The sequence below is a fragment of the Streptomyces sp. NPDC056169 genome, assembly GCF_042268445.1.
Taxonomy (GTDB): Bacteria; Actinomycetota; Actinomycetes; order Streptomycetales; family Streptomycetaceae; genus Streptomyces.
Genome location: NZ_JBHJUO010000017.1, coordinates 113,225 through 167,752 on the forward strand (window position 1 = coordinate 113,225; position 54,528 = coordinate 167,752).

55 protein-coding genes and 1 pseudogene (2 of these 56 only partly in view) are annotated in these 54,528 nt (G+C 72.6%); 19 read left to right on the plus strand and 37 right to left on the minus strand.

Translation table 11 applies throughout. The features are described from left to right. Positions 1-991, minus strand: partial view of a glycerate kinase gene (locus ACFC0G_RS27545; RefSeq protein ID WP_376407796.1) — the 5' portion only. It extends 161 nt beyond the left edge of the window; only the first 991 of its 1,152 coding nucleotides appear in the window; it begins with the start codon at positions 989-991; the stop codon falls past the left edge of the window. A gap of 112 nt (positions 992-1,103) precedes the next feature. Here ACFC0G_RS27545 and ACFC0G_RS27550 point away from each other — a divergent pair, with 112 nt between their 5' ends. From ACFC0G_RS27550 to ACFC0G_RS27560, 3 genes are all read left to right on the plus strand, one after another. Further along, positions 1,104-2,783 (plus strand): BCCT family transporter, encoded by a 1,680-nt coding sequence (locus ACFC0G_RS27550; RefSeq protein ID WP_376407798.1) that lies wholly within the window; start codon positions 1,104-1,106, stop codon positions 2,781-2,783. Between the two features lie 104 nt (positions 2,784-2,887). Next, on the plus strand, positions 2,888-3,970 hold the full coding sequence (locus tag ACFC0G_RS27555; protein ID WP_376407800.1) for an ADP-ribosylglycohydrolase family protein: 1,083 nt from the start codon (positions 2,888-2,890) through the stop codon (positions 3,968-3,970). Next, positions 3,967-4,461 (plus strand): NUDIX domain-containing protein, encoded by a 495-nt coding sequence (locus tag ACFC0G_RS27560; RefSeq protein ID WP_376407802.1) that lies wholly within the window; start codon positions 3,967-3,969, stop codon positions 4,459-4,461. Before ACFC0G_RS27555 ends, ACFC0G_RS27560 begins: the two co-directional genes overlap by 4 nt. A 34-nt stretch (positions 4,462-4,495) precedes the next feature. On the opposite strand, the gene ACFC0G_RS27565 is transcribed toward ACFC0G_RS27560, so the two are convergent. Further along, positions 4,496-4,645 (minus strand): hypothetical protein, encoded by a 150-nt coding sequence (locus ACFC0G_RS27565; protein WP_376407804.1) that lies wholly within the window; start codon positions 4,643-4,645, stop codon positions 4,496-4,498. Positions 4,646-4,756: 111 nt separating this feature from the next. Next, positions 4,757-4,861, minus strand: a pseudogene (locus ACFC0G_RS27570) (DUF2191 domain-containing protein); the annotation flags it as partial. Positions 4,862-4,919: 58 nt separating this feature from the next. Here ACFC0G_RS27570 and ACFC0G_RS27575 point away from each other — a divergent pair. After that, a complete protein-coding gene (locus ACFC0G_RS27575; RefSeq protein ID WP_376407806.1) occupies positions 4,920-5,639 on the plus strand; it encodes an NAD-dependent deacetylase in 720 nt (239 codons plus the stop codon). Between the two features lie 6 nt (positions 5,640-5,645). Here the strand turns inward: ACFC0G_RS27575 and ACFC0G_RS27580 are convergent, their stop codons facing one another. The 6 genes from ACFC0G_RS27580 to ACFC0G_RS27605 all read right to left on the minus strand — a co-directional run bounded on the left by ACFC0G_RS27580 (position 5,646) and on the right by ACFC0G_RS27605 (position 11,559). Beyond that, positions 5,646-6,149: a methylated-DNA--[protein]-cysteine S-methyltransferase gene (locus tag ACFC0G_RS27580; protein WP_376407808.1), complete on the minus strand. Its 504-nt coding sequence runs from the start codon at positions 6,147-6,149 to the stop codon at positions 5,646-5,648. A gap of 5 nt (positions 6,150-6,154) precedes the next feature. Further along, positions 6,155-7,642, minus strand: coding sequence for an AlkA N-terminal domain-containing protein (locus ACFC0G_RS27585; protein WP_376407810.1), 1,488 nt, complete (start codon positions 7,640-7,642; stop codon positions 6,155-6,157). 82 nt (positions 7,643-7,724) lie between these two features. Continuing rightward, positions 7,725-8,495: a metallophosphoesterase gene (locus tag ACFC0G_RS27590; protein WP_376407812.1), complete on the minus strand. Its 771-nt coding sequence runs from the start codon at positions 8,493-8,495 to the stop codon at positions 7,725-7,727. A gap of 112 nt (positions 8,496-8,607) precedes the next feature. Then, positions 8,608-9,228, minus strand: a complete 621-nt coding sequence (locus ACFC0G_RS27595) for an L-threonylcarbamoyladenylate synthase (protein WP_376407814.1) — start codon at positions 9,226-9,228, stop codon at positions 8,608-8,610. Positions 9,229-9,237: 9 nt separating this feature from the next. Then, on the minus strand, positions 9,238-10,641 hold the full coding sequence (locus tag ACFC0G_RS27600; RefSeq protein ID WP_376408022.1) for a phytoene desaturase family protein: 1,404 nt from the start codon (positions 10,639-10,641) through the stop codon (positions 9,238-9,240). A gap of 81 nt (positions 10,642-10,722) precedes the next feature. Next, positions 10,723-11,559, minus strand: coding sequence for an inositol monophosphatase family protein (locus tag ACFC0G_RS27605; RefSeq protein ID WP_376407817.1), 837 nt, complete (start codon positions 11,557-11,559; stop codon positions 10,723-10,725). A 147-nt stretch (positions 11,560-11,706) separates the two neighbouring features. On the opposite strand from ACFC0G_RS27605, the gene ACFC0G_RS27610 reads away from it, so the two are divergent. Next, positions 11,707-12,597: a hypothetical protein gene (locus ACFC0G_RS27610; RefSeq protein WP_376407819.1), complete on the plus strand. Its 891-nt coding sequence runs from the start codon at positions 11,707-11,709 to the stop codon at positions 12,595-12,597. 167 nt (positions 12,598-12,764) lie between these two features. After that, a complete protein-coding gene (locus ACFC0G_RS27615) occupies positions 12,765-13,556 on the plus strand; it encodes a serine protease (protein WP_376407821.1) in 792 nt (263 codons plus the stop codon). Here the strand turns inward: ACFC0G_RS27615 and ACFC0G_RS27620 are convergent. The 9 genes from ACFC0G_RS27620 to ACFC0G_RS27660 all read right to left on the minus strand — a co-directional run bounded on the left by ACFC0G_RS27620 (position 13,510) and on the right by ACFC0G_RS27660 (position 23,532). Then, on the minus strand, positions 13,510-15,042 hold the full coding sequence (locus ACFC0G_RS27620; protein ID WP_376407823.1) for an NCS1 family nucleobase:cation symporter-1: 1,533 nt from the start codon (positions 15,040-15,042) through the stop codon (positions 13,510-13,512). The genes ACFC0G_RS27615 and ACFC0G_RS27620 overlap by 47 nt on opposite strands. Before the next feature lie 75 nt (positions 15,043-15,117). Continuing rightward, a complete protein-coding gene (locus ACFC0G_RS27625) occupies positions 15,118-16,134 on the minus strand; it encodes a TIGR03842 family LLM class F420-dependent oxidoreductase (protein WP_376407825.1) in 1,017 nt (338 codons plus the stop codon). Positions 16,135-16,156: 22 nt separating this feature from the next. After that, on the minus strand, positions 16,157-17,560 hold the full coding sequence (gene hydA / locus ACFC0G_RS27630) for a dihydropyrimidinase (protein ID WP_376407827.1): 1,404 nt from the start codon (positions 17,558-17,560) through the stop codon (positions 16,157-16,159). A 102-nt stretch (positions 17,561-17,662) separates the two neighbouring features. Continuing rightward, positions 17,663-18,943 carry an aspartate aminotransferase family protein gene (locus ACFC0G_RS27635; protein WP_376407829.1) on the minus strand — a complete coding sequence of 427 codons (1,281 nt, stop codon included), beginning with the start codon at positions 18,941-18,943 and terminating at the stop codon, positions 17,663-17,665. Further along, positions 18,940-19,782: a nitrilase-related carbon-nitrogen hydrolase gene (locus tag ACFC0G_RS27640; RefSeq protein ID WP_376407831.1), complete on the minus strand. Its 843-nt coding sequence runs from the start codon at positions 19,780-19,782 to the stop codon at positions 18,940-18,942. Before ACFC0G_RS27640 ends, ACFC0G_RS27635 begins: the two co-directional genes overlap by 4 nt. 217 nt (positions 19,783-19,999) lie before the next feature. Further along, a complete protein-coding gene (locus ACFC0G_RS27645) occupies positions 20,000-21,340 on the minus strand; it encodes a UL36 very large tegument protein (protein WP_376407833.1) in 1,341 nt (446 codons plus the stop codon). Between the two features lie 103 nt (positions 21,341-21,443). Continuing rightward, on the minus strand, positions 21,444-21,839 hold the full coding sequence (locus ACFC0G_RS27650) for a PPOX class F420-dependent oxidoreductase (protein ID WP_376407835.1): 396 nt from the start codon (positions 21,837-21,839) through the stop codon (positions 21,444-21,446). Between the two features lie 29 nt (positions 21,840-21,868). Beyond that, positions 21,869-23,089, minus strand: coding sequence for an alginate lyase family protein (locus ACFC0G_RS27655; protein WP_376407837.1), 1,221 nt, complete (start codon positions 23,087-23,089; stop codon positions 21,869-21,871). 41 nt (positions 23,090-23,130) lie between these two features. After that, positions 23,131-23,532, minus strand: a complete 402-nt coding sequence (locus ACFC0G_RS27660; RefSeq protein WP_376407839.1) for a winged helix-turn-helix transcriptional regulator — start codon at positions 23,530-23,532, stop codon at positions 23,131-23,133. 61 nt (positions 23,533-23,593) lie between these two features. On the opposite strand from ACFC0G_RS27660, the gene ACFC0G_RS27665 reads away from it, so the two are divergent. Beyond that, positions 23,594-24,274: an NAD(P)-dependent oxidoreductase gene (locus ACFC0G_RS27665; RefSeq protein ID WP_376407841.1), complete on the plus strand. Its 681-nt coding sequence runs from the start codon at positions 23,594-23,596 to the stop codon at positions 24,272-24,274. A gap of 26 nt (positions 24,275-24,300) precedes the next feature. Here the strand turns inward: ACFC0G_RS27665 and ACFC0G_RS27670 are convergent, their stop codons facing one another. Next, positions 24,301-24,552: a helix-turn-helix domain-containing protein gene (locus ACFC0G_RS27670; RefSeq protein ID WP_267046677.1), complete on the minus strand. Its 252-nt coding sequence runs from the start codon at positions 24,550-24,552 to the stop codon at positions 24,301-24,303. Between the two features lie 32 nt (positions 24,553-24,584). Here ACFC0G_RS27670 and map point away from each other — a divergent pair, with 32 nt between their 5' ends. Then, entirely contained in the window at positions 24,585-25,352 is a 768-nt protein-coding gene (map, locus tag ACFC0G_RS27675) for a type I methionyl aminopeptidase (RefSeq protein WP_376407843.1), read from the plus strand. 94 nt (positions 25,353-25,446) lie between these two features. On the opposite strand, the gene ggt is transcribed toward map, so the two are convergent. Further along, positions 25,447-27,258, minus strand: coding sequence for a gamma-glutamyltransferase (ggt, locus tag ACFC0G_RS27680; RefSeq protein WP_376407845.1), 1,812 nt, complete (start codon positions 27,256-27,258; stop codon positions 25,447-25,449). Between the two features lie 104 nt (positions 27,259-27,362). Here ggt and ACFC0G_RS27685 point away from each other — a divergent pair, with 104 nt between their 5' ends. Further along, the gene (locus ACFC0G_RS27685; protein ID WP_376407847.1) at positions 27,363-28,094 is read left to right on the plus strand and encodes a hypothetical protein; all 732 of its coding nucleotides are present in this window, start codon (positions 27,363-27,365) and stop codon (positions 28,092-28,094) included. Here the strand turns inward: ACFC0G_RS27685 and ACFC0G_RS27690 are convergent. Beyond that, positions 28,045-29,307 (minus strand): cytochrome P450, encoded by a 1,263-nt coding sequence (locus ACFC0G_RS27690; RefSeq protein WP_376407849.1) that lies wholly within the window; start codon positions 29,305-29,307, stop codon positions 28,045-28,047. The genes ACFC0G_RS27685 and ACFC0G_RS27690 overlap by 50 nt on opposite strands. Before the next feature lie 150 nt (positions 29,308-29,457). On the opposite strand from ACFC0G_RS27690, the gene ACFC0G_RS27695 reads away from it, so the two are divergent. Together ACFC0G_RS27695 and ACFC0G_RS27700 are read left to right on the plus strand one after the other, a co-directional pair. Beyond that, positions 29,458-30,672 (plus strand): hypothetical protein, encoded by a 1,215-nt coding sequence (locus ACFC0G_RS27695; protein WP_376407851.1) that lies wholly within the window; start codon positions 29,458-29,460, stop codon positions 30,670-30,672. Positions 30,673-30,784: 112 nt separating this feature from the next. Further along, the gene (locus ACFC0G_RS27700; RefSeq protein WP_376407853.1) at positions 30,785-32,341 is read left to right on the plus strand and encodes a CocE/NonD family hydrolase; all 1,557 of its coding nucleotides are present in this window, start codon (positions 30,785-30,787) and stop codon (positions 32,339-32,341) included. Positions 32,342-32,379: 38 nt separating this feature from the next. On the opposite strand, the gene ACFC0G_RS27705 is transcribed toward ACFC0G_RS27700, so the two are convergent. The 10 genes from ACFC0G_RS27705 to ACFC0G_RS27750 all read right to left on the minus strand — a co-directional run bounded on the left by ACFC0G_RS27705 (position 32,380) and on the right by ACFC0G_RS27750 (position 41,708). After that, positions 32,380-33,237: an amino acid ABC transporter permease gene (locus ACFC0G_RS27705; protein ID WP_376407855.1), complete on the minus strand. Its 858-nt coding sequence runs from the start codon at positions 33,235-33,237 to the stop codon at positions 32,380-32,382. Continuing rightward, positions 33,234-33,878, minus strand: coding sequence for an amino acid ABC transporter permease (locus ACFC0G_RS27710; protein ID WP_376407856.1), 645 nt, complete (start codon positions 33,876-33,878; stop codon positions 33,234-33,236). Before ACFC0G_RS27710 ends, ACFC0G_RS27705 begins: the two co-directional genes overlap by 4 nt. Before the next feature lie 18 nt (positions 33,879-33,896). Next, positions 33,897-34,817 carry a glutamate ABC transporter substrate-binding protein gene (locus ACFC0G_RS27715; protein ID WP_376407858.1) on the minus strand — a complete coding sequence of 307 codons (921 nt, stop codon included), beginning with the start codon at positions 34,815-34,817 and terminating at the stop codon, positions 33,897-33,899. A gap of 14 nt (positions 34,818-34,831) precedes the next feature. Then, a complete protein-coding gene (locus ACFC0G_RS27720; RefSeq protein ID WP_376407859.1) occupies positions 34,832-35,578 on the minus strand; it encodes an amino acid ABC transporter ATP-binding protein in 747 nt (248 codons plus the stop codon). Positions 35,579-35,772: 194 nt separating this feature from the next. Beyond that, positions 35,773-36,219 (minus strand): DUF6278 family protein, encoded by a 447-nt coding sequence (locus tag ACFC0G_RS27725; RefSeq protein ID WP_376407860.1) that lies wholly within the window; start codon positions 36,217-36,219, stop codon positions 35,773-35,775. Between the two features lie 115 nt (positions 36,220-36,334). Continuing rightward, a complete protein-coding gene (locus tag ACFC0G_RS27730) occupies positions 36,335-37,114 on the minus strand; it encodes an exodeoxyribonuclease III (RefSeq protein WP_376407861.1) in 780 nt (259 codons plus the stop codon). A gap of 39 nt (positions 37,115-37,153) precedes the next feature. After that, complete coding sequence (locus ACFC0G_RS27735) at positions 37,154-37,789, minus strand: MBL fold metallo-hydrolase (RefSeq protein WP_376407862.1); 636 nt, start codon at positions 37,787-37,789, stop codon at positions 37,154-37,156. A 21-nt stretch (positions 37,790-37,810) separates the two neighbouring features. Then, a complete protein-coding gene (locus tag ACFC0G_RS27740) occupies positions 37,811-39,070 on the minus strand; it encodes an alpha/beta fold hydrolase (protein ID WP_376407863.1) in 1,260 nt (419 codons plus the stop codon). A gap of 152 nt (positions 39,071-39,222) precedes the next feature. Next, positions 39,223-39,732, minus strand: a complete 510-nt coding sequence (locus ACFC0G_RS27745; RefSeq protein WP_376407865.1) for a sortase — start codon at positions 39,730-39,732, stop codon at positions 39,223-39,225. 311 nt (positions 39,733-40,043) lie between these two features. After that, positions 40,044-41,708 carry an FAD-dependent oxidoreductase gene (locus tag ACFC0G_RS27750; protein WP_376407866.1) on the minus strand — a complete coding sequence of 555 codons (1,665 nt, stop codon included), beginning with the start codon at positions 41,706-41,708 and terminating at the stop codon, positions 40,044-40,046. A 231-nt stretch (positions 41,709-41,939) separates the two neighbouring features. Between ACFC0G_RS27750 and ACFC0G_RS27755 the strand changes: the two genes are divergently transcribed. The 7 genes from ACFC0G_RS27755 (at position 41,940) to ACFC0G_RS27785 (ending at position 47,284) form a co-directional block, all read left to right on the plus strand. Next, entirely contained in the window at positions 41,940-43,061 is a 1,122-nt protein-coding gene (locus ACFC0G_RS27755) for a SchA/CurD-like domain-containing protein (protein ID WP_376407868.1), read from the plus strand. 67 nt (positions 43,062-43,128) lie between these two features. Further along, the gene (locus tag ACFC0G_RS27760) at positions 43,129-43,599 is read left to right on the plus strand and encodes a cupin domain-containing protein (RefSeq protein ID WP_376407870.1); all 471 of its coding nucleotides are present in this window, start codon (positions 43,129-43,131) and stop codon (positions 43,597-43,599) included. Beyond that, positions 43,596-44,864, plus strand: a complete 1,269-nt coding sequence (locus tag ACFC0G_RS27765; RefSeq protein ID WP_376407872.1) for a beta-ketoacyl-[acyl-carrier-protein] synthase family protein — start codon at positions 43,596-43,598, stop codon at positions 44,862-44,864. The genes ACFC0G_RS27760 and ACFC0G_RS27765 overlap by 4 nt, the downstream gene beginning before the upstream one ends. Next, positions 44,861-46,108, plus strand: a complete 1,248-nt coding sequence (locus ACFC0G_RS27770; RefSeq protein WP_376407874.1) for a ketosynthase chain-length factor — start codon at positions 44,861-44,863, stop codon at positions 46,106-46,108. Before ACFC0G_RS27765 ends, ACFC0G_RS27770 begins: the two co-directional genes overlap by 4 nt. Before the next feature lie 24 nt (positions 46,109-46,132). After that, positions 46,133-46,393 carry a phosphopantetheine-binding protein gene (locus ACFC0G_RS27775; protein ID WP_376407876.1) on the plus strand — a complete coding sequence of 87 codons (261 nt, stop codon included), beginning with the start codon at positions 46,133-46,135 and terminating at the stop codon, positions 46,391-46,393. A 1-nt stretch (position 46,394) separates the two neighbouring features. Further along, on the plus strand, positions 46,395-46,874 hold the full coding sequence (locus ACFC0G_RS27780) for an SRPBCC family protein (RefSeq protein ID WP_376407878.1): 480 nt from the start codon (positions 46,395-46,397) through the stop codon (positions 46,872-46,874). 77 nt (positions 46,875-46,951) lie between these two features. After that, positions 46,952-47,284: a TcmI family type II polyketide cyclase gene (locus ACFC0G_RS27785; protein WP_376407879.1), complete on the plus strand. Its 333-nt coding sequence runs from the start codon at positions 46,952-46,954 to the stop codon at positions 47,282-47,284. Positions 47,285-47,365: 81 nt separating this feature from the next. Here ACFC0G_RS27785 and ACFC0G_RS27790 read toward each other — a convergent pair whose 3' ends face one another. Then, positions 47,366-48,415 carry a methyltransferase gene (locus tag ACFC0G_RS27790; protein ID WP_376407881.1) on the minus strand — a complete coding sequence of 350 codons (1,050 nt, stop codon included), beginning with the start codon at positions 48,413-48,415 and terminating at the stop codon, positions 47,366-47,368. A gap of 58 nt (positions 48,416-48,473) precedes the next feature. After that, positions 48,474-49,538 carry a nitrous oxide reductase family maturation protein NosD gene (locus tag ACFC0G_RS27795; RefSeq protein WP_376407882.1) on the minus strand — a complete coding sequence of 355 codons (1,065 nt, stop codon included), beginning with the start codon at positions 49,536-49,538 and terminating at the stop codon, positions 48,474-48,476. Positions 49,539-49,725: 187 nt separating this feature from the next. On the opposite strand from ACFC0G_RS27795, the gene ACFC0G_RS27800 reads away from it, so the two are divergent. Beyond that, positions 49,726-51,279, plus strand: coding sequence for an MFS transporter (locus ACFC0G_RS27800; protein WP_376407883.1), 1,554 nt, complete (start codon positions 49,726-49,728; stop codon positions 51,277-51,279). Between the two features lie 7 nt (positions 51,280-51,286). On the opposite strand, the gene ACFC0G_RS27805 is transcribed toward ACFC0G_RS27800, so the two are convergent. The 4 genes in view from ACFC0G_RS27805 to ACFC0G_RS27820 are tightly spaced (at most 37 nt apart) and all read right to left on the minus strand, a layout consistent with a single transcriptional unit that may run on beyond the window. Beyond that, entirely contained in the window at positions 51,287-51,874 is a 588-nt protein-coding gene (locus tag ACFC0G_RS27805) for a hypothetical protein (RefSeq protein WP_376407885.1), read from the minus strand. After that, positions 51,871-53,046: an ROK family glucokinase gene (locus ACFC0G_RS27810; RefSeq protein ID WP_376407887.1), complete on the minus strand. Its 1,176-nt coding sequence runs from the start codon at positions 53,044-53,046 to the stop codon at positions 51,871-51,873. Before ACFC0G_RS27810 ends, ACFC0G_RS27805 begins: the two co-directional genes overlap by 4 nt. A gap of 37 nt (positions 53,047-53,083) precedes the next feature. Continuing rightward, positions 53,084-53,878 carry an ATP-binding cassette domain-containing protein gene (locus ACFC0G_RS27815; RefSeq protein ID WP_376407889.1) on the minus strand — a complete coding sequence of 265 codons (795 nt, stop codon included), beginning with the start codon at positions 53,876-53,878 and terminating at the stop codon, positions 53,084-53,086. Continuing rightward, positions 53,875-54,528 carry the 3' portion of an ABC transporter permease gene (locus ACFC0G_RS27820; RefSeq protein ID WP_376407891.1) on the minus strand. 402 nt of this gene lie beyond the right edge of the window, so the window shows 654 of its 1,056 coding nt (coding positions 403-1,056); the start codon falls outside the window, past its right edge — the gene reads right to left on this strand; the stop codon is at positions 53,875-53,877. The genes ACFC0G_RS27815 and ACFC0G_RS27820 overlap by 4 nt, the downstream gene beginning before the upstream one ends.

Sequence of the window (54,528 nt, forward strand, 5' to 3'; positions counted from 1 at the left end):
AGACCGCGACGACCTCCTTGCCGGCCGCGCGGGCCGCCGCGGCGACGCCCGCCGGGGCCTTGCCGTGGAGGGTCTGCTCGTCGAGGGAGCCCTCGCCGGTGATGACGAGGGTGGCGCGCTCCAGGGCCGGGGCGAAGCCGAGGACCTCCAGCATCAGCTCGATGCCGGGGCGGAAGCTCGCGCCCAGGATGAGGGCGCCGTAGCCGATGCCGCCCGCGCCGCCCGCGCCGGGAGCCACGGCCGCTTCGGCCGCCTTGGGGCCGATGGCCTTCTCCAGGACGGTGGCGAAGTGGGCGAGGGCCGCGTCCAGGGTGCGGACGTCGTCCGGGGTGGCGCCCTTCTGGGGGCCGTAGACGGCCGGGGCGCCCTTGGGGCCGGTGAGCGGGTTGTCGACGTCGCTGGCCAGGATCAGGTCGACCGTCGCGAAGCGGGCGTCGAGGCCGGTGAGGTCGGCCGTGGCCAGCTCGGCGAGGGGCGCGCCGCCGGGGCCGACGGGCTCGCCGGCCTCGTCGAGGAAGCGGGCGCCGAGCGCGGCGAGCATGCCGGCGCCGCCGTCGGTGGTGGCGCTGCCGCCGACGCCGAAGACGATGGTCGTCGCCCCCGCGTCCAGGGCCGCGCGGAGCAGCTCCCCGGAGCCGTACGTGGTCGCCGTCAGCGGGGCGAAGACCCCGGCCGGGAGTAGCTGGAGGCCGGAGGCCTCGGCCATCTCGACGACCGCGGTGGTGTCGCGCAGCGCGTAGGCCGCGGTGACGGGCTCGCCGAGCGGGCCGGTCACCTGGACCTCGCGGCGTTCGAATCCGGCCGCGACGGCCGCCGCGACGGTGCCGTCGCCGCCGTCGGCCACGGGCAGAGTCTCCACCGTGAGCTCCGGGACGATCCGCCGCAGTCCCGCGGTGACCCGCTCCGCGACCTGTACGGCCGTGAGCGAACCCTTGAACTTGTCAGCCGCCACGAGTACGTGAGCGACGTGAGTTGCTGCTCCGTCCGTCACCTTGCATCCCTTGCTTTCGAACGTGCAGTCGCGCCAGGGCTGACCCTATCCGTAGGGCCAGACGGCGTGCCACCCCCTGATAGGGCGATATTCCGCACCATAGTGGGGTCACATGAGTACGGAACCGATCGAACAGACCCCGCGTGACCGGTACGCGCCCGATGGCAAGGTCATCGGGATCGGGATCGCGGCCGTCGTGGCGGTCGTCGCCTGGGCCGCCCTGGGCGAGGACTCCTTCGACAGCGCCTCGTCCACGGCCCTCCAGTGGGTGCTGTCCAATTTCGCCTGGCTCTTCGTGGTCGCCGCGGACACGTTCCTCGTGCTGTGCGTGGTGATCGCGCTGAGCCGGTTCGGCCGGATCAGGCTGGGCGCGGACGACTCGGAACCCGAGTTCACCAATCTGGCGTGGATCGCGATGATGTTCAGCGCCGGCATGGGCATCGGTCTGATGTTCTACGGGGTCGGGGAGCCGCTCCAGCACTTCCTGAGCCCGCCGCCGGCGAGCGGGGTCCCGGCGGGGACCGGCGCGGCGGCCCGTACCGCCATGGAGTACTCGTTCTTCCACTGGACGCTCACCCCCTGGGCGATCTACGGCATCGCCGGTCTCGCCCTCGCGTACGCGGGCTTCCGCAAGGGCCGCGGCAACCGGCTCAGCTCCGCCTTCGTGCCGCTGATGGGCGAGCGCCGGGCGAATTCCTGGCCCGGCAAGGCGATCGACCTGCTCGCGGTGTTCGCGACGGTCTTCGGCACGGCGACGAGCCTGGGGCTCGGCGCCCTCCAGGTGGCCGAGGGACTGAACCTGACGATGGGCCTGGAGAACACCACCTCCACCCAGCTGATCATCATCGTGTCGCTGTCGGCGGCCTTCGTCCTGTCGGCCTTCTCGGGGCTCCACAAGGGCGTGAAGTGGCTCTCCACGCTGAACATCGTCCTCGCCGGCTGTCTGATGCTCTTCGTCTTCCTGCTCGGCCCGACCGTCTACATCCTCGACACCATCCCGGCCTCGGTCGGCGGCTACCTGCACCAGCTGCTGCCGATGGCGAGCCGGACCGGTGCCTTCACCGACCCCGACTGGCTGGGCGTGTGGACGATCTTCTACTGGGCGTGGTGGCTGTCCTGGGCGCCGTTCGTCGGCACCTTCATCGCCCGGATCTCGCGCGGCCGGACGATCCGCGAGTTCCTGATGGGCGTGCTGCTCGTGCCCTCGGGCGCGACCGTGGTGTGGTTCTGCGTGATGGGCGGCACGGCGATCCGGCTGGAGTCGACGGGCGCCGCGGACCTGGCGACGGCGGTCAAGGACGGGCCGGAGGCCTCGCTGTTCGCGATGCTGGAGGCGCTGCCGATCGGCACGGTCACCTCGGTCATCGCGATGATCCTGGTGATGACGTACTTCGTCACGAGCGCGGACTCGGCCTCGCTGGTCATGGGCTCGCTGACGAGCCGGGGCTCGCTCAACCCGCCGACCTGGCTCGTGGTGACCTGGGGCGTCCTCATGGCGGCCGTGGCCGCGGTCCTGCTCGTGGTGGGCGGGCTGAGCTCGCTCCAGACGGCGACGATCCTGGTGGCCCTGCCGTTCGTGATCGTCATGCTGGCGCTGTGCTGGGCGCTCCTGAAGGAGCTGCGGGAGGACCCGGGCGCGGGCCCTGTCCGGCACCACGCCCTGCACGGGATGGGGGACGCGGTGCGGACGCTGGTCGGCGAGGCGATGACCGAGCAGGGCGGCGGGGCCCGCCACCACCGGCTGCGCCGGGCGGCGAAGGCCCGTACCGAAGCGGAGGAAGAGGACAACTGACCCGCCATGCCTCCTCCTCCCCAGGGAAGCCGACCCGACATGAGCCCCGGCCCCAGCGGAAGCCGACCCGACATGACCCCCGTCCCCACGAAAGCCGACCCGACATGACCCTCGCCCCCACGGAACTCGACCGCGCGGAGCTCGCCGACCGGATCCTGGGCGGCTGGACCGGCCGCATCGCCGGGAACATGCTCGGCAAGCCCGTGGAGCGCGGCGACCACTGGACGCGGGAGCACATCGACGCGTACCTGCGGCTGACGGACGCGCTCCCGCTGACCGACTACCTGCCGCCCCCTCCGCCCGGCGCGACCGGCTTCGAGCTGCGTCCCGAGTGGCCCCGGTGCGTGCGCGGCGGGATCGACGGGAGCTGCCGGGACGACGACGTCGACTGGTCGGTCCTCGGGCTGCACCTCCTGGAGACCCGCGGTTTCGCGTTCACGACCGAGCAGGTCGGCGAGGAGTGGCTGTCGCGGCTGCCGTACCTCCAGACGTTCACGGCCGAGCGGGTCGCCTACCGCAACCTCGCGAACGGGCTGCGGCCGCCGCTGACGGCGACGTACGACAACCCGTACCAGGAGTGGATCGGCGCGCTGATCAGGGCCGACGTCTACGGCTGGACCTGCCCGGGGGATCCGCGCCGGGCCGCCGCGCTCGCCCGCCGTGACGCGGTCCTCTCGCACAGCGGGAACGGCGTGTACGGGGCGATGTGGGCGGCGGCGCTGATCGCCGCCGCCTTCACCGCGCCCGACGTCCGGTCCGCCCTGGAGGCCGGCCTGGAGCGGGTCCCGGAGAGCAGCCGGCTCGCCCGGACCGTACGGGGCACGATGGCGCTCCACGAGTCGGGGCTCGGCTGGTCCGAGGCGCTCGACGAGCTGGCGGAGCGGACGGCGGGGCTCGGCTGGATCCACACCGTCCCGAACGCGGCCGTCCTCACCGCCGGACTCCTGTACGGCGAGGGGGACTTCACCCGCACGATCGCGCTGACCGTGCGGGGCGGCCTCGACACGGACTCCAACGGCGCGACGGCGGGATCGGTGGCGGGGGTGATGTGCGGGGCGGCCGCGATCCCGCCGCAGTGGTCGGAGCCGCTGCGGGACCGGGTGAGCAGCGCGGTCTTCGGCTACGACGGCGTACGCATCACGGAGCTGGCGGAGCGGACGCTGCGGCTGGCTACGCTGACGTCATGACCACCACCAACTACGCCACGTACATCGCCGGTCTCCCCCGCGTCCTGGCCGCCGCCGCCGCGCTCTTCCGGGACTCCGCGGGCCGGGTCCTGGTCGTGGAGCCCGACTACCGCGACGGCTGGACGCTGCCCGGTGGCACGATCGAGTCCGACGGCGGCGAGACGCCCCGGCAGGCCGCCCGCCGGGAGACGGCGGAGGAGATCGGCCTGGACGTGGGGCTCGGCCCGCTGCTCGCCGTCGACTGGTCGCACGGCACGGAGCGGCCGCCGATCGTGGCGTACGTGTACGACGGCGGGGTGCTGACCGAGGAGCGGTTCGCGGAGATCCGGCTCCAGGAGGAGGAACTGCTCTCCTGGAAGCTGATCGACCGCGGGGAGGTCACCGCCCACCTGCCGGGCAGCCTGGGCCGGCGGGTCCTCGCCGCGCTGGACGTCCTGGAGACCGGCGGCGGGCCGGTGGAGCTGGAGAACGGACACCCCGCGCACGGATGACCCGGGCCCGGGCACAGCCCCGGCCCGCCCGCCCTCAGCCCTGCGGGGGCTCGGGCGGCAGGAGTTCGCCGGTGCGGTGCGGTTCGTCGCGGGTGGCGACGCGCGCCTCGGTGCGGTGTCCGCGCGCGATGGGCCTGTCCGGCGGATCAGGGTCGGATAGGTCGCGGCGTCCGGTGCGGTGCATCGCAAGGCGCCGGAGCGCCCTCATAGCGGAGCTATGTGGGCGGTTTGGCAACGCGGCGAGGTGCCGTGCCGGACGCCGCGACCCCGGCCATGATCCGCCGGACAGGCCCTAATCGCGGACGACGGCCTCCACGGCGTCCTGCGGGCTCCCGACCCCTGCAAGGACCATGACTTCCACGACGAGTTCGGCGTCGAGCGCGATGTTCACCTTGGCCATGCCGCGAACGTAACACCCGAAAACCCGCTCGCGGGAGCGGTTCGCCTAGGGTCGGTGTATGACCATGGTCGCGATTCTCAGCGGAGCCGGTATCTCCACGGACTCGGGCATCCCGGACTATCGGGGCCCGAACGGCGTCTGGCGGCGGGACCCCGAGGCCGAGCGGCTCGTCACGTACGGGCCGTACATGGCCGACCCGGAGATCCGTCGCCGCTCGTGGCGGATGCGGCTCGACGGACCCGTCCTGAAGGCCGAGCCGAACGTGGCGCACCACGCCATCGCCGCCTACGAGCGGACGAGCGGGAACGCGCTGCGGGTGCTCACGCAGAACGTGGACGGACTGCACCAGGCCGCCGGGGTGCCCGGGCGGAAGGTCCTCGAACTCCACGGCTCGGCGCGTTCGGTGGTGTGCACGGCCTGCCACGCCCGCTCGTCGATGGCGGAGGCCCTGGACCGGGTGCGGGCCGGTGAGGACGATCCGACGTGCCGGGCGTGCGGCGGGATCCTGAAGTCGGCGACGGTGATGTTCGGGCAGAACCTCGATCCGGTGGTGCTCGGCGAGGCCATGTCGATCGCCAAGGCCACCCAGGTGTTCGTCGCGGTCGGCAGCAGCCTCCAGGTCCAGCCGGCGGCCTCCCTCGCGGGGATCGCGGCCGAGCACGGCGCCCGGCTGATCATCGTGAACGCGGAGCCCACCCCGTACGACCCCGTCGCCGACGAGGTCGTCCGCGAGCCGATCGGGACGGCGCTGCCCGCGCTGCTCGACCGGCTCCGGTAGGCGCTCCTAGAAGAGGCCCTCGGGTTCCCCCGCCCCCGATTCGAAGGCGAGCAGGCGCTGCTTGCGGTCGAGGCCGCCGCCGTAGCCGGTGAGGCTGCCGCTCGCGCCGATCACGCGGTGGCAGGGGACGACGATGCCGACCGGGTTCTTGCCGTTGGCGAGGCCGACGGCCCGGGAGGCGGTGGGGTTGCCGAGGGCCTCGGCCAGTTCGCCGTACGTCCGGGTCTCCCCGTACGGGATGCGGCGCAGCTCCTCCCAGACCCGCAGCTGGAACGGGGTGCCGACCAGGTGGAGCGGGAGGTCGAACGTGGTGAGCTCGCCCGCGAAGTAGGCGTCGAGCTGGCGGATCGCCTCGTCGAAGGGGCGCGGGTCGGGCTCGCCGAAGGTCTCCTCGGGCGGGCGGTGGCGCTGGCCCGTCATGTGGATGCGGCTGAGGACGCCGTCGACGGCGACGAGGGTCAGCGGCTCGTACGGGCTGTCCACGACGGTGTGGCGGACGGTGGCGGGCATGGCGTTCAGCTCTCTTCGCCGGGCAGGTGGTTGATCGGGTGGTCGTCGGTGGCCCACAGGTACTGGACGGCGTAGGCGCGCCAGGGCCGCCAGTCGGCGGCGCGGGCCGTGAGCGCGGCGGGGGTGCCGGGCAGGCCGAGGCCCTCGGCGGCGCGGCGGACGCCGAGGTCGCCGGGGAGGAAGGCGTCGGGGTCGCCGAGCGCCCGCATCGCGATGATCTCGGTGGTCCAGGGGCCGAAGCCCGGCAGGGCGAGGAGCTTGGCGCGGGATTCCTCGCGGTCGTCGGCGGGGCCGAGGGTGAGCGTGCCGTCCGCGAGGGCCCCGACGAGGGTGAGGAGGGTGGTGCGGCGGCTGCGGGGCAGGGCGAGGCTCTCCGGGTCGAGCGCGGCGAGGGCCTCGGGGCCGGGGAAGAGGTGGGTGAGGCCGCCCTCGGGGTCGTCGACGGGGGTGCCGTACGCGGTGACGAGGCGGGCCGCGTGGGTGCGGGCGGCGGCGGTGGAGACCTGCTGGCCGAGCACGGCCCGGACGGCGAACTCGGCGGGGTCGACGGTGCCGGGCACCCGGCGGCCGGGCGCCGCGTCGACGAGCGGTGCGAGGAGCGGGTCGGTGCGCAGCCGGTCGTCGACGGCGACGGGGTCGGCGTCCAGGTCGAGGAGTCTGCGGCAGCGGCTGATGGCGTGGGTGAGGTCGCGCGGGTCGGTGAGGGAGAGACGGCAGGCGATGTGGTCGGCGCGGGGCGCGAGGGCGACGATGCCGTGTCCGTACGGGAGGCTCAGCGTCCGCCGGTAGGCGCCGTCGCGCCACTCCTCCACGCCGGGGACGGCGGTCGCGGCGAGGTGGCCGAAGAGGTTGGACGGTTCGAGGGGCGCGCGGAACGGCAGCCGGAGGCTGATCGCCCCGGGGGTGGCGGTGGGCCGCTCGGGGCGGGCGCGGGCCGCGCGGGCGCGGAGCTCGCCGGGGGTGAGGGCGAAGACCTCGCGGACGGTGTCGTTGAACGTCCGGATGGAGGAGAAGCCGGCCGCGAAGGCGATCTCGGCCATGGGCAGCGGGGTGGTCTCGATGAGCACCCGGGCGGTCTGGGCGCGCTGGGCGCGGGCCAGGGCGAGGGGGCCGGCGCCGAGCTCGGCGAGGAGCTGGCGCTCGATCTGGCGGGTGGACCAGCCGAGCCGCCGGGCAAGACCGGGGACGCCCTCGCGGTCGACGACGCCGTCCTGGATGAGCCGCATGGCGCGGGCGACGGCGTCGGCCCGGACGTGCCACTCGGGCGAGCCGGGGCTGGTGTCGGGCCGGCAGCGCTTGCAGGCCCGGAATCCGGCGCGCTGGCAGGACGCGGCGCTGGGGTGGAACTCCATGTTCTCGGGCTTGGGCGGGACGACCGGGCAGCTGGGCCGGCAGTAGATCCGGGTGGTGCGGACGGCGGTGAAGAACACGCCGTCGAAGCGGGCGTCCTTCGACTGGACGGCCCGCACGCAGCGCTCGGTGTCGGTGTGCATGGTTCAAGGATCGGGGACGGGCGGCACGTGGGCTGGCGAGAAAACGACATGGACGTCCGCGCCCCGTCCCCTGCCCGGAGGGTCAGACGGTGACCGTACGGAAGTGGGTGGTGAGCCTGCCGTCCTCGTCGAGGATGTGGAAGGCCAGTGCGGGCGGCAGGTCGCGGTGGACGTGCGGGGAGTCCGGGCCCGGGTTCTCCCAGGGGAGGCGGAGGGCGGAGACGACCCCGGGGGCCACGAGCAGCGGGCGCCCGGCGAAGGTGGTGGCGGCCGCCGTGTGGGCGTGGCCCGCGAGGAAGGCCGTGAGGTGGGGGTGGCGCTCGGCGAGGGCGGCGAGCCGTTCCTCGCCGAACTGCCGGATCCCGTCCACGTACGGGGTGTGGAGCGGGACCGGCGGGTGGTGGAAGGCGACGAGGACGGGCACCTCGCGCGGGGTGGAGTCGAGGACCGCGGCCAGCCACTCCAGGGTCTCGTCCTCCAGGAATCCCTCGTCCTTGCCCGGCACCGAGGAGTCGCAGAGGGCCACGACGAAGCCCTCGCCGCGGAGGACCTGGTTGACGGGTGCGTCCGGGCGGGCGGCGGCCGCCTCCGTCCCGCCCAGGAGACCCGCCCGGAAGGCGGCGCGGTCGTCGTGGTTGCCGGGACAGACGAGCAGCGGGTGACGGGAGTTCAGCAGCTCCCGGACGACCGCGTACTCGTCCGCCGTCCCGTGGTCGGCGATGTCCCCGGTGACGAGGACGGCCGCCAGGTCGTACGGCAGCTCCTCCAGGTACCGCAGGACCGCGCGGGTGCGGTCGACACTGCGCGGTTCCCCGTCGACGTGGATGTCGCTGACCTGGGCGATGACGATCACGGGACGGTCCTCCGTAGGCTGTGGCGGGCGGGTGCTCGCACGACCGTACGGCGGTCACGGTCCTGACCGTAAGGGCCGGTTCGCGGGCGGTGGCCTGCTCGCGGCGGGCGACCTACTCGAACCGCGTGGTGTCTCCCGCCCCGCGCCGGACGATCTCGGGCTCGCCGCTGGAGAAGTCGACGACGGTGGTCGGTTCGGTGCCGCACTCGCCGGAGTCGAGGACCAGGTCCACCTGGTGGTCGAGGCGCTCCTTGATCTCCCAGCCCTGGGTGAGCGGTTCGGCCTCGTCGGGCAGGAGCAGGGTGCTGGAGAGCAGCGGTTCGCCGAGCTCGGCGAGGAGTGCCTGGGTGACGACGTGGTCGGGGATGCGGACGCCGACGGTCTTCTTCTTGGGGTGCAGCAGCTGGCGCGGCACCTCCTTGGTGGCGGGGAGGATGAAGGTGTACGGCCCCGGGGTCGCGGCCTTGACCGCGCGGAAGACGTCGTTGTCGATCTGCACGAGCTGGCCCAGCTGGGCGAAGTTCTGGCACATGAGCGTGAAGTGGTGCCGGTCGTCGAGGTCGCGGATCGCGCGGATGCGGCTGATGCCGTCGCGGCTGCCCAGTCGGCTGCCGAGGGCGTAACAGGAGTCGGTCGGGTACGCGACGAGCGCCCCGTTCCGGATGCTGTCCGCCACCGAGCCGATGGTGCGCGGCTGAGGGTTGTCGGGGTGCACGTCGAAGTACTTGGCCATGGGGGCAGTCTATTTTCGCAGCCGGCGCCAGACCGCCTTCGCCGCGTTGTGGCCGGACATGCCGTGGACGCCGGGGCCGGGCGGGGTCGCGGAGGAGCAGAGGAAGACCGCCGGGTGCGGGGTCGCGTAGGGGCGGAGCGAGAGGGTGGGGCGGAGCAGGAGCTGGAGGCCGCGGGCGGCTCCGCAGGCGATGTCGCCGCCGACGTAGTTGGCGTTGCGGGCGGCCAGTTCGGGCGGTCCCGCGGTGGCGCGGGCCAGGACGCGGTCGCGGAAGCCGGGGGCGAAGCGCTCGATCTGGCGCTCGACGGCGTCGGTGAGGTCGCCGCGCCAGCCGTTCGGGACGTGTCCGTACGCCCAGAAGACGTGCTTGCCCTCGGGGGCGCGGGAGGGGTCGACGAGGCTCGGCTGGGCGGTGATGAGGAAGGGGGCGTCGGGGGCGGTGCCGGAGGAGGCCTGGCGCAGGGCGGTGTCGATCTCGCCGGCGGTGGGGCCGATCTGGACGGTGCCGGCGCGCCGGGGCTCCTCGGCGGTCCAGGGCACGGGGCCGTCCAGGGCGTAGTCGATCTTGAAGACGCTCGCGCCGTACTTGTAGTGGTCGTAGTGCCCGCCGAAGCCGGCGATCCGGGCGAGGGCCGTGGGCGAGGTGTCGAAGACGTAGGCGCGGGCGGGCGGCAGGTCGTCGAGCCGCTTGACCTCGTAGTCGGTGTGGACGGCGCCGCCGAGGTCCTTGAGGTACGCGGTGAGGGCGTCGGAGATCGACTGCGAGCCGCCCCGGGGCATCGGCCAGCCGCCCGCGTGCGCGGCGAGCGCGAAGACGAGGCCGACGGCTCCGGTGGCGAAGCCGCCGAGCGGGGCGATGACATGGCCGACGAGCCCGGCGAAGAGCGCGCGGGCCTTGTCGTCCCGGAACCTTCGCATCAGCCAGGTGGAGGGCGGGAGGCCGTCGAGTCCGAAGCGGGCGAGGGTGAGCGGGTCGCGGGGCAGCGCGGTGAGCGGCAGCTGCATGAAGTCCCGTGCGAGGGTGTCCCACTTGCCGAGGTAGGGGGCGACGAGGCGGCGGTACGCCCCGGCGTCGCGCGGGCCGAAGGAGGCCGCGGTCTCGGCGACGGAGCGGGCGAGGACGGCGGCGGTGCCGTCGTCCCAGGGGTGGGCCATGGGCAGTTCGGGGTGGAGCCACTCAAGCCCGTACCGGTCCAGCGGCATCGTCCTGAAGACGGGCGAGCCGACGCCGAGCGGATGCACGGCGGAGCAGGGGTCGTGGTGGAAGCCGGGGAGGGTGAGCTCCTCGGTCCTGGCTCCGCCGCCCACGGTGGACTTGGCCTCGAAGACGGCGACGGAGAAGCCCCGCCGGGCCAACTCCACGGCCGCGGTCAGTCCGTTGGGGCCCGCACCCACGACGACGGCATCGAGCATCGACGTCTCGTTCGTCACCTTCGGACTCCTTCGTCAGCCGATGGCCAAGGCTCCCAGGATAGGCCGGTGGCCGCCCGCGCCTCACACACCCCCGAGGAGCGTCCGGATCCGCTCGGCCGTCGCCGCGTCCCGGGCGGCCGTGAACGGCAGCGCGTTTCCTCCGGTGACGCGGAAGGGCTCCCCGGCGATCGTCGTCTGCGCGCCGCCCGCCTCGGCGACGAGGAGCAGTCCGGCCGCGTGGTCCCAGGCGTACTCCCAGGAGAAGGCGGTTCCGGCGAGGTCGCCGCGGGCCACGGACAGGTACTCGAGACCCGCCGATCCGCACGGTCGCGGGGCGATCCCCTCCACGCGCAGGCCGTCCAGGGCGCGCTTCTGGTCCGGGGTGGTGTAGTCGGGGTGGGAGGTGGCGACCTCCAGGACCGCGCCGGGAGCCGGCGCGCCGGATCGTATCGGCTGCCCGTTCAGCGTGGCGCCGCGGCCGCGCACGGCGATCGCCATCTGGTCCAGGGCCGGGGCGAAGGTCCAGGAGGCGAGGAGCTCGCCGCGGACGGCGAGGGCGACGAGGGTGCAGAAGCCGGGGTCGCCGTGGACGAACTGGCGCGTGCCGTCGACGGGGTCGACGATCCAGACGGGGGCGTCGCCGCGCAGCGCCTCGTACACGGCGGGGTCGGCGTGGACGGCCTCCTCGCCGACGACGACCGAGCCGGGCAGCAGCGCGGTCAACGCGGTGGTGAGGTGGGCCTCGGCAGCCCGGTCGGCGACGGTGACCAGGTCGTGCGGCCCGTTCTTCTCCACGATCTCGTGCGAGGCGAGCTGCCGGAAGCGCGGCATGATCTCGGCGGCGGCCGCCTTGCGGACCGCCTCCTCCACCTCGGTCGTACGGCCGCCGAGGAGCTGCTCAAGGAAGTCTTCGATCATGCCTCCAGCTAAGCACGGGGCGCTGACATCCGGAATGCCGCACTTGTCACCTGCTGTTTCCCCCAGGAGTACCCCATGGCCGAGTTCACCCCTTAGCCGAAGGGAGAGTCCCCGGGGAGGGGTGTCCGGGCTGCCTAGGCTGTCGGGATGCGGATGCGTGTCGAGGGACCGGTGACGCCCGGTCTGCGGATGGAGAGCGCCGACGGGCGGCGGCTGGTGCTGACGCAGCGCGGGGTTCCGGTGCTGTTCGCCCGGCAGCGGGCCACCCACCGGGGGCTGCGCTACGCGCGGACGGGCCGGTACGTCTCGCCGCTGGCGCCGCTGCGCGCGGAACGGGCCCGTGCGGTGGCGGAGTTCGCGGCGCCCGGCTCGGCGGAGTGGACGGAGCGCTGGGCCGCGCACGGAGCGGCGGCGCTGCGCGCGGCGGCCGACGGTCCTCTGCACGAGGGCGAGTGGCATCTCGCCCCGGACGCGAGCCGCTGGTTCGTGGACGGCAATTGGCCGAAACTGCTCGCCCACGACCCGGACCGGGGCCATCTGACCTGGTTCGGGTACGGCGACCCGGTCGAGGACGCCCGGGACCTGCTGCCGCTGCGGGCCCTGTCGCTCCCGGAGGCGCCCCGGGTGAGGGCGTACCGCCGCCAGTACCGGGAGGGGGTCCTCCCGCCGGTGTTCGTGTGGTGGATCAGCGGGCTCAACTCCCCCGTGGTGCTCGACGGGCACGACCGGCTGACGGCGGCGCTCGCGGAGGGCGGCCGGCCGCGGGTCCTGCTCCTCTCCCGGGCCATGGACGCCGCCCGGATCGCGCTCTGGGCGGAGCGGCCCGTCATGGAGTACGAGAAGCGGGTCGCCGCTCTGGAGGGGCCGCTCGCCCCGGCCCGGGCCGCCCACCTGAGCCGCGGCCTGGCCGCGCAGCTCCAGGCCGTCGACCGCGCCCCCGCCCCCACCCGCGCCTGGCCCTACCCGGGCGGGGCCGCGGCCTGGGCCGCGGCGGCGGCCACGCACGTCCCCGGATGGGCCCCCGACGCGGACCGGTGACCGCGCCCCACCTTGATCGTTGAAGTCCGGACGGGCCGGAACGGCCGTGGTGACGGGCAGAGGAAACGTCTCCGCATGCCACCGCCGGCCCCGGGAGACGCCGCCGACAGTTCGGAGATGCCGTGGGACGGATGGGACGGATGAGACGGATGACAAGGCTCAGGCTCATGGCCGCGGTCACGGGGGCGGCGCTGGCCGTGAGCCCGCTCGGACCCGCCCCGACGGCGCACGCCATCGTCGGAGGCCAGGAGGCGAAGCCGCACCAGTACCCGTTCATGGCGGGGCTCGTGGACCTCGCCGAGCAGCGGGTGATGTGCGGCGGGGCGCTCGTCACCGACCGGTACGTGCTCACCGCCGCCCACTGCCTGACCGGCTCCTACAGCAGCCCCGCCCGGGTGGGCGTCCTCCTCGGCGACCACGACCTGACGACCGGGGACGACAGCCCGTACTCCGTCCTGGTGACGCCGGAACGGTTCGTCGTGCACCCCGACTACGACCCGGAGACCCAGCGGAACGACATCGCGCTCGTCCGGCTGGCCGAACCGGTCGCGTACAACCGCGGCGTGGGCCCGGTCGGGCTGCCCGCCGCGTACTCCCACAGCACCTTCGACCACACCCAGGTCGAGGTCCCCGGCTGGGGCGCCACCTCGTACGGCGGCGGGACCTCCGACGTCCTGCGCACCGTGGTCCTCGGCACGATGAGCAACCCGACCTGCGTGGACCGGGGCATGTCCCAGGTCGCCTCCCCGCAGATCTGCACGTACTCCCCCGGGCGGGACACCTGCCTGTACGACTCCGGCGGCCCCCTGGTCCACCGGGTCGGCCGGAAGCCGTACCTGGTCGGCCTGGTCTCCTACGGGAAGGGGTGCGCGACGGACACCCCGGCCGTGAACACCCGCGTCTGGTCCTATCTCAGCTGGATCGGGCGGACGACGGGGAAGCGCGCCGCCGCTTCATGAGGGCGGTGTAGAGGAGCAGGGAGGCGGCGAGTCCCACGGCCCAGCCGTAGTCGGCGAGGGGCTTGAGGAAGGGGACGATGCCGTCCTCGGGGAAGGGGCCGGTGCCCGGCGCCGAGTGGGAGCCGCCGACGGCGAGGACGCCGCCGACCGCGAACGCGAGGACGGCCGCCGGGTTCCAGCCGCCCCGGTACCAGTAGGGCCCGTCGGCCCGGTAGAGCCCTTCGAGGTCGAGGGCGGTACGGCGGACGAGCCAGTAGTCGGCGATGAGAATGCCGGCCACGGTGCCGAGGAGGCCGCCGACCAGACCGAGCCAGGTGAAGATGTACAGCTCGGGGGTGGCGGTGAGCTTCCACGGCATGATGAGGACGCCGACGACACCCGTGATCAGCGCGCCCGTCCGGAAGTTGACGAGCTTCGGCGCCAGGTTGGCGAGGTCGTACGCCGGGGACACGACGTTCGCCGCGATGTTGACCGAGAGCGTGGCGACGAGGACGGTCACCAGGGCGAAGAGCAGGCCGAAGACGTTGTCGGCCTTGGCGGCGAGCGCCACCGGGTCCCAGACGGGCGCTCCGTAGACGGCCTGCGAGCCGGAGGTGACGAGCACCGAGAGCAGCGCGAACAGGGTCATGGTGGTGGGCAGCCCGAGGGTCTGGCCCCACACCTGGGCGCGCTGGCCCGCGCCGAAGCGGGTGAAGTCGGGGATGTTGAGGCTGAGCGTCGCCCAGAAGGCGATCATGCCCATGAGGGCGGGGAAGAACACCGGCCAGAAGTCCGCGCCCCAGCCGAGCCGGGAGGGCTGGTCGAGGAGCGGGCCGAGGCCGCCCGCCTTGGCCGTGATCCAGACGAGGAGGGCGAGCGCGCCGACGATGACGAAGGGCGCGGCCCAGTTCTCGAAGCGGCGCAGGGCGTCCATGCCCCGGTAGATGAGGGCGAGTTCGAGGGCCCAGAAGAGGACGAAGCAGAGCCAGAGGGTCCACGGCTGGCCGCCGATCCTCGACGCCTCCGCCCAGCTCCCGCCGAAGACCTTGTCGAGGAGGATGAAGACGCCCTGCCCGCCGATCCAGGTCTGGATGCCGAACCAGGCGCAGGCGACGCCGGCGCGGATGAGGGCGGGCAGGTTGGCGCCGCGCAGTCCGAAGGAGGCGCGGGCGAGGACCGGGAAGGGGATGCCGTACTTGGGTCCTGCGTGCCCGGTGAGGAGCATCGGCAGCAGGACGACCACGTTGGCGAGGGCGATGGTGAGGACGGCCTGCTTCCAGTCCATGCCGAGCGCGACGAGACCGGAGGCGAGCATCCAGGAGGGGATGTTGTGGGCCATGCCGACCCAGAGGGCGGCGAAGTTGTAGGTGGTCCAGCGGCGCTCCGCGACGGGGACGGGGAGCAGGTCGTCGTTGACGAAGCGGGGGTCGGCGGGGGCCGTGCCGGGCGCGAGCTCGGCACGGCCGTCGGATATGCCGGGTCTTCCGGAGGGGACGGTGGCGGTCATGGCGGCGGAACCCTTCGTTCGTTCGGCGGGGACGGAACGAGGCCGTGCGGGCGTGGGGGGTTCGGCGGCGCGGGGTCAGGTGCGGAGCGCGGGGATGATCTCGCTGCCGTAGGCGTCGATGGCGGCCTCCCTGGCGTCGTGCATGGCGTACACGGCGAACTGGTCCACGCCCATGTCCCGGAGGCGGCGGAGCTTCTGGAGGTGGGCCTCGGCGGGGCCGAGGAGGCAGAAGCGGTCGACGATCTCGTCGGGGACGAAGGCGGTGTCGGGGTTGTCGGCGCGGCCGTGGTGGCTGTAGTCGTAGCCCTGCCGGTCCTTGATGTACGCGGTGAGCTCCTCCGGCACCATTCCGGAGTGCTCGCCGTACTTGGCCACCAGGTCCGCGACGTGGTTGCCGACCATCCCGCCGAACCAGCGGCACTGGTCCCGAGCGTGAGCCAGGGCCTCGGGAGAGTCGTCGGCGGTGACGTACGCGGGCGCGGCGACGCAGACGGTGAGCGCGTCGGGGTCGCGGCCGGCGTCGGTGGCGGCCTGCCGGACCGCCTTGACCATCCATTCCGTGAGGAAGGGGTCGGCGAGCTGGAGGATGAAGCCGTCGGCCTTCTGTCCCGCGAGGGCGAGGGCCTTGGGGCCGTACGCGGCCATCCAGACGGGCAGTTTCCCGTCCTTGATCCACGGGATGCGGATCGGGTTGCCGTCGACCTCCGCCTCGCGGCCCTCCGCCAAGTCACGGATGACGTCGATGGCCTCGCCGAGGCGGGCCAGGGTGTTCGGTTTGCGGCCGGCGACGCGCATGGCGGAGTCGCCGCGGCCGATGCCGCAGACGGTCCGGTTGCCGTACATGTCGTTGAGGGTGGCGAAGGTGGAGGCGGTGACCTCCCAGGTTCGTGTGCCCGGGTTGGTGACCATGGTGCCGACGTGCAGTTTCGTGGTGTGTTCGAGGATGCGGCTGTAGATGACGAAGGGTTCCTGCCACAGCACGGCGGAGTCGAAGGTCCAGCCGTAGCGGAAGCCGTTCCGCTCCGCCCGGCGCATCAGGCCGACGACCTCCGAGGCGGGCGGGTCGGTCTGCAGGACGAGTCCGAAGTCCACGCGGGACCTCCTGGTTCGGGGTTCAGTTCAGGTACTGACAGGTGGAGCGGGGGGTGAAGGCGCCGTGTCCGGCGCGGCCGGTGAACTTCCGCTGGTCGATGACGAATTCGCCGCGCGAGAGGACGGTCTCGACCTGTCCGGTGATCGCCTTCCCCTCGTACGCGGAGTAGTCGACGTTCATGTGGTGGGTGGCCGCGGAGAGGGTCTGGCGGGCGTTCGGGTCGTAGATGACGACGTCGGCGTCCGCGCCGGGCGCGATCGTGCCCTTCTGCGGGTAGAGGCCGAACATCCGGGCGGGCGTGGCGCAGGCGATCTCGATCCAGCGGCGGCGGGAGATGTGCCCCTCGACGACCGCCTGGTGGAGGAGGTCCATGCGGTTCTCCACCCCCGGCAGGCCGTTGGGGATCTTGGAGAAGTCCCCGCGGCCGAGGTCCTTCTGTCCCGTGAAGCAGAAGGGGCAGTGGTCGGTGGAGACCACCTGGAGGTCGTTGGTCCGCAGCCCGCGCCAGAGCGCCGCCTGGTGCTCCCTGGGGCGGAGCGGCGTGGAGCAGACGTACTTGGCGCCCTCGAAGCCGGGCTCCGCGAGGTTGTCGGTGGAGAGGAAGAGGTACTGGGGGCAGGTCTCGCCGAAGACGGGCAGCCCCTTGTCGCGGGCGGCGGCGATCTCGGCGACGGCCTCCTCGGCGGAGACGTGGACGACGTAGAGGGGCGCCCCGGCGACCCGGGCGAGCTGGATCGCGCGGTGGGTGGCCTCGGCCTCCAGGAGGACCTTGCGGACCTCCCCGTGGTAGCGGGGGTCGGTCTCCCCGCGGGCGAGCGCCTGTTCGACGAGGACGTCGATGGCGATGCCGTTCTCGGCGTGCATCATGATCAGCCCGCCGTTGTCGGCGGAGCGCTGCATGGCGCGGAGAATCCGGCCGTCGTCCGAGTAGAAGACCCCCGGATACGCCATGAAGAGCTTGAACGAGCTCACGCCCTCCTGGACCAGCCGGTCCATCTCCTTGAGCGTGTGCTCGTTCACGTCGGAGAGGATCATGTGGAAGCCGTAGTCGACGGCGCAGTTGCCGTCGGCCTTGGCGTACCAGGTGTCGAGTCCCTCACGCAGGCTCCGGCCGACGGTCTGGACGGCGAAGTCGACGATCGTGGTGGTGCCGCCCCAGGCGGCGGCGCGGGTGCCGGTCTCGAAGGTGTCGGAGGCGGCGGTGCCGCCGAAGGGCAGCTCCATGTGGGTGTGGGCGTCGACGCCGCCGGGCAGCACGTAGCGGTCGGTGGCGTCGACGGTCCGGTCGGCGGTCCAGCCGGCGGCCGCGTCCGAGCCGTGGGCGGCGAGGGCGGCGATCCGGCCGTCCTCGATCAGCACGTCGGCGTGGAGTTCGTCGGCGGCGGTGACGACGAGACCGCCCCGGATGAGGGTACGGGTGCTCACGGGACTCTCCTGCGTGAGTGAGGGTGAGGTACGGGGCGCGCACGACGGAACGCGGGGCGCGGTGCGCGGGTACGGGTACGGGGATCGGAGGCGGGGCGCGAACTACAGGGATCTGAGCGCCTCTTCGAGGATCGCGGCGCCTTCCTCGGCCTCGGCGACGGTGAGGGAGAGCGGCGGGGCGACCCGCAGGGCGCTGGTGTCGTGTCCGCCGCCCTTGCCGATGAGCAGGCCGTTCTCCCGGGCCGCCTCCAGGACGGCGGCGGCCGCGGCCGGGTCGGCGCGGTCGGTGCCCGGCTCGGTGAGTTCGATGCCGATCATCAGACCGCGGCCGCGCACCTCCCGTACGGCGTCGACCCCGGCGGCGGCGGCCCGTACGCGTTCGATGAGGAGGCCGCCGACGCGGCGGGCGTTGCCCTGGAGGTCGTGTTCCAGGAGGTAGGAGAGGTTGGCGAGGCCCGCGGCCATGGTGATCGGCGAACCGCCGAAGGTGGAGATGGAGTTGGCGTCGAGGCAGTTCATGATCTCGGCGCGGGCGACGACCCCGCCGACGGACATGCCGTTCCCGATGCCCTTGGCGAAGGTGAGGATGTCGGGCGGTCCGGCCTGGCCGTGGGCCTGCCAGCCCCAGAAGTGGTCGCCGGTGCGGCCCCAGCCGGTCTGCACCTCGTCGGCGATCCAGAGGATGCCGTGCCGGTCGAGGACGCGCCGGAAGGCGGCGTACAGGCCGTCCGGCGGGGAGGTGAAGCCGCCGACGCCCTGGACGGGCTCGGCGATGAGGGCGGCGACGTCCCGGGTGTGGCCGAGGAGGTCTTCGAGGTCGGCGACGCAGGCCTCGATGAACCGATCGTCGGTGTACTGGGCGTAGGGGCCGCGGTTGCGGACGCCGCCGTGCACGTACAGGGTCTGGAGCGGGGAGAGGCCGGTGGGCGACCAGGAGCGGTTGCCGGTGATGCCGACGGTGGTGAAGGAGCGGCCGTGGTAGCTGTTGCGCATCGCCAGGATCTGGTTCGAGCGGCGGTACGCGGTGGCCAGGAGCAGGGCCGTGTCGTTGGCCTCGGTGCCGGAGGTGGTGAAGAAGACGCGGGCGTCGGGGATGCCGGAGAGACCGGCGATCCGCTCGGCGAGTTCCACCATGGGCCGGTTGAGGTAGAGCGTCGAGGAGTGGACGATCCGCCCGGCCTGCTCGGCGACGGCCTTGGTGACCTCGGGCAGGGCGTGGGCGGTCATGGTGGTGAGGATGCCGCCGAAGAAGTCGAGGTACTTGCGTCCGTCGGCGTCCCAGACGTGGCGGCCCTCGCCGTGGGTGATCTCGATGGGGTCGCGGTAGTAGAGGGCGACCCAGTCGGGGATGACGGCCTTGTGCCGGTCGTACAGACTGCTCACGGCTGCACCAGCCCGTCGTAGGCGTCGGGGCGGCGGTCGCGGTAGAAGGCCCACTGCTGCCGCACCTGTTCGATGAGGCCGAAGTCGAGGTCGCGGACGAGGAGTTCCTCGCTCTTGTCGGAGGCGACCTCGCCGACGAACTGGCCGCGCGGGTCGACGAAGTAGCTGGTGCCGTAGAAGTCGTTGTCGCCGTACTCCTCCTGGCCGACGCGGTTGATCGCGGCGACGAAGTACTCGTTGGCGACGGCGGCCGCGGGCTGCTCCAGCTGCCAGAGGTAGGACGAGAGGCCGCGCGAGGTGGCCGAGGGGTTGTAGACCAACTGTGCGCCGTTGAGGCCCAGTTGACGCCAGCCCTCGGGGAAGTGGCGGTCGTAGCAGATGTAGACGCCGACCCGGCCGACGGCGGTGTCGAAGACCGGCCAGCCGGCGTTGCCCGGGCGGAAGTAGTACTTCTCCCAGAAGCCCTTGACCTGCGGGATGTGGTGCTTGCGGTACTTGCCGAGGTAGGTGCCGTCGGCGTCGATGACGGCCGCGGTGTTGTAGTAGAAGCCCTCGGCCTCGACCTCGAAGACGGGGACGACGATCACCATCCCGGTCTCCCGGGCGAGCTCCCGCATCCGCGTGACGGTGGGGCCGTCGGGGACGGGCTCGGCCCAGCGGTAGTGCTCGGGCTCCTGGACCTGGCAGAAGTAGGGGGCGTTGAACACCTCCTGGAACCCGATCACCTTGGCGCCCTGCCGGGCGGCCTCCCGGGCGTGCTCCTCGTGTTTGGCGATCATGGATTCGGTGTCGCCGGTCCAGGTCGCCTGGACGAGCGCGGCGCGTACGACGTCGGTCATGAGCTGCTCCTTCGGCACGGCGTCAGAGAGCCTCTACGCCCGTAGACGCGGGGCGTAGGAGGAGAACGTAAGCCCCGTCACACCCCGGAGCAAGACCACCGCCGTGAAGCGGCGGCGTCGATCATGTTTCATACCCGAGTGGTCCACGTCGGACACGTACCGACACGTACCCGCAAGTAATGACTCGTGCCCGCGGAGGGGGTGCCGGCGCCCCGGATCAGGCTCCCGCGAGGCCCGCCACGCGCAGGGCGTGGAGCAGGTCGCGCTCGCGGGCGACGGAGACCGCGCGGGCCGCGTCGAGGAGCTGGGGGACGAGTCCGCGCGGGTCCGCGCCCGCGAGACGGGCGGCGTCCTCGGGGGGCCTGACCCGGACGAAGGCGGTGAGCAGGGCGTGCGCCTCGCGGTGGTGGTCCTCGGCATGGAGGGCGGCGCAGGCGCCGGCGAGCTCCTCCACGGGGCGGGCCACGCCCTGGCGGAGGAGCCGGTCGCAGTCGGCGGCCCGGCCCGCGTCGGCGAGGACCCCGGCGACGGCGGCGAGCCGGCCGGGCGGCAGCGAGGCCGCCTCCCAGAGCAGGGTGGACCAGTCGGCGCCGAGGCCGGCGCGGTGCAGCTCGGCGGCGAGGGCGGGCAGCCGGTCCGGCGGGCCGCTGAGCGCCTCGCAGAGCAGGACGTGCGCCTCGCCGCTGCGGCCCTGGGCGCGCAGCCGCTGGAGGGCGTAGACCGCGTTGGCCGCGGCGCGGGCGGCCTCCGCGGGATCCCGCGCTTCGGCGGCCCGGGCCCGGTCGCTCGTCGCGGCACTCTCGCCGCCGCCGCCGAACCTGGCGCCCCGGGGCGCCGCTCCCCCGGTCGGCAGCACGGGTACGGCCACGGCCTCGCGCTCCTCGGCGCTCTCCTCCAGCCAGGCGTACCGGGCGCCACGGGGGCGGGACTTCGCGGGGGTCCGGGCCCGCGCCGGGGCCGGGGCCGAAGGCTGAGCCGCGACCGGGGCCGGCGCTGGGGCCGGGGCCGGGGCTGGAGCCGGGGCGGGCGCTGCGACCGGGGCCCGGGCCGGGGCCGCATGCCCGGCCTCTCCGAGGCGGGCCAGGCGTGTGGTCAGTTCGGTGACGCGGGCGACGGCCCGGGCGCGGTCGTCCCGGATCCAGGCGAGGTCGCTCTCCAGGCCTGCCGCCTCCGCCGCCCCCGTGGCGGCGCGGAGCTGTTCCCCCAGTTCGCGGGCGCGGGACTCGGCGTACCGGCGTTCGCGGTCCATCAGGTCCCGGCGTTCGGCGAGCGCGGCGGCCCCTCCGGGGCGGCGGTCGTGGGCGGTGGCCGCCGCCGCGTACAGCGCCCCGGCCCGGGCGGCGAGCGGTCCGTCGGCGGGCTCCCCCGCGTCCTGGAGCAGCGACTCGACGACGTCCCAGGGCAGGATCTCCGCACCGTCGAAGCAGGCGCGCAGCCCCTCCGGGTCGCGGGCGGCGAAGACCCCGTACCAGCCGGTGTCCGGCCGGATGCGGGCCGCGAGCTCCGTCAGCCAGCGCGTGAACGTGGCGACTTCCACCGGGAGTTGATACACCGTCATGCGATCCGCACCTGCCCCGCCGTCGACTGGGACCTTTCGGTCCGCGGGTATTGGACCGCAGTCGTGTTACGGGACGACTACGGTCCGTTTTCGGGTGGGTGCCTCACCCGGCGGATTCACCGATGCGGACGACGATTCCGGTGTGGGGGCGCTTGCCGAGCCGGACGATCATGGCCGGTACGTCGGTGAGCCAGTACTGCCAGGTGTACTTGCGCGAGAGCAGGCCCCGGATCCGGCGCAGCTCCTCCCCCTCGACCAGCCGGCCCTCGCCGGGGAAGCGCGTGGCGCCCTCGGCGACGTTGCCGCGCACGTCGCAGACGGCGACCTCGACGCGCGGGTCGTTCCGCAGCCGCTTGACCTTCCAGGAGTCGCTGCGGGTCCAGGCGTACAGCTCGTCGCCCTCCACCGCGTACCAGACGGGCGTGGCGACCCCTGTGCCGTTCTTGCGGAAGGTGGTCAGGCTGACGTAGCGGCCGCGCCGCAGTTCCTCGGGAATCATGCTCCGGAGCCTAGAGGGTGTCCTGTCGATCAGGCCGGGGTCGGGTTGGCGGCGTGGGTGAGGGTCTCCCAGGCGACGAAGAGGTCGTCGGTGCCGCCCGGCCGCTGGCTCCGGGCGAGCTTCTCGGTCTGCGGGAGCTTCATGCCCATCCGGCCTTCGAGGTGGTTGAGGGCGACCTCGACGTCCGGGCCCATGGTCCGCTCGACCTTCCCGCCGCAGAGCCACTTCGGCGGGGTCTCGCCGAGCTGGTAGCGGGCATGGAACTCCAGCGCGGCGCCCAGCCGTTCGGCCTCCTCGCCGTACAGGTCGAGGCCCTGGTGCCAGGCGGTCTCGGCGATGTGGGCGGTGGCGGCGAGCGAGTACCCGATGTGCATGAAGTTGCGGCAGGTCTCCTGGCCGAGCCCGTCGGCATAGGTGCGCTGCCCGAACCAGTACGTGGCGAGCTCGTCGGCGGTGTCGATGGTGCCGCCGGGCGGGGCCTTGGGCAGGGCGCCGTCGGAGGAGAGGTAGAAGTAGGCGGGGACCCGGGCCCGGTAACGCCGTACCGCCTCCTCGAAGACCGTCCGGTCCTCCAGGAAGACCGCCATGCCGATGGCGGCGTCGGTCATCGACAGCTCCCAATTGCCGTTGTAGTCGGGCACCTTGGAGGTAACGGCGGGAAGGTACGCCTTGCGCAGCATCCACTTGAACCGCTGCACGGCGGGCGCCCGCCACGCCGGATATCCGGCGTGCACGATCTCGGCGGCGCGCGCCCAGGACGAGCCGGACCAGGCGGTCTGGAGGTCGGCGTCGTCGCGGGTGTGCTCCTTCACCGTCTCCGACCAGGCGTCCATGATCTCGACGGCCTTCTCGGCGTGCGCGGCCTTGCCGGACACCGACCACATGAGGGCGTGGGTGTAGGCGGCGATGGCGTCCTCGCGCTCGGCGACGCAGGCGTCCGTCCCGGCGTTGGACGCGCAGGCGACGGTCCTCGCGGGATGGGGGGTGTAGTCGAGGGCCGCGTACGCGCTCTCGCCCATCGCCTCGTACGCGGAGGCCCAGGGCTCCTCCCCCGCGGCGACCCGGCTGCGCACCGCCGCCAGCTGGGCGCCGCCGACGAGGACCCCGGGGTGCCGGAACTTCTCCGGTGCGACGGACCGGGGCGGGTCGACGGCCCCGGTGACCGCGTCGTCGGTGCCGCAGGCCGCCGCGCCGAGGAGCAGCACCGGGCCCAGGAGGGCGGCGAGGAAGCGCTTCTGACGAGAGTGCACGGGTCCACGGTCGCCCAGGCCGTCCGGACCCGCATCCGGTACTACGCCACGGGGCCGGCCTGCTCGTACGAGGCGCGGGCCTCGGTGATGGCGGGAGCGTGGGCGCGGGCCCAGTCGCAGGCCGTGTCGAGCGGCTCGATGAGGGAGCGGCCGAGGGCGGTGAGGGCGTACTCGACGCGGGGCGGGTTCTCGTCGTGGACGGTGCGGGTGAGGAAGCCGTCGCGCTCCATGGCGCGGAGGGTCTCGGTGAGGACCTTGGGGGTGATCCAGTGCAGGGGGACGCGCAGTTCGGTGAAGCGCCGGGGCGTCCCGTCCTCCAGGCAACGCAGCACCATCGCCGTCCACTTGCCGCCGACGCGAATGGGCTGGGCGGGACCTCCGCCGCAGCCGGGGTCATGGAAGAACGTCGGGCCGAGCGGCTGCGGGGACGGCGGTTCGATCATGCCGCCGACGCTAGCCCAGTACCGTTGAAGTAACCAGGGACCCCCGTCCTACGGTCCGGTCATGGACATCGACACGGGCAACAGCAACAGCAACAGCGCCGAACTGCGGATCGTGGTCTTCGGCGCCGGTGGGCGGGTCGGCCGGGCGGCCGTGGCGGAGGCGGTGGCCCGGGGCCACCGGGTGACGGCCGTGGTCCGCGATCCGGCCGCGTACCGCGACCTGGAGGGCGCGGGAGTCACGCTCGTACGGGGAGACGCGACGGACGCGGCCTCCGTGGCGGCGGTGGCGGCCGGCCACGACGCCGCGGTGAACGCGGCGGTCCGCCTGGACCTGCCCTCGGAGGAGTACTTCACGGCGGCGGCGAAGGCGCTGGTCGCAGGCCTCACGGAGGCGGGGGTGCGGCGGCTGCTCACTCTCGGGATCGCCACGACGCTGGAGACCGCGCCCGGGGTGCGGATCATGGACGCGCCCGAGTTCCCGGCGGCCTGGCGCGCCTTCGCCCAGGGCCACGTGGCCGAGTTCGCCCTGCTCACGGCCGAGGCGGGGCCGCTCGACTGGCTGATGGTCGTCCCGCCGCTGGACCTGAACGCGGAGGCGGAGCGGACCGGCGCGTACCGGACGGCCGTGGGCACCGTGATCGAGGGACCCGGCCGCATCGGGCACGCCGATCTGGCGCTCGCGCTCCTCGACGAGATCGAGCGCCCGCGCCACCGCCGGGTGCAGCTGGCCGTGTCGCTGTGAGCGACGGCCCCGTCAGACCGGGGCCGTCAGACCGGGGCCGGTGCGCAGAGCACCACGAGTTGGTCCATGGAGAGGTCGAGGACGCCGGCGAGGGCCGCGACGGTGAAGAAGGCGGGCGTCGGGGCCCGTCCCGTCTCGATCTTGCGGAGGGTCTCGGCGGACAGGCCGGCCGCGGCCGCGATCTCGACCATGGACCGCTCGCCGCGCGCCGAGCGCAGGAGGAGGCCCAGGCGCTCGCCGCGCTCGCGCTCTTCGGGGGTCAGGGGTGTGCGTACCATGCCGCCATTCTAATACCGGTATAGTAATTGGCATGGTGGAGATCAAGACGAACGAATCCCTGGCGGCGATGCGCGAGGCGGGACGGGTGGTGGCCCGCGCCCTCGCGGCGGCGCGGGAGACCGCCGCGCCGGGTGTCGCGCTGACCGAGCTGGACCGGGCCGCCCGCGAGGTCCTGGCGGAGGCGGGCGCCGGTTCGCCCTTCCTCGGCTACCGCCCGGAGTGGGCGCCGGTGCCGTTCCCGGCGGTCGTGTGCCTCTCCGTGAACGACGCGATCGTGCACGGCATCCCGGACGGGACCCGGCTGGCCGACGGCGACCTGGTCTCCGTCGACTGCGGGGCGCTCCTGGACGGCTGGGCGGGCGACGCGGCCGTCAGCTTCACGGTCGGCCGGGCCCGGCCGGAGGACACCCGGCTGATCGCCGCGGCGGAGGAGGCCCTGGAGGCGGGCATCGCGGCGGCCGTCGTCGGCAACCGCATCGGCGACATCGCGCACGCGATCGGCCGGGTCTGCCGCGCCGCGGGCTACGGCATCCCGGACGGCTTCGGCGGCCACGGCATCGGCCGCACCATGCACGAGGACCCGGGCGTCCCCAACGAGGGACGCCCGGGCCGGGGCATGAAGCTGCGGCACGGGATGGTGCTCGCGATCGAGCCGATGCTGATCGGCGGCGGGACGGACGACCACTACACGGCGCGGGACGGCTGGACCATCCGTACGCTCGACGGCTCGCGCGCGTCCCACGCCGAGCACACGGTCGCGATCACGGACGACGGCCCGCGGGTGCTCACGGCCCTGTAGGGCTCCTGGGCCCTGCCGGGCTCCAGAACCCCAGAACTCCAGGGCTCCGGGGCCCTTGCAAAGCTCCAGGGCTCCAGAAGCCCCGGGGCGCCCGCTACCGGCCCGTCGGCCGGACGACCATCGCCGAGCCGCCGCCCCGGCGGACCGTCTCCGCTGCGGCCACCCAGCGGCCGTCCGGCAGCCGCTGCACACCCGTGGCCGCGCCGATCTCCGGGTTCTGCCGGAAGCCGTGCCCGATGCCCTCCAGCTCCGCCCTCAGCGGGCTGTTCCACAGGCCCGGTTCGAGTTCGGTGGTGGCCTGGTTCCGCTGGCTGGCGCGCGGTGCGGCGATCGCGTCGACGAGCGGCAGGCCCCGGTCGACGACCCCGGTGAGGGTCTGGAGGACCGTCGTGATGATGGTCGCGCCGCCCGGCGAGCCGAGGGCGAGGACGGGCCGGTCGTGCCGGTCGAGGACGATCGTCGGGGAGATCGAGGAGCGCGGGCGCTTGCCGGGGCCGGGCAGGTTCGGGTCGTGCACGGCCGGGTTCGCGGGGGCGAAGGAGAAGTCGGTCAGCTCGTTGTTGAGCAGGAAGCCCCGGCCGGGCACGGTGATCCCGCTGCCGCCGGTGGACTCGATGGTCAGGGTGTAGGCGACGACGTTGCCCCACTTGTCGGCGGCCGTGAGGTGGGTGGTGTTCTCGCCCTCGTACGTGGTCGGGGCCGCGGTCCCGCCGCTCGCGCAGGGCGCCGGGTCGTTCGGGTCGCCGGGCGCGAGCGGGCTGGTCAGGACGGCGTCGTCGCGGATCAGGCAGGCGCGGGAGTCGGCGTACCGCTGGGAGAGCAGTCCCCGGGTCGGCACGGACTCGAAGGCGGGGTCGCCGACCCAGCGGCCCCGGTCGGCGAACGCGATCCGGCTGGCCTCGATGTACCGGTGCAGATAGCCGGCCGGGGTGGCGGCGGCGAGGTCGGTGCCCTCCAGGATGTTGAGCGCCTCGCCGACGCTCGTGCCGCCGGAGGAGGACGGGGCCATGCCGTAGACGTCGAGCCCGCGGTACGCGACCTTCGTCGGCTTGCGGAACTCGGTGCGGTACGCGGCGAGGTCACGCTCCGTCAGGTCGCCGGCCCGGACGGTCCGGGTGGCGCCCTCGCGGACCGGGGGCGTGCGGACGGTGTCGACGATGTCCCGGGCGAGCGGCCCCCGGTAGAGGGCGCCGATGCCCTCGCGGCCGAGCGTCTCGTACGTACGGGCCAGGTCGGGGTTCTTGAAGACCGTGCCGACCACGGGCAGTTGCCCGCCCGGCAGGAAGAGCGCGGAGGTGTCGGGGAAGTCGCGGAACCGGGCCTCGTTGGCGGCGGTCTGCGCGCGGAAGGTGGGGTCGACGGCGAATCCGTCGCGGGCGAGCCGCTCCGCGGGTTCGAGGAGGGTCGAGAGGCGCTTGCTGCCCCAGGCGTCGAGGGCGGTCTTCCAGGTCGCCGGGGTGCCGGGGGTGCCGACGCCCAGGCCGCTGGTCATGCCCTCCTCGAAGGGGATCGGCTTGCCGTTCTCCACGAAGAGGTTCGCGTCGGCGGAGCGGGGTGCGGTCTCCCGCCCGTCGACGGTGTGGACCGTACGGCTCTTGGCGTCGTAGTACACGAAGTAGCCGCCGCCCCCGATCCCCGCGGAGTAGGGCTCGGTGACGCCGAGGGCCGCCGCGACGGCGACGGCGGCGTCCACGGCGTTGCCGCCCTTGCGGAGCACCTCGATGCCGGCGGCCGAGGCGTCGGCGTCGACGCTGGCGACCGCTCCGCCGTAACCGACGGCGACGGGCTCCTTGACCGGCCCCGGCGGGGCGCCGGGCGGGGCCGCGGGTGGCGCTGCCGCGCCCACCGAGAGGACCGTCACCGCGACAGCGAGGGCGGAGACCTTCCGAGCGGCGGATCGACGCATGCGCAACCTCCAGTCAACAACCGTCCGCGCAGCGTAACTTCCGCGCGCGCCTCCCGTCAGGACCGCCTCGAACGAAGTCCGGATCGCCGCTACCATGCGCGCCCATGGACGAAGACGTGCGCAACATCGTGCTCGGGGTGCTGGCCACCGGGGTCAGCGCCTCCCTCGGGTGGCTGGGCCGCACGTACCTGTGGCGGCGCAGGCTCAGGCGCAAGCAGGCGTTCTTCGGGCTGCCGGGGAACGCGGAGTGCCTGCTGGTGGTGAACAGGGAGTCGGGCGGCGAGCGATCGGTGCACCGGTTCGACGTGTTCGCGCTCCTCGAACTCTCCGCGCTCATCAAGGACTGTGGGGCACAGGCCCGCATCCTCACCCACGACCAGGCGCACCAGGGCTTCGGGGACCGGACCGAGTTCTGTGTCGGCGGCCCCTATTCGAACCGGCGGATGGACGCCCATCTGGCCACTCTCCTGCCGGGCGTCGAGGTGAACGTCGAGGTGGAACCGAGCCCGGTCCGGGGCATGTTCCGGATCGGCTCGGAGCGCTACCTCTCGGAGGTGGGCGTGTCCGAGTACGTGATCCTGGCCCGGCTCACGGCCGGCGAGGGCGGCCGGCCCGTGTTCCTCTTCTGCGGCCAGCGGGCCATCACCAACCAGGCGGCGACCCGCTATCTGGCGCGCCACCACGAGTCACTGGCGCGCACCCACCGCTCGGGATCCTTCGTCCTGCTCCTCAAGGTGGTCAACTCGCAGGCGTACGGCCCCGATGTGGTGGAGCTGGTGGCCGACGTCACGCGGGAGGCGCGGACGGCTCCCGCAGCCGCACCGGCAGCGACTTGACGCCGTTGATGAAGTTGGAGACGAGGCGGCGGGGCGGGGCGGCGGGCGTGAGACCGCCGCAGGCCGCGCGCACCTCCTCGTACAGCACGCGGAGCTGAAGCCGGGCGAAGTGGGCGCCGAGGCAGACGTGCGGGCCGTCGCCGAAGGACACGTGCGGGTTCGGGGTGCGGCCGAGGTCGAGGCGGTGCGGGTCGGGGAAGACCCGCTCGTCGTGGTTGGCGGAGGCGTGGAAGACCACGACCTTGTCGCCCGCCCGGATCGCCTGTCCGGCCAGCTCGGTGTCGTGGGCGGCCGTGCGCCGGAAGGACAGCACGGACGGGTGCACGCGCAGGAGTTCGTCGACGGCCGTGTCGGTCGACACGCTCCCGTTCCACAGCCTCCGTTGCTCGTCCGGGTGTTCGGCGAGGGCGAGGAGTCCGCCGGGGGCGGCGCTGCGCACGGTGTCGTTCCCGGCGACGGTGAGCAGGAAGAAGAACATCTCCAGCTCGGCGTCGGCGAGTTCGGAGGTGGCCAGCGAGGTCATCACGTCGTCTGCGGGGTGCGCGCGCTTGTACGCGGCGAGCTCCTGCGCGTAGCCGAACATCTCGGCGAGCATCGCGGGTGACCGGGGGTTGACCGGCCGCCCCTCGCCGTCGAGGACGGGTGGCTCGTCGGGGTCCTGGTAGGCGATGACCCGTTCGGTCCAGGCGTGGAGCAGCCCCCGGTCGCTCGCGGGTACGCCGAGCAGGTCGGTGAGGTTGAGCAGGGCGTAGTCGTCGGTGACGGCCCGGACGAGGTCCACCTCGCCGCCGTCCGCGGCGGCCACCGCGTCCGCGAGGAGGCCGCGGGCCCGCTCCCGTGCGGTGACGGCGAACCGCTCGATCCGCCCGGGGGTGAAGGCCCGGCTGACGAGCCGCCTGAGCCCGCCGTGGTCGGGTGGGTCCTGGTTGAGCATCATGCGCCGGATGAAGGGCAGGTCGGCGGGGTCGGGGTCGCGGATCTGCGTGGCGCCGAGGGCCGAGGAGTACGTGGCGGAGTCCTTGAGGACCCGGACGACGTCGGCGTGCCGCGTGACGGCCCAGAAACCGGGCCCGGCGGGCCATCCGAGGATCTCCGGCTCCGCCTGCCGGGCGACGGGCGCGCGGTCGCGCAGCGCGCGGAAGCGGTCGTGCGGGATCCCGGCGGCGTAGATCCGCGGGTCGAAGACGTCCGGCACGCCGCTCGACTCCTGCACCGCGCCTCCCAGTCAGGGGTGAAGACGTTTCCATCATGACAGGTCAGAGGCGGTTTTCGTAGGACGGAACGCACAGTTCGTGAGCCTTGTCCGACCGGTCCCCCGACTCCCAGAATCTCCGTCGTGCATCACACGGAGAACAGGGGGCACATGGGGAACACGCGGAAGTTCGATGAGGACGCGGTGCTGCGGGCGCGGGTCGCGCTGCTGGGGTCCGGGCGGCTGACGCCCCGGGAAGAAGTGGAGGCGTACCGCGTACTCGCGGAGGTGAGTCCGCGGACCTATCTGCCGAAGCTGGTACAGGTCCTCGTCAACCACGGCTACAGCCTCGGGAATCCGGAGCTTCGGCCGGCTCTCTACGCGGAAGCGGTGGCAGCGGCACGGCGGTTCGACGCGGAGGTGCCGGACCGGGACGAGTGGCTGCGCCGCGCCTTGGAGAGCCACGAGCGCGCGCTGTTCGCGGTCGGCCGGCGGGCCGAGGGGCGCGCGGTGTGCGAGGAACTCGCACGGACCGCGCCGTACGGTCGCCTCACGCTGGTCCTGGCAGAGGAAGGGCGCCACGCGGAGGCGGCCGAGCTGTACAGCCGCCACGTCACGCCCGGGGACGCGGACGTGTCCGACTGGACGCTGATCGAGTGGGCGGCCGAACTCGACGCGGCCGGACGGCGCGAGGAGGCTCTGGGGGTCTTCGGACGCCTCGTGGACGACACGCGTCACAGAGTGGCCGAGGACCGTACGCCACTGGCCTCCTCGGTGTGGAAACTGAACCACTACGCCGGGATGCTCCGGGACGCCGGACACCGGCGCGAGGAAGCCGCCGCACGCCGCGAGGCACTCGCCCTGCTCGCCCGTCTCGCCCAGGGCGGTGAGCCGGCGAGCTGGGGCAACATCCGGGCCACGTGGGTCACTCTCCTCGTCCTCTCGGGCCGCCCGGCCGAACCGGTCGCCACCCCCGAAGGCCCGCTGCCCCCGTTCGGGGCCTACCCCTTCCACGGCTGGTCGCCCGATACGCGGGAGGCCTACTTCGACTCCGTCCCCGCACTCGAACGGGAGGCCGTCGCCCTGCGCGAGTCCGGCGATCTCCCGGGACTCGTCACCGCCCACCGCCGGCTGACCCTCCGCCGGGCGCTCCACCGGGAGACCCGCGGCTTCCGGGACGAGGAGGCGCTGCGTCCCGTCTTCGACGAAGGCGTCGCGCTCGCCCGGCGCCTTCCGGCCTCGCCGGGGACGCTCGTCCGAGCCCTGACCGACCGGTCCATGTTCCTCGCCGCCGTCGAACGGTACGCGGAGGCGCACGCCGACTTCGCGGAGGCCGACGCGCTCCTCGACGGCGGCACCCCGCCCCCAATCGTTACCCGCACGTAACTTACCGACCGGTTACCCCGGGTACGCGCCCCCGGTTACCGTCGGGTCACTTTCACTGCCCCCCCCCAGCCCGTACTGCCGTCCCCAGCAGTACCCCAGTGAGGAGTGACCCGTGCGCACATCCCTGGCGCTCGCCGTCTCGGCCGCTCTCGCGGCCGGGACGGCCCTCGGCCTGGCTCCTGCCGCCCAGGCCGTCGAGTCCGGCCGGACCGGCATCCGCTTCGTCGACATCGCCGGGGAGGGCGGCACCGTCCTCAAGGCGAACGTCGTCACCCCGGAAGGCGCCGGCGCCTCGGCCCGCCTCCCCCTGATCGTGCTGCCCACGAGCTGGGCCATGCCCCAGATCGAGTACCTCGCCCAGGCGCAGAAGCTCGCCGACTCCGGTTACATCGTGGTGAGTTACAACTCGCGCGGCTTCTGGCAGTCCGGCGGCGAGATCGAGACCGCGGGCCCGAAGGACGTCGCCGACGCCTCGAAGGTCATCGACTGGGCCCTCGCGAACACCCCGGCCGACGCCGACCACGTGGGCATGGCCGGCGTCTCCTACGGCGCGGGGATCAGCCTGCTCGCCGCCGCGCACGACCCCCGAGTCAAGGCCGTCGCCGCGCTCAGCGGCTGGGCCGACCTCATCGACTCCATCTACAGCGGCCGCACCCAGCACCTCCAGGCCGCCGCCCTGCTCGGCGGAGCCGGCTACCTCACCGGGCGTCCCGGTCCCGAACTCCAGGAGATCCTGGGCGACTTCCTCTCGTCGAACCTCGACAAGGAGGACGAGATGATCGCCTGGGGCCGCGAGCGGTCCCCGGTCACCTACCTGGACCGGATCAACACCAACGGCGCCGCGATCATGATGGGCAACGCCTGGGGCGACACGATCTTCCCGCCCAACCAGTACGCGAGCTTCTACGAGAAGCTCACCGGCCCCAAGCGGCTGGAGTTCCGCCCCGGCGACCACGCCACCGCCGAGGCCACCGGCATCCTCGGACTCCCCAACGACACCTGGACCAACGCCCACCGCTGGTTCGACCACCACCTCAAGGGCGTCGACAACGGCATCGACCGTGAGCAGCCGGTCCAGCTCAAGTCCCGTTCCACCGACGGCTACGAGGGCTACGCCGACTGGAAGTCGGTCAACGCCGACCAGCGGAAGTTCGGCCTCGACGGTACGCAGCGGGTCTGGGCGAACGTCGACTCCGGCGCCAACGGCGGCATCACCCTGCTGACCAACCTCCTGGACCAGTTCCTCCGCACCCCGCCCACCGTCTCCGTCCCCCTGCTCCCCCGCGCCTTCGCCGGCGTCTGGCAGTCCGAGCGGTACGACACGCCGCAGCGGGTGCGCGGCACGGCCAAAGTGCACACCACGGTCACGTCGACGAAGGAGAGCGGCACCCTCGTCGCGTACCTCTACGACGTGGGCCCGCTCGGGGTGGGCAAGCTGGTCAGCAACGCCCCGTACACCTTCCACGGCAGGACGCCGGGGCAGCCGTTCGCCGTCGATCTGGAGCTGTTCTCCACGGCGTACGACGTACCCGCCGGACACCGGCTCGCCCTGGTCGTCGACACCGTCGACCCGCTCTACATCGAGCACAACCCGACCGGCGCGCAGCTGACCTTCTCCTCCCCCTCGGCCGACCCGTCGTACGTGTCGGTACCGCTGCGGAAGAAGTGATCACCGGCTGCTGCCGGGCGGGCAGGGCTTCACAGCAGCTACTGCGCTCCCGGCAGCAGCGTTCCGGGTTCGGCCGGTGGGACGTCCACGGCCTTCGTCTTCGGGCTGCGGCGCTCTCGGCGGGCCACCCAGGTGGCGAACCAGGAAAGCAGCATGCACATCCCGATGTAGATCGGTGAGATGACCAGCACGACGGGGATGAACGGCAGGTCGTAGTCGAGGTTCGACGCGATCAGCTTGCCCGCGTGGAGGAACTCCTCGTAGGTGATGAGGAAGCCGAGCGAGGTGTCCTTGAGGGCCACCACGAGCTGGCTGATGATGGCCGGCAGCATCGCCCGGACGGCCTGCGGCGCGAGGACGTACGTCATGACCTGCGTCTTGCGCATGCCGAGCGCGTACGCGGCCTCGCCCTGGCCGCGCGCGACCGCGTGGATGCCGGTGCGGAAGACCTCGGCGAGCACCGAGCCGTTGTAGAGGGTCAGTCCCGCGACGAGCGCGGGCAGCGGCTGCACCTTCAGCGCCACGAAGATGAAGAAGATCATCACGAGGACGGGCATCGCGCGGAAGAACTCGACGAGCAGCGTCGAGGTCCAGCGCAGCACGCGGTGCTCGGAGAGCCGCCCGGCGGCGAGGACCCCGCCGAACGCGAGCGAGAGCACCGAGGCGTACGCGAAGGCCTTGAGGGTGTTGCCGAGGCCTTCGAGCAGCAGCCTCTGGATGCCCTCGTAGAGGAAGGGCGACCACTTGGTGGAGGTGAACTGCTCGGTGTCGAAGAGGAGATGGAGGAACCAGCCGGCCAGCGCGAGGATCACGACGGTGGACGCGATGCCGTAGAGGAGATGGCGCCGCCGGGCGTGCGGCCCAGGGACGTCGTAGAGGGCGGTGGACTCGGTCATCGGGCGACTCCCCAGCGCTTCTCCAGGACGTGGAAGAGGGCGCTGATGGTGAGGGTGATGATCAGGTATCCGACGGCGATCCAGACGAAGGTCCAGACGATGTTGTAGCCGAGCTCGCTCAACGTCTTGTAGGTGCCGAGGAGTTCGGTGACGCTGAAGGCCCCCGCGATCGCCGAGTTCTTGGCGAGGGCGATCAGGGTGGAGCCGATGGGCGGGATGACCGTGCGGAAGGCCTGCGGCAGGACCACCGTGCCGAGGGTCTGGGAGAAGGTCATGCCCAGACTGCGGGCCGCCTCTCCCTGGCCGCGCGGCACGGTGTTGATGCCGGAGCGCAGCACCTCGCAGATGAAGGCCGAGGTGTAGCAGCCGAGCGCGAGGACGGCGAACACCTCGAAGGGCAGGACGATTCCGAAGCGGGGCAGGCCCAGCATGACCGCGAAGAAGAGCAGGGTCAGCGGGGTGTTGCGCAGGACGGTGACCCAGACCGTGCCGAAGACCCGGAAGGAGCCCACGGGCGCGACCCGGAAGGCGGCCATGACGAAGCCCAGGACGAGGGCCAACGCCGACGCGTAGACGGTCAGTTCGACGGTGCCGAGGAAGCCGTCGACGTAGAGGGAGAAGTTGTCGGTCAGGACGTCCATGTCGGGTGGCTCCTCCGGTCAGCTCGCCGGGTAGCGGTCGATGGCGGGCGGCGTGGGGGCGGGGACCCCGGAGAGGCCGAGGGTGGCGTCGTAGGCCTTCTTCCAGTCACCGTTCTTCTCGTGGGCGGCGATGGCGTCGTCGAGGGCGAACCGCAGCGCGTCGTCCCCGTGCGGGACGCCGATGCCGTACGGCTCCTCGGAGAAGGGCTTGCCGACGACCTTGAGTTCGTCGGGGACCTTGGCGGCGTACCCCATGAGGATGGTGTCGTCAGTGGTGACCGCGTCGACCTGGTAGGTCAGCAGGTTGTCCACGCAGACGGAGTACGTGTCGTAGGCGACGAGTTCGGCCTTCGGGTAGTCCTTCTCGATCCGCTGGTACGGGGTGGATCCGGCGGCCGAGCAGACCCGCTTGCCGGCCAGGTCCTGCGGTCCGGCGATGTCGTTCTCGTCGGTCCGGACGAGGAGGGACTGGCCCGCCAGGTAGTAGGGACCGGCGAAGCCGACGAGCTTCTTGCGGTTGTCGTTGATGGTGTAGGTGCCGACGTAGTAGTCGATCTGGCCGTTCTGCAGGGCGGTTTCGCGGTTGGCCGAGGCGATCGTACGGAAGTCGATGCCGGCCGGTTCGAAGCCGAGGGAGGCCGCCATCATCTTGGCGATCTCGATGTCGAAGCCGGAGTAGCGGCCGGTGGCGGGGTCCTTCTCGCCCATGTAGGGCTGGTCCTCCTTGGCCCCGACGACGAGGTGACCGCGCTTCTTCGCCCGGTTCCAGGTGCCGGAGTCGGGCAGGGTGAAGCCCGACCGGACCTGGTAGACGGGGAGTCGGTCGGGCTGCGGGCCCTTGACGGGCGGGCTGCCCTCCCGGCCGCAGCCGCCGAGGGCCGCCGCCACCGCGAGCAGCAGGGCGAGCGCGGCCAGGGGGTTCCGATGCGTACGCTGCATGGTCACCGGCCCGCTCAGTGCTTGAGGATCTTGGAGAGGAAGTCCTTGGCGCGCTCGCTGCGCGGACTCGTGAAGAACTCCTCGGGCGTGCGGTCCTCGACGATGCGTCCGTCGGCCATGAAGACGACGCGGTTGGCGGCGGAGCGGGCGAAGCCCATCTCGTGGGTGACGACGACCATCGTCATGCCGTCCCGGGCGAGTTGCTGCATGACCTCCAGGACCTCGTTGATCATCTCGGGGTCGAGCGCGGAGGTCGGCTCGTCGAAGAGGAGGGCCTTGGGGTCCATGGCGAGGGCGCGGGCGATGGCGACGCGCTGCTGCTGGCCGCCGGAGAGCTGGGCCGGGTACTTCTCGGCGTGCGCGGCGAGGCCGACCCGGTCGAGGAGTTCGCGCGAACGCCGGTCGGCCTCCTCCTTCTTGCGCTTGCGGACCTTGATCTGCGCGAGGGAGACGTTGGCCAGGACGGTCTTGTGCGCGAAGAGGTTGAAGGACTGGAAGACCATGCCGACCTCGGCCCGCAGCCGGGCGAGCGCCTTGCCCTCGTCGGGGAGGGGCTGTCCGTCGATGACGATCTCGCCCGACTCGACGCGCTCCAGCCGGTTCATGGCCCGGCAGAGGGTGGACTTGCCCGAGCCCGAGGGGCCGATGACGACGACCACCTCGCCGCGACCGACGGTGAGGTCGACGTCCTGAAGGACGTGCAGCGCGCCGTAGTGCTTGTTGACGCCACGCAGTTCGATCAGCGGATCGACGACGGCCATGCGCTGCCCTGCCCCATTTCTCAGCGGTGTCGCGGTCAGCGCAAACTATCCACCAGAAAAAGGGACTTCACGGCCGACACGCATGAAACCGAAATAAGCCGTATTTACTGCAAAAGGGTGGAGATCGGCAGGGCCGAGACAGGGTCCGGGCGAGCGCGCATCGTGTACTCGGCGGGGTCCGGACGGGCGCCCGCTCACTGCTCGGAGGCCTCCGCGTACACCTGGTAGAGCTCCGGCGCCCCCGTCATCGCCCAGTCCAGACCGGCCTCGACGACCTGGACCTCCCGGCCGGAGGCGAGCCGCACCACGGGGCCGCCGCCGGGCCACACCTGCCACCGGGCCCCGGGGACGTTCCGGACGATCACGGTGCCGAGATAGAGACCGGCGTCGTTGCCGATCCAGGGGAGCTCCTCCGGGTCGTCCCGCCAGCGGGGCGGCAGCTGGTCCAGCTCCTGGAGGGAGCGCGGGCTGTCGTCGAGCGCCACCCCGGCCTCCTCGACGCGGGCGCGGAGCAGCTCGCACTCGGCGAGCAGCTCCCCCACTCCCTCGGGGTCACGGTCGAAGGCCGCGGTCAGCGGCGATTCGGCGTCGCCCTCGGTCTCGTGGCGCTTGCGCCAGCTGTCCAGAAACGGAATGTTCATCCGAACAGCCTCGCACCGTCACCCACGGGTCGACCACCCGGCGCGCGGAGATCATCTCGGCGTGCCGACCGTCCCCACCTGCGGGGAGCGTGCGGGACAGGCCTCCCCGGAGACTCTAGACGTCGAGGTCGACCACGACGGGCGCGTGGTCCGAGGCGCCCTTGCCCTTGCGCTCCTCGCGGTCCACGTAACTGTCCGAGACCGCCTCGGCGAAGGGCTTGTTGCCGTAGACCAGGTCGATGCGCATGCCCTTGTTCTTCGGGAAGCGGAGCTGGCGGTAGTCCCAGTACGTGTACGGGTGGTCGTACTTGAGGGGGCGGGGGACCACGTCGGTCAGACCGGTCTCGCGGAGGCCGGCGAGCGCGGCCCGCTCCGCCTCCGTGACGTGCGTGGCGCCCTCGAACTCGGCGATGTCCCAGACGTCCTCGTCGGCCGGGGCGATGTTGTAGTCGCCGAGGACGGCGAAGGGCCGCTCGCCCGCCGCGTCCTCCCCGACGGCCGCCTTGAGCGCCTCCAGCCAGCGCAGCTTGTACGCGTAGTGCTCGTGGACGACCTCGCGGCCGTTCGGCACGTACACCGACCAGACGCGGACCGGGCCGCAGGTCGCGGAGATGGCCCGGGGCTCCTGCGCGCCGTCGTACTCGGGGCCGCCGGGCAGGCCCGTGACCACGTCCGCGAGGCCGACGCGGGAGACCAGGGCCACGCCGTTCCACCGTCCGGTGGCGTTGACCACCGACTCGTACCCCAGCGCGCGCAGCTCCTCTGTGGGGAACTGCTCGGCGGTGCACTTGGTCTCCTGGATGCACAGCACGTCGGTGCCCGTGCTCTCCAGCCAGGCCAGGAGACGGGGCAGCCGGGCGGTGATCGAATTGACGTTCCAGGTGGCGATGCGCATGGGCGCAAGCCTACTGGCGGGGTGTGACAGTCGGCGGATTCAGAGCTCGGCGGAGGCGCCGGGGGCGAGTCGGGAGTGGTCGGTGCCGCCGAGGGCGCCGATCTGCCGGTCGTAGATCGGCCGGGCGAGGTCGGTGAGGAGGGCGTCGTGGATGTCGTACGCCCGGCGCGGCTTCACCTCGCGCACGTAGTCGATGACCTCGGAGATCTTGTTCCAGGGGGCCATGACCGGCAGCAGCAGGGTGTCGACCGGCCGGTCCGGGACGGTGAGCGCGTCGCCGGGGTGGAAGACGGCGCCGCCGTCGACGAGGTAGCCCACGTTGGTGACGCGCGGGATGTCGGGGTGGATCACCGCGTGCAGCTCGCCGTGGACCTGGACGTCGAATCCGGCGGCGGTGAAGGCGTCGCCGTGCCCGACGGTGTGCACGCGGCCGGGGAAGGCCGCCGAGAGCTGGTCGGCGACGCTCCGCAGCGTCCAGATCTCGGCGGCCGGGTTGGCCTCGAGGGCGGCGCGCAGCCGGCCCTCGTCGAAGTGGTCCGGGTGCTCGTGGGTGACGAGCAGGACGTCGGCTCCGACGACCGCGTCCTCCTCGGTGAACATCCCCGGGTCGAGGACGAGCGTCCGCCCGTCCTTCTCCAGCCGGACACAGGCGTGGGACTTCTTGGTCAGCTTCACGCGGCCAGGTTAGCGGCCGGGTCACGCCGGGGGCGTCGTCTCCTCCCGGATGGCGCGGGCGACCGCGCGCTGCGCGGTCTCGGCGGCCGGGAGGCCGCAGTACACGGCGGTGTGGAGCACGATCTCGCGGAGCTCGTCGGGCGACAGGCCGTTGCGGAGGGCGGCCCTGGTGTGGTCGGCGAGCGCCTCGTGGTGGCCTCCGGCGATGAGCGCCGTGAGGGTGACGACGCTGCGGGTGCGCCGGTCGAGGCCCTCGCGGCCCCAGACCTCGCCCCAGGCGTACCGGGTGACGAGGTCCTGGAGGGCGCTGTCGGGGTCGTCGGCGAGGGCCTGGTCCACGTGCGCGTCGCCGAGGACCTCACGGCGCAGGCCGAGCCCCGTCTCGTACGGGTCGGGCCGCCCGGCGGCGGCGGGCTCGGCGGCCGGGGCCGCGGGGGCGGGCTCGGCGGCGGGCACCGGGACCGCGGGGAGCGGCGGCACGGTCAGGGTGCCGCTGGCCTCCTGGGCGGTGCCCGCGAAGTGCTCGATGAGCAGGTCGGTGACGGCGGCGGGCTGCTCGACGGGGGCGAGGTGCGAGGCCCCGGGGACGACGGCGAGCCGGGCGTCGGCGATGCCGGCGACCAGGGTGCGGGCCTCGGCGGGGCCGGTGACCTGGTCCTCGGAGCCGACGAGGACGAGGGCGGGGACGCCGATGCGGTCGAGCGACTCGCGGACGTCGAAGACCGCGAGGGCCTCGCAGGCGGCGACGTAGCAGGCCGGGTCCGTCGTGCGGACCATCTGGACGGCCCACTCGACGATCGCCGGCTGCGCGCCCGCGAAGAGCGGGGTGAACCACTGCTCGGGGGCGGCCCGGGCCATCGGCTCCAGACCGTTGGCCCGCACGATGACCCCGCGCTGCCGGAACTCGTCGGCGCTGCCGAACCGCGGCGAGGTGGCGACCAGGGCGAGCGAGGCGACCCGCTGGGGTGCCCGCAGCGCGAGGTCGAGGCCGACGGCGCCGCCGAGGGAGCAGCCCGCGTAGCCGAAGCGCTGGACGCCGATCGCGTCGAGGGTGGCGAGGAGCCGGTCGCCGAGTTCGGCGACGGAGGTGAAGGGCTCGGCCGGAGCACCGCCGTGCCCGGGAAGGTCGAAACGGACGACCCGCCACTCACGGGTGAGCTCGGGTATCTGCCGGTCCCACATGTGCCAGGTGGTCCCCAGAGAGGGCCCGATGACCAGGACCGGAGCGTCGTCTCGCCCGTCGACGCGGTATTGCAGGATGTTCGTCGGTGTCTCACTCACCCGCAAGACCCTCTCATCTCTCGCGGTCCCGCACACCGTCGGGTCTCATCTCACGGCTGCCGCGGGTGATCGGCCGCAGCTCGGCCCCGGATCTCCTCGCGGAGCCGGGGCCGGAGCAGGTGCCGTGGGCCGTGGGGCGTGGGGGCGTGGGTTCAGGCGGCGTTCCGGGCGGCGACGGTGCGGCGGCGCCTCCTGATCAGGACGCTCGCGGCGGCGCTGCCGAGGAGCAGCGCGCCGAGGGTGTACGGGCTGGCGCCGTCCCCCTCGTCCGCCGCGGCGGCGGCCCAGCCGAAGCCCGCTTCCACGGCGCCGTTCGGCCGGCCGGAGATCTGGTAGGTGACGGTCTGCTTGATGCGGGGCGGGCACTTGAGGGTCACGGTGTCCGTGCCGGAGACGGCGTCCAGCGGGAGCGTGAACTCGCCCACCAGGACGCCCTTCCGGTCGCCGGGCAGGAGGTGGAACTTCCCGCCCGCCACCGACTCGCCCTTGCCGTAGGTCTCGTTGCCGCAGGCGGTGGTGGTGACGGTGACGACGGTGCCGGGGGCCGCCTTCCCCGGATTGACCCAGGCGCCACCGGCGGGCGCCGCGACGGCGGAGGGTGCGGACAGGGCGAGGGCGCCCAGGACCAGGGCGAGCTGGGTACCCGTACGTGCGAGACGCATGCTTCTTCTCTCCTTCGGGGGAGCTTTCCCGGCCGGCGGAACCGCGCGGCACCTGTGCTGTGCTCCGTGCACGAGAAGATCCCCGACCGGTGGGCACCGCAACGGGAGGAACGCGAGCGGTGTCCCCCGGTCGGGTCTTGATCGCCTTTGCCGCCGATCATCGCCGCAGGTCACGGCGGGCCGTGCGGCGTTCGGGAACGACGTGCGCCCTGCGCGCGAACGGGCTAGGGTGCGCCTCCTCGATGAGCCGGTCGGCTGACGCCCGGAACCCCACCGCGGACTCGCCCCCTCCCGGAATCACGCCCCCGGGATCACGCCCCCCGGCCCAGGATCGCCGCGAGGGCCTGCCGCAACGCCGCTTCGGGGTCGGCGGACGCCCCTTCGGACCGCCACGCGACGAACCCGTCGGGGCGGACCAGCACCGCGCCGTCCGGGGTGACGCCGTGGGCCTCCGCCCAGTCCGTGTCGCTCGCGGGGGAGAGCTCCGCGTCGGGCCCGTCGCCGATCCGGTACGCGTCGAGCGGCACCGACAGCTCCTGCCCGACGCGGGTCGCCGCGGTGTGCCACCCGCCGGCGCCGTCCCCGGAACTCAGGAGCACCAGGGACCGCTCGTACAGGTCGAGGGTGGAGACCCGGGTGCCGGCGCGGTTCAGCCAGACGTGGGGTGCCCGGCTCCCGGGTTCGCCCGTCAGCCGCAGTCCGTCGGGCACGACCGGCGCCGTCCGGTCGGCGCCCAGGACGGCGCCCTGCGGATAGCGGTAGCCGAGCACCACGTTGAGGATGCCGCCCTTCCTTCCCTGGGGGCCGCCGGCTCCGGGCTCGGGGGTGTACCCGGGGTGGCTGTGCTCGACCGACCGCGCCGAAGCCCGGGCGCTCGTGGCCTCCGCCACCGGCCGGCGCTCCGCGTCGTAGGACGCGAGCAGGCCGGGGCCCGCCCAGCCGCCCAGGACGGCGGCGAGCTTCCAGGCGAGGTTGTGCGCGTCCTGGATACCGGTGTTGGAGCCGAAGGCCCCGGTGGGCGGCATCTCGTGGGCGGAGTCGCCGACGAGGAACACCCTTTCGTCCGCGTACCGTTCGGCGATCCTCTCGGCCGCGTGCCAGGGAGCTCTGCCCGTGATCTCCACGTCGAGGTCCGGCACTCCCACGGCGCGCCGGATGTGTTCCCTGCACCGCTCGTCGGTGAACTCCTCGAGCGTCTCGCCGTGTTCGGGGTGCCACGGGGCGTGGAACACCCAGCGCTCCCGGTTGTCGACCGGCAGCAGGGCTCCGTCGGCCTCCGGGTTCGTCAGGTAGCAGACGATGAAGTGCCGGTCGCCGACGACGTCCGCGAGGCCACGGGACACGAAGGTGATGCTCACGTTGTGGAACAGGTCGCCCTGACCGCTCTGCCCGATGCCGAGCCGCTCGCGGACCGGGCTGCGCGGGCCGTCCGCCGCGACGAGGTAGTCCGCGCGGATGGTGGTGTGCTCGCCGGTTTCGCGGCTCTTGACCTGCGCGGTCACTCCTTCGGCGTCCTGCTCGAAGGACATCATCTCCGTCGCGAACCGCAGGTCTCCGCCCAGCTCCCTGGCGCGCTCGAGCAGCACCGGTTCGACATCGTTCTGGCTGCACAGGCACCACCCGGCAGGGCTGAAGCGGGCGAGGCCGCCGCCGGGGTCGATCTCCTTGAACAGCCACTCGCCGGCATCGCCGACGAGGCTCGGCGTCTGCAGGACGCCGTTGTTGAGCGCCAGGACCGACGCGGCCTCCTGGACGGGCTGCGCGACCCCGGCGCTGCGGAACAGCTCCATCGTGCGCACGTTGTTGCCGCGGCCGCGCGGGTGGATCGACGTGCCCGCATGGCGCTCGACCAGTGTGTGCGGCACCCCGAGCCGCCCCAGGAACAGCGCGGTGGACAGGCCCACCAGCGAGCCGCCGACGATCAGTACGGACGTGCGGTGACCGGCTGCTTCGCCGGCCACGTCGAATCGGTTCATGGTTCGTCTCCGGCGTCACCTGCGACGCGAGTCGGGGATGGGATGCAGATTCAAGTCCTTCGGGGACGGGTCCGCGTGCCGGAGACACCCGGATGACACGCGGTTCACTCATCCGCTTTATCGGGCTCGCGCGCTGTCGGCGCTCCTGTCAACCATCGACACACGACGACCCCGGCGTTTCGGACACGCAGGTCGTTCCCACCCCCCACCGAGAAGAGAGAGGTGTGCCGGATGGCCCCCTCGGGACGTATCTCGCAATCCGTGTTCGACGGCTCCAGGCTGCGGGTGATCCTCCTGCTCGACCTGTACGAAGGAGCTCAGCAGCAGTTCCTCGACGCGTACGAACTCATGCGCAAGCAGGTCGCCTCCGTTCCCGGTCACATCAGTGACCAGCTCTGCCAGTCCATCGAGAACCCCTCGCAGTGGCTCATCACCAGCGAGTGGGAGAGCGCGCCGCCGTTCCTCGCGTGGGTGAACAGCGAGGAGCACGTCGAAACCGTCAAGCCGATGCACAGCTGCGTCCGGGACACCCGTTCGATGCGCTACAGCATCCTCCGGGAGACCACTCCGGGTCAGCCGGCCTCGCGGGCCGCGGCGTCGGCGGGCGTGCAGGTGGAGGCCCGCGTGGGCGACGGTGTGGCACGCCACGCCCTCACCTTCACCGTCAAGCCGGGCTCCGAGTCGAAGGTGGCGGAGATCCTGGCCGGGTACGAGCCGCCCCGCGCCCAGGTCGACGAGACCACACGGCTGCGCCGTACCTCCCTCTTCATGCACGGCAACCGCGTCGTCCGTGCCGTGGAGGTGGAGGGCGACCTCCTCGCGGCCCTGCGGCACGTCGCCCGGCAGCCCGAGGTACGGGCGGTCGAGGAGGCCATCAACCCGTACCTGGAGCAGGACCGGGACCTGACCGACCCCGAGTCGGCACGGGTGTTCTTCACCCGGGCCGCGCTCCCCGCCGTCCACCACGTGGTGTCCGGCCGGCCGGCACCGGCCGACCTGCGGCGGCACGCGCTGTACTACCCGGCCAAGGAGGGCGGCGGGATGGAACTGGCCCGGCTGCTCGCCCAGCAGGACCGGGCCGCGGCGGACGCCCCGGACAGCCCGGTGTACGGCAGCACCGTGTTCCAGCGCGACGACATCGTGGTGCGCCTCGTCGACATCACGGGCGACCTCGACCTCGACCCCGTCGCCTCCCTCGGGCTCAAGGGCGCCGGGAAGGCCGCGGAGCTGGAACGCCTCCTCGACGGCCCCGCGATCGGCGTCGAGGGCTCCCTGAAGACGGAGCGCAACATCAACCGGCTCCTGTCGCACGCCGACATGCTGCCCGTCACCGACCGCACGGCGGATTCCTGACGGCCCGTCGCGGCCCCCGCCGGCGTCGCTCCCCCACACGTCACTGCCATGACCGGAGGTATCAACCATGCTCAAGCAGCGTCCACGCATCGTGAACCTGAGCGAGACGGAGCCCAACCGCAGGCGCGGAGGTGACCTGCGGGCCATGCTCACGCCGGCCACGGTGGGTTCCACCAGCGGCTTCATGGGCCTGGCCATCGTTCAGCCGGGCGAGCGCATCGGCGAGCACTACCACCCGTACTCCGAGGAGTTCGTGTACGTCGTCTCGGGCGAGCTGGAAGTGGACCTGGACGGCGACACGTACGCGCTCCGGTCCGATCAGGGGCTCCTGATCCCGATCGACGTGCGGCACCGCTTCCGCAACGTCAGCGACGTGGAGGCCCGCATGGTCTTCCACCTGGGCCCGCTCGCCCCCCGGCCGAGCCTCGGCCACGTCGACACCGAGGTCACCGACGAGGCCGAGCTCGCCGCCGCGGGCCCCCACCTGACCGTGCACGACCCGGGACAGGTGTCCGAGCGAAGCGGGGCCATCGAGTGAACCGGCGCGTGGCCGTCACCGGCATCGGTGTGGTCGCTCCGGGCGGTACCGGAGCCAAGGCGTTCTGGGACCTCCTCGCCGCCGGCCGAACCGCGACCCGCGGCATCACCCTGTTCGACCCGGCCGGGCTGCGCTCCCGCATAGCCGCCGAGTGCGACTTCGACCCGGCGGAGCACGGACTGGACCCGGAGCTGAGCCGCCACGCCGACCGGTACATCCAGTTCGCCGTCGTCGCCGCCGGGGAAGCCGTCCGTGACGCCGGGCTCGACACCGAAGCCGAGGACCCCTGGCGCGTCGCCGTCTCCCTGGGCAGCGCCGTCGGCGGCACCACCCGGCTCGAACACGACTACGTCCTGGTCAGCGCGGGCGGCGCGCGGTGGGACGTGGACCACCGCGCGGCCGACCCCAAGCTGCACATGGCGTTCTCCCCGAGCACGCTCGCCTCCGTCGTGGCCGAACAGTTCGGCGCCCGCGGCCCGGTGCAGACCGTCTCCACCGGATGCACCTCCGGCCTCGACGCCGTCGGCTACGCCTTCCACACCATCGAGGAAGGCCGCGCGGACGTCTGCATCGCCGGGGCGTCGGACTCCCCGATCTCCCCGATCACCATGGCCTGCTTCGACGCGATCAAGGCCACGTCGCCCGACAACGACGACCCGGAGCACGCCTCCCGGCCCTTCGACAACAACCGCAACGGCTTCGTCATGGGCGAAGGCGCGGCCGTCCTCGTCCTGGAGGAGTACGAGCACGCCAGGGCCCGCGGTGCGCACATCTACTGCGAGATCGGCGGCTACGCCACCTTCGGCAACGCGTACCACATGACCGGTCTGACCGGTGAGGGGCTGGAGATGTCCCGGGCGATCGACTCCACGCTCGACCGGGCCCGGCTCGACCCCACGGCGATCGACTACGTCAACGCGCACGGCTCGGGCACCCGGCAGAACGACCGGCACGAGACCGCCGCCGTGAAGCGGTCCCTGGGCGCGCACGCCTACGACACGCCCATGAGCTCCATCAAATCCATGGTGGGGCACTCGCTCGGCGCGATCGGCGCGATCGAGGTGGCCGCCTGCGTCCTCGCGCTGAAGCACCAGGTGGTCCCTCCGACGGCGAACTACGAGACCCCCGACCCCGAGTGCGACCTGGACTACGTACCGCGCACCGCCCGCCCCCGGAAGCTCCGGAACGTGCTCTCCGTGGGCAGCGGATTCGGCGGCTTCCAGTCCGCGGTGCTCCTGACGGGGCCAGGTGGGAGGACACGATGAGCAGTGAGCGCCCACGGCGCGCGGTCGTCACCGGCATCGGTGTGATCGCCCCCAACGGATTGCGCGCCGACGCGTACTGGAAGTCCGTCCGGGAAGGGCTCGGTGCCCTGGACCGGATCACCCGCGAGGGCTGCGAGGACATGCCGCTCAAGGTCGCGGGCGAGGTCCGGGGCTTCGACGCCGCCGCTCTGATCGAGGAGCGGTTCCTCGTCCAGACCGACCGGTTCAGTCACTACGCCATGGCCGCGGCCCAACTCGCCCTCGACGACGCCGGCCTCGCCCACGACGACCCGGAGGAGCCCTTCTCGATCGGCGTGGTCACCGCTGCCGGTTCGGGCGGCGGCGAGTTCGGCCAGCGGGAGCTCCAGAAGCTGTGGGGCCAGGGATCCAAGTTCGTCGGCCCGTACCAGTCCATCGCCTGGTTCTACGCCGCGAGCACCGGCCAGATCTCCATCCGGAGCGGGTTCAAGGGGCCGTGCGGAGTCGTCGCGAGCGACGAGGCGGGCGGCCTGGACGGCATCGCCCACGCCGCTCGGGCCGTCCGACGCGGCACGGGCGCGGTGGTCGTCGGCGCCGCCGAGGCGCCCCTCGCCCCGTACTCGATGGTGTGCCAGCTCGGCTACCCGGAGCTCAGCACCGTCGAGGACCCGGACCGCGCCTACCGGCCGTTCACCACCGGGGCCTGCGGCTTCGTCCCGGCGGAGGGCGGCGCGATGCTCGTCGTGGAGGACGAGTCCCGTGCCCGCGACCGCGGAGCGGCCGTCCGGGCCGTCGTGGCCGGCCACGGCGCCACCTTCACCGGCGCCTCTCGATGGGAGGAGTCCCGGGAGGGGCTCGCCCGCGCCGTCCGCGTCGCCCTCGACGAGGCCGCGTGCGCCCCGGAGGAGATCGACGTCGTCTTCGCCGACGCCCTGGGCGTACCGGAAGCGGACCGTGCCGAGGCGCTGGCGATCGCCGACGTCCTCGGGGCACACGCCACCCGCGTACCCGTCACGGCGCCCAAGACGGGCATCGGCCGCGCCTACTGCGGTGCGCCCGTCCTGGACACCGCCGCCGCGGTCTTCGCGATGGAGCACGGCCTGGTGCCCCCCACCCCCAACGTGTTCGACATCTGCCACGACCTCGATCTGGTGATGTCCCGCGCTCGCCCCGCCGAGCTGCGCACGGCCCTCGTCCTCAGCCGGGGACTCATGGGATCCAACGCGGCGCTGGTCGTGCGCCGCGGCGACGACTCCGCCCGGTAGGACCGGGCGGGAAGGAGAGCACAGATGATCACCACCGCACTGACCTTCGACGAACTCGCCGCGCTGATGAAGCAGGCGGCCGGCGTCACCGTCGACGCCCGGGACCTGGAGAAGGCGCCGGACGCGCCGTTCACCACCCTCGGCCTCGACTCGCTCGGCCTGCTCGGGATCGTCGGCGAAGTGGAGAACCGGTACGGCGTGGCGCTGCCCACCGACGCCGAGCGCTGCAAGACGCCCGCCGAGTTCGTCGGCCTGGTCAACAGCGCCCTCCAGACGGGAGCCTGACGTGTCCGGTCACACCGACAACAGCATCACCATCGACGCCCCGCTCGACCTCGTCTGGGACATCACCAACGACATCGAGAACTGGCCCGATCTCTTCAGCGAATACGCCTCCCTGGAGGTGCTCTCCCGCGAGGGCGACTCGACGACCTTCCGCCTGACCATGCACCCGGACGACAACGGCAAGGTCTGGAGCTGGGTGTCGGAGCGCACCATGGACCGCCGCGGGCGGACCGTCCGTGCCCGCCGCGTCGAGACCGGTCCGTTCGACCACATGAACATCCGGTGGGAGTACGAGCAGACGCCGGCCGGGGTCCACATGCGCTGGGTGCAGGACTTCGCGATGAAGCCCGACGCTCCGGTCGACGACGACTGGATGACCGACAACATCAACCGCAACTCCCGCACGCAGATGGCCCTCATCCGGGACCGGATCGAGCAGGTCGCCCGCGACCGCCGGGGCGCCTCGGTCCTGCCGGGCTGACCGCACACGGCCGCACACGGACGCGCACACACACTCCCGCACACCCCGCACTCCCGCACTCCCAGGAAGGAAGGTCCATGCACCACGCTCTGATCGTCGCCCGCATGGCGCCCGGTTCGGCGCCGTCCATCGCCGACGTGTTCGCCGCCTCCGACCGTGGCGAACTCCCCCATCTGGTCGGCGTCACCCGGCGTCGCCTGTTCCAGTTCGGCGACGTGTACCTGCACCTCATCGAGTCGGAGCAGGACCCGGCGCCGGCCATCGCGAAGCTGACCGGACACCCCGAGTTCCGGGACGCGAGCGAGAAGCTGTCGGCGTTCGTCAGCGCGTACGACCCGGAGACATGGCGGAGCCCCAAGGACGCCATGGCGCAGTGCTTCTACAGCTGGGAGCGGGACGCGGGTCCCTGATCTCCCGAGAGCAGACCCGAGGCCGCCCGCCCCGCGATCGACGCGGAGCGGGCGGCCTCGGGTTTCCCTCCTGCGCCCCCGTCAGACGGGAACGGTGCACTCGAACGCGTGGAGGTACGCGTTGACCGGCCGGATCTCGCCGATGACGAGACCCGCGTCCGTCAGCCGGTCGACCATGCTCTGCCGGGTGTGCTTCGCACCGCCGACGTTGAGGAGCAGCAGCAGGTCCATGGCCGTCGTGAACCGCATCGAGGGCGTGTCGTCCACGAGGTTCTCGATCACGACGACCCGGGCGCCGGGCCGCGCCGCCTCGCGGACGTTGGCGAGCGCCCTGCGGGTGCTGTCGTCGTCCCACTCCAGGATGTTCTTGATGATGTACACATCCGCCTGGACCGGGATGTCCTCACGGCAGTCGCCGGCCACGACACGGACCCGGGAGCTCAGCGCGCCGCTGTCCCGCAGGCGCGGGTCGGCGTTCTCCACCACGCCGGGAAGGTCGAGCAGCGTGCCGTGCAGGGTGGGGTGCCGCTCCAGCAGACTCGCCAGGACGTGCCCCTGACCGCCTCCGATGTCCGCGACGGAGGAGGCCCCCCGCAGATCGATCAGGTCGGCGACGTCCCGGGCGGACTGCCGGCTCGACGTGGTCATGGCCCGGTTGAACACGTACGCGGACTCGGGCGCCTCCTCGTTGAGGTACGTGAAGAACTCCTTCTCGTACACGTCCTCGAAGGCGTTGCGGCCGGAGCGCACCGCTTCGTCGAGCTTCGGCCACACGTTCCACGTCCACGGCTCCGTGCACCACAGGGCGATGTACCGCAGGCTGTGCGGGTCGTCCTCGCGCAGCAGTCGGGACATCTCCGTGTGGGCGAACGTGCCGTCGGGGTTCTCCGTGAAGACGCCCTGGCAGGACAGTGCGCGCAGCAGGCGCCGCAGTGTCCGCGGCTCGGTCCGTACCGCGGCGGCCAGGTCCTCCACGGTCATGGGCGTGTCGTCGAGGGCGTCCGCCACGCCGAGGCGGACGGCCGCGCGTACGGCGGCGGCGCATGCCGCCCCGAACACGAGCTCCCTGAGCCGCATGGGCGGCGGCGGAACCGGATCGACAGTCGGGGGAACCGGATCAACAGTCGTCATCTGTCGCCTTCTCTGTGCTGTGGCTGTGGTGCCGTGGGTGGGAGAGCGGAGCCGGACGTCAGCACATGCCCGCGGGCTCCGAGACCCCGCAGGTGTTGCCGCGGAAGGTGTTGCCCTTGCCGGTGTCCCGGTTGGCGAGGTCGGCCGAGCCGTTGCGGAGGACGACGTTGTCGCGGATCTCGTTGCGCTCGTTGAGGGCGCCCACGAAGCTCTTGAAGAGCACGATGCCGCCCGACAGCGGCGAGGCGCCGACGTTGTCCACGATCCTGTTCTCCGCCACCAGCGTCTCCTCGGCGCCGGTGAGGACGATTCCCGAGCCCTGGAGGAAGGGCAGCCGGGGGGTCTTGGGGCAGTGCTTGTTGTTGTCGTGGACGTTGTTCCGGCGCAGGGTCATCGCCCCGGCGCGCGGCGTGGACTCGTCGCCCACCACGAACACGGCGGCGCAGTTCCCGGTCGCCTCGTTGCGCTCGACGGTCAGGTTCCGCAGGCGTCGCACGGTGACGCCGATCCGGTTTCCGGACAGGCGGTTGTGGCTGATCACCGTCCCCCGGGCGTCGACGGCGCCCGCCTCCGTGTCGGTGGTGTTGGAGACGAACAGTCCGGCGTCGGCGTTGTCCCGGGCGACGTTGTGCGTCAGGACGCTGCGTACGGACCGCTCCAGGGCGATGCCCCAGTTGCCGTTCTTCTCGGCGGTGACCCGCTGGATCTTCAACCGGTCGGTCCGCGATGCCCACAGGCCGTTCTTGGTGAAGCCCTGGAGCGTCAGCGAGCGCACGGTGACGCCCTCGACGGGCCGGTCGGCCGTGCCGGTGACACAGACGCCGTGGCCGGCCTTGGCACAGGTGTCGTCGGCGGCGGCCGTGCCGGGCACGAGGACGGTGGAGAAGACGGTCGAGCCCCGCAGGGTCAGGTTCGGCGTCGTGATGCGGACGCTCTCACGGTAGGTGCCGGGCGAGAGGACGACCGTGTCTCCGGGCTTCGCGGCGTCCACCGCTTTCTGGATCGATTCGCCGGGCTTGACCCGGTGCACCGTCCGGTGGTCGGCCGTCGGAGCGGCGGCCCCCATCCCCGAGACCGCGAGGGTCACGGTGCATGCCAGGTAGGCGATCTGTCGTTTGGTCATGCGGCGAAGCTATGAGCGGGCCTGCGGCCCCGCCACCGCTGCTCCTCCAGGCGGACCTAGGCATACCTCCCTGCGGTCCACACGATGGGCGTGGCGCGCGGGTCCCGGGGGGAATCGCCGCTTCGCCGTGGAGCATGGGGCCCGCCGGGGGCGCCTCCTCGGTGCGGCGGGCAGGGAAGGGGTTCGGATGCGCAAGTGGTGGCCCTTGGCGGCGATCTGTCTGGGCACCTTCATGCTGCTGGTGGACGTCACGATCGTGACCGTGGCGCTGCCCGCCATGGCCGCGGACCTCGGCACCACGCTCTCCGACGTGGAGTGGGTGGTCGACGCGTACGCCCTGGCCCTGGCGTCGCTGCTGCTCGGCGTCGGTTCCCTCGCCGACCGGATCGGCCGCAGGAAGGTGTACCTCGTCGGGCTGGTCGTCTTCACCGCGGCGTCGGTGGCGTGCGCGGTCGCCCCGGACGCGGGTGTGCTGATCGGCGCCCGGGCGGTGCAGGGAGTGGGCGCCGCCGGGATGTTCGGTACGACGATCGCCCTGCTCGGCATGCACTACAGCGGCCGGGACCGGGGGGTGGCCTTCGCCGTGTGGGGCGCCACCAACTCGGTCGCCGCGGCGGCCGGGCCGGTGGTCGGCGGACTCCTCACCCAGTACCTGGACTGGCGGTGGATCTTCTTCGTCAACCTGCCGGTCTGCCTGGCCGCCGTCGTGCTGACGCTGCGCTCGGTGCGAGAGGCCAAGGGCCGGGGCCAGGGCCGGCAGCGTGCGGACGTCCTCGGCATGGTCACGTTCACGGTGGCGAGCGCGGCCCTGACGTTCGGGCTGATCCGAGCCCACTCCGACGGCTGGACGGCCTCCTCCACGCTCGGCCTGTTCGCGGTGGCGGCCGCCGCCCTCGCCCTCTTCCTCGTGGTCGAGACGCGGCACGAGGACCCCGTCCTCGACCTGTCGCTGTTCCGCAGGCCGTCGTTCTCCGGCATCATGATCAGCGCCCTGTTCCTGCAAGGCGCCGCGTTCGCCTCCCTGCTGTTCGAGTCGCTGTGGATGCAGTCCGTACTGGGGTACGAGCCCGTCGAAGCCGGTCTGTACATCCTGCCCATGTGCGCCGCCGCGTTCCTCGCCTCGGCGCTCGCGGGCCGCTTCGGTCCCTGGCCGCCCCGGGCGACCATCGGCGGGGGGCTGGCGCTCATCGCCCTGGGTTCCGCGATGCAGGCCACCCTCGACGCGGGGTCCACGGGAAGCAGCCTGGTGGCGGGCCTCCTCGTCGCCGGACTGGGGGTCGGGCTCGTGACGCCGAGTCTGCCGGCGGCGGCCCTGGCCACGGTGCCGCCGGAGCGCGGAGGCATGGTGGGCGGTGCGGTCAACACGTTCCGCCAGTTGGGCTTCGCCCTGGGGATCGCCGTGTTCGGCGTGATCTTCCAGTCGCGGATCGAGCGGGTGCTGACGGCCGACGGCAGTGTCCCGGACCCGCACGGGGCGGCCGTCGCCCTGAGCGGCGGACAGGCCCGGGCGGTCCTCGCCGCCTGGCCGGAGGGCGAGCGCGCCGAGCCGGCACATCTGGTCCGCGAGGCGTTCGCGTCCGGCCTGAACGGGGTACTGGTCGTGGCGGCGGCGCTGGGAGCGGTGGCCTCCCTGATCGTCGTCGCGACCGTACGCGTCCCGGCGAGCGGCACCGAACGGCCGACGCCGGAATCGGGCCCGACCCCGCACGACCAGGAACCGCGAGCGGACGCCGCCCTGTAGCGGCGGGTCAGGGGCTGGTGGCGGAGACCGCGTAGACGCGGGGGAACGCCGGGTCCGTGAGGTCGACCGTGATGTCGGTGGTCGGGCGCGGTTCCTCCCGTTTGACCGTGGTGCCCGCCCAGGCCATGCCGTCGGCGAAGGCCCAGCCGGCGATCTCGGCGTCGCGGTCGCCGACGGTGATCCGGCCGGGGGTGAGCTGCGCCCGGGCGGTGCCGGAGTCGGCGAGGAAGGCGTCGAGGCCGTAGGCGTCCGTCGTGAACTGGACGTAGAGCCTGCTGGTCTTCCAGTTGCTGGTCTCGTAGTACGCGACGTCCCAGGCTCCGGCGGGGATCGGGACCTCGAAGACCCGGCGCTTCATCTTGGAGGGCGGGTTCGTCTGGAGGCCTGCCGCGGAGGACTCGCGTTCCTTGTCGCGGCCGCTGTCGCGGCTCTGGCCGGCGGAGACCAGGAGGTAGCCGGCCGGGATGCCGACGAGCAGCACGATGATGACGGCCGTGAGCCAGCGGCGGCGGATCATGTGCCGCCGCTCCTCCGGCAGCTTTCCGTGCGGCGAGTGCGGCGAGTGGGGCGGTGGGGACGGGTGGGGCAAGGTCATGAAGAAGGGTCCTCGGGGGGGCGGGCGGTCCGGCCCGAGGTCCCGCTGCGCAGGGCCTGGGCGTAGCGCTCGTACCGTTCGTACCGCTCGACACGGCGCCGGTTGGCGCGGCGGAAGCGGCGGGCGACGAGCCGGGCGAGGTCGGCGGCGCCGACCATCCCGGCCTCGGGGCCGAGCTGGGCGCGGACGATGCGGGCCTCGGGGCGGTAGCCGCGGCCGGTGAGGTGGCGGCGGAAGGCGTCGCGGGCGGGGCCGATGAGGAGGTCGTCGGCGGCGGAGACGCCCCCGCCGATGACGAAGCAGGAGGGGTCGAGGGCGGCGGCGAGGTTGGCGATGCCGACGCCGAGCCACTGGCCGATGTCCTGGAGCAGTTCGATGCTCATGGCGTCGCCCTCGCGGGCGAGCTCGGTGATGAGCGGTCCGGTGATGTCGGAGACGTTGCCCTTGACCCGCTCGATGATCTCGTACGCCACCGGGGAGTCGGCGGCGGCCAGCTCGCGGGCCTCGCGGACGAGGGCGTTGCCCGAGCTGTACTGCTCCCAGCAGCCGCGGTTGCCGCAGGGGCAGCGGTGGCCGCCGGGCACGACCTGCATGTGCCCGAACTCGCCGGCGACGCCGTACTTGCCGCGCTTGACCTGGCCGTCCTCCAGGATCGCGCCGCCGATGCCCGTACCGAGGGTGATCATGACGAGGTGGTCCTCGCCGCGGCCCGCGCCGAAGCGCCACTCGGCCCAGGCGGCGGTGTTGGCGTCGTTGTCGACCATGACGGGGACGGCGAGGCGGCCCTGGAGGGCGTCCCGGAGGGGTTCGTTGCGCCAGGCGAGGTGCGGGGCGAAGAGGACCCTGGCCCGGTCGGCGTCGACCCAGCCGGCCGCGCCGATGCCGACGGCGTGCACGTCGTGCCGGTCGGCGAGGTCGAGGACGAGCTCGACGATGGTGTCCTCGACGACCTTGGGGCTCTTCGACTTGTCCGGGGTCTCGGTGCGGAGCTTCTCCAGGATGTTGCCGTCCGCGTCGACGACCCCGGCCATCACCTTCGTACCGCCGATGTCGATGCCGACGGTCGGCACGCGGGGTGCCGTCAGGTGGGAGCGCCGCTCCCGGGTCCCGACGGTCCGCAGCACGGTGCCCCGGGCGGAGCCCCGGTGGGTGAGGTCGCGGTAGGTACTCATCGGTTCCGATTCTGCCAGGTGGCGTGTGAAGCGGCCGTTACGTGGCGGACGGGCGTTCCAGTTCGTGGCGGAGGTCCTCCAGCTCGGTGCCGCCGGCCATCTGGCGGGTCAACTCGTCGAGGGAGATGGAGTCCTTGGTGTGGCTGCCGGCCATCACGCCCCGCTTGAGCAGGACGAAGCGGTCGCCGACGAGGTAGGCGTGGTGGGGGTTGTGGGTGATGAGGACCACGCCGAGGCCCTGGTCACGGGCGGCGGCCACGTACTTCAGGACGACCCCGGACTGCTTGACGCCGAGCGCGGCGGTCGGCTCGTCGAGGACGAGGACCTTGGCACCGAAGTGGACGGCGCGGGCGATGGCCACGCACTGGCGCTCGCCGCCCGAGAGGGTGCCGATGGGCTGGTCGACGTCGCGCAGGTCGATGCCCATGCGGAGCAGCGCCTCGCGGGTGGTGGTCCGCATGAGGTCGACGTCGAGCCGCTTGAAGGGGCCGGAGCCCTTGGTGGGCTCGGAGCCGAGGAAGAAGTTCCGCCAGACCGGCATGAGCGGGACGACGGCGAGGTCCTGGTAGACGGTGGCGATGCCCCGGTCGAGGGCGTCGCGCGGGTTGGCGAGGGTGACCTCCTCGCCCTCGATGCGGAAGACGCCGGCGTCGTGCCGGTGGAGCCCGGCGACGATCTTGATGAGGGTGGACTTGCCCGCGCCGTTGTCGCCGAGGACGCAGGTGATCTCGCCCGCGTCCACCCGCAGGGAGACCCCTTCGAGGGCGCGGATGTTGCCGTAGTACTTGCTGACGTCGTCGAGCTCGACCAGCGCGGTGGTTTCCGTCGTCACTTGGTGGCCTCCACGCGCTTGCGGATCCAGGCGTTCAGCAGGGTCGCCAGGAGGAGCATCGCTCCCAGGAAGAACTTGAACCAGTCCGGGTTCCACTCGGCGTAGACGATGCCCTTGCTGGTCATGCCGAAGATGAGGGCGCCGACCGCCGAGCCGATGGCGGAGCCGTAGCCGCCGGTGATCAGGCAGCCGCCGATGACGGCCGCGATGATGTAGATCAGTTCGTTGCCGACGCCTTCGCCCGACTGGACGACGTCGAAGGAGAAGAGCAGGTGCTGGCCGGCGATCCAGGCGCAGAAGGCCACGCCCATGTAGAGGCCGATCTTCGTGCGGTAGACCGGGACGCCGACCGCGCGGGCGGCGTCGGCGCCGCCGCCGACGGCGAAGATCCAGTTGCCGAAGCGGGTGCGCAGCAGGATCCAGGTGGCGAGGGCGACGAGACCGAGCCACCACAGGATGGTGACCTTGAGTTCGACGCCGCCGATGGTCACCTGGGAGGCGAAGAGCTTCCGGGCGGAGGGGAAGCCCTCCATGTCGGCGATGGTCTTGGTGGAGACGGTGCCGCTGATCAGCTTGGTCAGGCCGAGGTTCAGGCCGGTCAGCATGAGGAAGGTGCCGAGCGTGATGATGAAGCTGGGCAGCTTGGTGCG

What these genes read in the sequence shown, in the direction of transcription:
- ACFC0G_RS27550 (WP_376407798.1), top strand. Translation starts at nt 1,104, where the DNA reads ATGAGTACGGAACCGATCGAACAGACCCCGCGTGACCGGTACGCGCCC.
- ACFC0G_RS27555 (WP_376407800.1), top strand. Translation starts at nt 2,888, where the DNA reads ATGACCCTCGCCCCCACGGAACTCGACCGCGCGGAGCTCGCCGACCGG.
- ACFC0G_RS27560 (WP_376407802.1), top strand. Translation starts at nt 3,967, where the DNA reads ATGACCACCACCAACTACGCCACGTACATCGCCGGTCTCCCCCGCGTC.
- ACFC0G_RS27565 (WP_376407804.1), bottom strand. Translation starts at nt 4,645, where the DNA reads ATGCACCGCACCGGACGCCGCGACCTATCCGACCCTGATCCGCCGGAC.
- ACFC0G_RS27575 (WP_376407806.1), top strand. Translation starts at nt 4,920, where the DNA reads ATGACCATGGTCGCGATTCTCAGCGGAGCCGGTATCTCCACGGACTCG.
- ACFC0G_RS27580 (WP_376407808.1), bottom strand. Translation starts at nt 6,149, where the DNA reads ATGCCCGCCACCGTCCGCCACACCGTCGTGGACAGCCCGTACGAGCCG.
- ACFC0G_RS27585 (WP_376407810.1), bottom strand. Translation starts at nt 7,642, where the DNA reads ATGCACACCGACACCGAGCGCTGCGTGCGGGCCGTCCAGTCGAAGGAC.
- ACFC0G_RS27595 (WP_376407814.1), bottom strand. Translation starts at nt 9,228, where the DNA reads ATGGCCAAGTACTTCGACGTGCACCCCGACAACCCTCAGCCGCGCACC.
- ACFC0G_RS27600 (WP_376408022.1), bottom strand. Translation starts at nt 10,641, where the DNA reads ATGCTCGATGCCGTCGTCGTGGGTGCGGGCCCCAACGGACTGACCGCG.
- ACFC0G_RS27605 (WP_376407817.1), bottom strand. Translation starts at nt 11,559, where the DNA reads ATGATCGAAGACTTCCTTGAGCAGCTCCTCGGCGGCCGTACGACCGAG.
- ACFC0G_RS27610 (WP_376407819.1), top strand. Translation starts at nt 11,707, where the DNA reads ATGCGGATGCGTGTCGAGGGACCGGTGACGCCCGGTCTGCGGATGGAG.
- ACFC0G_RS27615 (WP_376407821.1), top strand. Translation starts at nt 12,765, where the DNA reads ATGGCCGCGGTCACGGGGGCGGCGCTGGCCGTGAGCCCGCTCGGACCC.
- ACFC0G_RS27620 (WP_376407823.1), bottom strand. Translation starts at nt 15,042, where the DNA reads ATGACCGCCACCGTCCCCTCCGGAAGACCCGGCATATCCGACGGCCGT.
- ACFC0G_RS27640 (WP_376407831.1), bottom strand. Translation starts at nt 19,782, where the DNA reads ATGACCGACGTCGTACGCGCCGCGCTCGTCCAGGCGACCTGGACCGGC.
- ACFC0G_RS27645 (WP_376407833.1), bottom strand. Translation starts at nt 21,340, where the DNA reads ATGACGGTGTATCAACTCCCGGTGGAAGTCGCCACGTTCACGCGCTGG.
- ACFC0G_RS27650 (WP_376407835.1), bottom strand. Translation starts at nt 21,839, where the DNA reads ATGATTCCCGAGGAACTGCGGCGCGGCCGCTACGTCAGCCTGACCACC.
- ACFC0G_RS27660 (WP_376407839.1), bottom strand. Translation starts at nt 23,532, where the DNA reads ATGATCGAACCGCCGTCCCCGCAGCCGCTCGGCCCGACGTTCTTCCAT.
- ACFC0G_RS27665 (WP_376407841.1), top strand. Translation starts at nt 23,594, where the DNA reads ATGGACATCGACACGGGCAACAGCAACAGCAACAGCGCCGAACTGCGG.
- ACFC0G_RS27670 (WP_267046677.1), bottom strand. Translation starts at nt 24,552, where the DNA reads ATGGTACGCACACCCCTGACCCCCGAAGAGCGCGAGCGCGGCGAGCGC.
- map (WP_376407843.1), top strand. Translation starts at nt 24,585, where the DNA reads ATGGTGGAGATCAAGACGAACGAATCCCTGGCGGCGATGCGCGAGGCG.
- ggt (WP_376407845.1), bottom strand. Translation starts at nt 27,258, where the DNA reads ATGCGTCGATCCGCCGCTCGGAAGGTCTCCGCCCTCGCTGTCGCGGTG.
- ACFC0G_RS27685 (WP_376407847.1), top strand. Translation starts at nt 27,363, where the DNA reads ATGGACGAAGACGTGCGCAACATCGTGCTCGGGGTGCTGGCCACCGGG.
- ACFC0G_RS27695 (WP_376407851.1), top strand. Translation starts at nt 29,458, where the DNA reads ATGGGGAACACGCGGAAGTTCGATGAGGACGCGGTGCTGCGGGCGCGG.
- ACFC0G_RS27705 (WP_376407855.1), bottom strand. Translation starts at nt 33,237, where the DNA reads ATGACCGAGTCCACCGCCCTCTACGACGTCCCTGGGCCGCACGCCCGG.
- ACFC0G_RS27710 (WP_376407856.1), bottom strand. Translation starts at nt 33,878, where the DNA reads ATGGACGTCCTGACCGACAACTTCTCCCTCTACGTCGACGGCTTCCTC.
- ACFC0G_RS27715 (WP_376407858.1), bottom strand. Translation starts at nt 34,817, where the DNA reads ATGCAGCGTACGCATCGGAACCCCCTGGCCGCGCTCGCCCTGCTGCTC.
- ACFC0G_RS27720 (WP_376407859.1), bottom strand. Translation starts at nt 35,578, where the DNA reads ATGGCCGTCGTCGATCCGCTGATCGAACTGCGTGGCGTCAACAAGCAC.
- ACFC0G_RS27725 (WP_376407860.1), bottom strand. Translation starts at nt 36,219, where the DNA reads ATGAACATTCCGTTTCTGGACAGCTGGCGCAAGCGCCACGAGACCGAG.
- ACFC0G_RS27730 (WP_376407861.1), bottom strand. Translation starts at nt 37,114, where the DNA reads ATGCGCATCGCCACCTGGAACGTCAATTCGATCACCGCCCGGCTGCCC.
- ACFC0G_RS27745 (WP_376407865.1), bottom strand. Translation starts at nt 39,732, where the DNA reads ATGCGTCTCGCACGTACGGGTACCCAGCTCGCCCTGGTCCTGGGCGCC.
- ACFC0G_RS27750 (WP_376407866.1), bottom strand. Translation starts at nt 41,708, where the DNA reads ATGAACCGATTCGACGTGGCCGGCGAAGCAGCCGGTCACCGCACGTCC.
- ACFC0G_RS27755 (WP_376407868.1), top strand. Translation starts at nt 41,940, where the DNA reads ATGGCCCCCTCGGGACGTATCTCGCAATCCGTGTTCGACGGCTCCAGG.
- ACFC0G_RS27760 (WP_376407870.1), top strand. Translation starts at nt 43,129, where the DNA reads ATGCTCAAGCAGCGTCCACGCATCGTGAACCTGAGCGAGACGGAGCCC.
- ACFC0G_RS27770 (WP_376407874.1), top strand. Translation starts at nt 44,861, where the DNA reads ATGAGCAGTGAGCGCCCACGGCGCGCGGTCGTCACCGGCATCGGTGTG.
- ACFC0G_RS27775 (WP_376407876.1), top strand. Translation starts at nt 46,133, where the DNA reads ATGATCACCACCGCACTGACCTTCGACGAACTCGCCGCGCTGATGAAG.
- ACFC0G_RS27785 (WP_376407879.1), top strand. Translation starts at nt 46,952, where the DNA reads ATGCACCACGCTCTGATCGTCGCCCGCATGGCGCCCGGTTCGGCGCCG.
- ACFC0G_RS27790 (WP_376407881.1), bottom strand. Translation starts at nt 48,415, where the DNA reads ATGACGACTGTTGATCCGGTTCCCCCGACTGTCGATCCGGTTCCGCCG.
- ACFC0G_RS27795 (WP_376407882.1), bottom strand. Translation starts at nt 49,538, where the DNA reads ATGACCAAACGACAGATCGCCTACCTGGCATGCACCGTGACCCTCGCG.
- ACFC0G_RS27800 (WP_376407883.1), top strand. Translation starts at nt 49,726, where the DNA reads ATGCGCAAGTGGTGGCCCTTGGCGGCGATCTGTCTGGGCACCTTCATG.
- ACFC0G_RS27805 (WP_376407885.1), bottom strand. Translation starts at nt 51,874, where the DNA reads ATGACCTTGCCCCACCCGTCCCCACCGCCCCACTCGCCGCACTCGCCG.
- ACFC0G_RS27810 (WP_376407887.1), bottom strand. Translation starts at nt 53,046, where the DNA reads ATGAGTACCTACCGCGACCTCACCCACCGGGGCTCCGCCCGGGGCACC.